This is a genomic window from Kocuria sp. WN036 (assembly GCF_002287015.1).
GTDB lineage: Bacteria > Actinomycetota > Actinomycetes > Actinomycetales > Micrococcaceae > Kocuria > Kocuria rosea.
Genome location: NZ_NSKF01000008.1, coordinates 57,294 through 114,964 on the forward strand (window position 1 = coordinate 57,294; position 57,671 = coordinate 114,964).

At 75.3% G+C, this 57,671-nt stretch carries 45 protein-coding genes, 1 tRNA gene and 1 pseudogene (2 of these 47 cut by a window edge); 12 read left to right on the forward strand and 35 right to left on the reverse strand.

The window, feature by feature from the left end; all coding sequences use genetic code 11:
* From CK505_RS07100 to CK505_RS07115, 4 genes are all read right to left on the reverse strand, one after another.
* A protein-coding gene (locus tag CK505_RS07100; protein WP_095650618.1) for a glycosyltransferase crosses the window boundary here: on the reverse strand, positions 1-56 show its beginning. It extends 1,948 nt beyond the left edge of the window; the window shows 56 of its 2,004 coding nt (coding positions 1-56); its start codon is at positions 54-56; its stop codon lies beyond the left edge, outside the window.
* The gene (gene glf, locus CK505_RS07105; protein ID WP_017833639.1) at positions 53-1,240 is read right to left on the reverse strand and encodes a UDP-galactopyranose mutase; all 1,188 of its coding nucleotides are present in this window, start codon (positions 1,238-1,240) and stop codon (positions 53-55) included. Before glf ends, CK505_RS07100 begins: the two co-directional genes overlap by 4 nt.
* 104 nt (positions 1,241-1,344) lie before the next feature.
* A complete protein-coding gene (locus CK505_RS07110) occupies positions 1,345-2,523 on the reverse strand; it encodes a glycosyltransferase family 4 protein (protein ID WP_095650619.1) in 1,179 nt (392 codons plus the stop codon).
* Positions 2,524-2,680: 157 nt separating this feature from the next.
* Entirely contained in the window at positions 2,681-3,079 is a 399-nt protein-coding gene (locus tag CK505_RS07115) for a hypothetical protein (protein ID WP_017833637.1), read from the reverse strand.
* Between the two features lie 312 nt (positions 3,080-3,391).
* Here CK505_RS07115 and CK505_RS07120 point away from each other — a divergent pair, with 312 nt between their 5' ends.
* A complete protein-coding gene (locus CK505_RS07120; protein ID WP_017833636.1) occupies positions 3,392-3,640 on the forward strand; it encodes a WhiB family transcriptional regulator in 249 nt (82 codons plus the stop codon).
* 73 nt (positions 3,641-3,713) lie between these two features.
* Here the strand turns inward: CK505_RS07120 and CK505_RS07125 are convergent, their stop codons facing one another.
* Genes CK505_RS07125 through CK505_RS07135 form a run of 3 tightly spaced genes read right to left on the reverse strand, consistent with a single transcriptional unit; the run spans position 3,714 to position 7,356 of the window.
* Positions 3,714-5,267, reverse strand: a complete 1,554-nt coding sequence (locus CK505_RS07125) for a sensor histidine kinase (RefSeq protein WP_095650620.1) — start codon at positions 5,265-5,267, stop codon at positions 3,714-3,716.
* Positions 5,268-5,317: 50 nt separating this feature from the next.
* A complete protein-coding gene (locus tag CK505_RS07130; protein ID WP_095650644.1) occupies positions 5,318-6,703 on the reverse strand; it encodes a P-loop NTPase in 1,386 nt (461 codons plus the stop codon).
* Entirely contained in the window at positions 6,703-7,356 is a 654-nt protein-coding gene (locus tag CK505_RS07135) for an SAF domain-containing protein (protein WP_017833633.1), read from the reverse strand. Before CK505_RS07135 ends, CK505_RS07130 begins: the two co-directional genes overlap by 1 nt.
* Before the next feature lie 240 nt (positions 7,357-7,596).
* Between CK505_RS07135 and CK505_RS07140 the strand changes: the two genes are divergently transcribed.
* Positions 7,597-7,812, forward strand: coding sequence for a helix-turn-helix domain-containing protein (locus CK505_RS07140; protein WP_017833632.1), 216 nt, complete (start codon positions 7,597-7,599; stop codon positions 7,810-7,812).
* A gap of 27 nt (positions 7,813-7,839) precedes the next feature.
* Here the strand turns inward: CK505_RS07140 and CK505_RS07145 are convergent, their stop codons facing one another.
* A complete protein-coding gene (locus tag CK505_RS07145; protein ID WP_017833631.1) occupies positions 7,840-8,403 on the reverse strand; it encodes a hypothetical protein in 564 nt (187 codons plus the stop codon).
* Between the two features lie 210 nt (positions 8,404-8,613).
* On the opposite strand from CK505_RS07145, the gene CK505_RS07150 reads away from it, so the two are divergent.
* Together CK505_RS07150 and CK505_RS07155 are read left to right on the forward strand one after the other, a co-directional pair.
* On the forward strand, positions 8,614-9,510 hold the full coding sequence (locus CK505_RS07150) for a LysM peptidoglycan-binding domain-containing protein (RefSeq protein WP_141246788.1): 897 nt from the start codon (positions 8,614-8,616) through the stop codon (positions 9,508-9,510).
* A 64-nt stretch (positions 9,511-9,574) separates the two neighbouring features.
* Positions 9,575-10,096, forward strand: coding sequence for an Rv3235 family protein (locus tag CK505_RS07155; protein ID WP_035927346.1), 522 nt, complete (start codon positions 9,575-9,577; stop codon positions 10,094-10,096).
* Positions 10,097-10,170: 74 nt separating this feature from the next.
* Here the strand turns inward: CK505_RS07155 and secA are convergent, their stop codons facing one another.
* From secA to CK505_RS07205, 10 genes are all read right to left on the reverse strand, one after another.
* Complete coding sequence (gene secA / locus CK505_RS07160) at positions 10,171-12,885, reverse strand: preprotein translocase subunit SecA (protein WP_095650645.1); 2,715 nt, start codon at positions 12,883-12,885, stop codon at positions 10,171-10,173.
* A gap of 190 nt (positions 12,886-13,075) precedes the next feature.
* Positions 13,076-13,762 (reverse strand): ribosome-associated translation inhibitor RaiA, encoded by a 687-nt coding sequence (gene raiA, locus CK505_RS07165; RefSeq protein WP_017833627.1) that lies wholly within the window; start codon positions 13,760-13,762, stop codon positions 13,076-13,078.
* 89 nt (positions 13,763-13,851) lie between these two features.
* Positions 13,852-14,646: a ComF family protein gene (locus CK505_RS07170; RefSeq protein ID WP_095650622.1), complete on the reverse strand. Its 795-nt coding sequence runs from the start codon at positions 14,644-14,646 to the stop codon at positions 13,852-13,854.
* A 95-nt stretch (positions 14,647-14,741) separates the two neighbouring features.
* Positions 14,742-16,436, reverse strand: coding sequence for an LpqB family beta-propeller domain-containing protein (locus CK505_RS07175; RefSeq protein ID WP_095650623.1), 1,695 nt, complete (start codon positions 16,434-16,436; stop codon positions 14,742-14,744).
* Entirely contained in the window at positions 16,433-18,193 is a 1,761-nt protein-coding gene (gene mtrB, locus CK505_RS07180; RefSeq protein WP_095650624.1) for an MtrAB system histidine kinase MtrB, read from the reverse strand. The genes CK505_RS07175 and mtrB overlap by 4 nt, the downstream gene beginning before the upstream one ends.
* Positions 18,190-18,873, reverse strand: coding sequence for an MtrAB system response regulator MtrA (gene mtrA / locus CK505_RS07185; RefSeq protein WP_017833623.1), 684 nt, complete (start codon positions 18,871-18,873; stop codon positions 18,190-18,192). The genes mtrB and mtrA overlap by 4 nt, the downstream gene beginning before the upstream one ends.
* A 184-nt stretch (positions 18,874-19,057) precedes the next feature.
* Entirely contained in the window at positions 19,058-20,110 is a 1,053-nt protein-coding gene (locus tag CK505_RS07190) for a hypothetical protein (protein WP_017833622.1), read from the reverse strand.
* On the reverse strand, positions 20,107-20,508 hold the full coding sequence (locus tag CK505_RS07195; RefSeq protein WP_017833621.1) for a chorismate mutase: 402 nt from the start codon (positions 20,506-20,508) through the stop codon (positions 20,107-20,109). Before CK505_RS07195 ends, CK505_RS07190 begins: the two co-directional genes overlap by 4 nt.
* A gap of 10 nt (positions 20,509-20,518) precedes the next feature.
* Positions 20,519-21,721: a tRNA 2-thiouridine(34) synthase MnmA gene (gene mnmA, locus CK505_RS07200; RefSeq protein ID WP_095650625.1), complete on the reverse strand. Its 1,203-nt coding sequence runs from the start codon at positions 21,719-21,721 to the stop codon at positions 20,519-20,521.
* 160 nt (positions 21,722-21,881) lie between these two features.
* Positions 21,882-23,087 (reverse strand): cysteine desulfurase family protein, encoded by a 1,206-nt coding sequence (locus CK505_RS07205; RefSeq protein ID WP_095650626.1) that lies wholly within the window; start codon positions 23,085-23,087, stop codon positions 21,882-21,884.
* A gap of 58 nt (positions 23,088-23,145) precedes the next feature.
* Between CK505_RS07205 and CK505_RS07210 the strand changes: the two genes are divergently transcribed.
* Positions 23,146-23,613 (forward strand): tRNA (cytidine(34)-2'-O)-methyltransferase, encoded by a 468-nt coding sequence (locus tag CK505_RS07210; RefSeq protein ID WP_017833618.1) that lies wholly within the window; start codon positions 23,146-23,148, stop codon positions 23,611-23,613.
* A gap of 34 nt (positions 23,614-23,647) precedes the next feature.
* On the opposite strand, the gene CK505_RS07215 is transcribed toward CK505_RS07210, so the two are convergent.
* A complete protein-coding gene (locus CK505_RS07215) occupies positions 23,648-25,123 on the reverse strand; it encodes a S1C family serine protease (RefSeq protein WP_095650627.1) in 1,476 nt (491 codons plus the stop codon).
* 279 nt (positions 25,124-25,402) lie between these two features.
* Here CK505_RS07215 and CK505_RS07220 point away from each other — a divergent pair, with 279 nt between their 5' ends.
* Complete coding sequence (locus CK505_RS07220; protein WP_095650646.1) at positions 25,403-27,457, forward strand: YgcG family protein; 2,055 nt, start codon at positions 25,403-25,405, stop codon at positions 27,455-27,457.
* A gap of 157 nt (positions 27,458-27,614) precedes the next feature.
* A complete protein-coding gene (locus tag CK505_RS07225; RefSeq protein ID WP_017833616.1) occupies positions 27,615-28,358 on the forward strand; it encodes a PspA/IM30 family protein in 744 nt (247 codons plus the stop codon).
* 121 nt (positions 28,359-28,479) lie between these two features.
* Here the strand turns inward: CK505_RS07225 and CK505_RS07230 are convergent.
* From CK505_RS07230 to CK505_RS07240, 3 genes are all read right to left on the reverse strand, one after another.
* Positions 28,480-28,556 (reverse strand) — tRNA-Met (locus CK505_RS07230).
* A 46-nt stretch (positions 28,557-28,602) separates the two neighbouring features.
* Positions 28,603-31,590 carry a UPF0182 family protein gene (locus CK505_RS07235; protein WP_031283016.1) on the reverse strand — a complete coding sequence of 996 codons (2,988 nt, stop codon included), beginning with the start codon at positions 31,588-31,590 and terminating at the stop codon, positions 28,603-28,605.
* Between the two features lie 157 nt (positions 31,591-31,747).
* Entirely contained in the window at positions 31,748-32,827 is a 1,080-nt protein-coding gene (locus CK505_RS07240) for a PDZ domain-containing protein (RefSeq protein WP_095650628.1), read from the reverse strand.
* A gap of 216 nt (positions 32,828-33,043) precedes the next feature.
* Here CK505_RS07240 and CK505_RS07245 point away from each other — a divergent pair, with 216 nt between their 5' ends.
* The gene (locus tag CK505_RS07245; RefSeq protein WP_095650629.1) at positions 33,044-34,516 is read left to right on the forward strand and encodes a zinc-dependent metalloprotease; all 1,473 of its coding nucleotides are present in this window, start codon (positions 33,044-33,046) and stop codon (positions 34,514-34,516) included.
* Here the strand turns inward: CK505_RS07245 and CK505_RS07250 are convergent.
* Positions 34,492-35,061, reverse strand: a complete 570-nt coding sequence (locus CK505_RS07250; protein WP_035927587.1) for a M48 family metallopeptidase — start codon at positions 35,059-35,061, stop codon at positions 34,492-34,494. The two genes, CK505_RS07245 and CK505_RS07250, sit on opposite strands and share 25 nt — an antisense overlap.
* A gap of 163 nt (positions 35,062-35,224) precedes the next feature.
* Between CK505_RS07250 and CK505_RS07255 the strand changes: the two genes are divergently transcribed.
* Positions 35,225-36,046 (forward strand): ThiF family adenylyltransferase, encoded by an 822-nt coding sequence (locus tag CK505_RS07255; protein WP_176475300.1) that lies wholly within the window; start codon positions 35,225-35,227, stop codon positions 36,044-36,046.
* Here CK505_RS07255 and CK505_RS07260 read toward each other — a convergent pair.
* Together CK505_RS07260 and nudC are read right to left on the reverse strand one after the other, a co-directional pair.
* The gene (locus CK505_RS07260) at positions 36,037-37,869 is read right to left on the reverse strand and encodes an ATP-dependent helicase (protein WP_017833443.1); all 1,833 of its coding nucleotides are present in this window, start codon (positions 37,867-37,869) and stop codon (positions 36,037-36,039) included. The genes CK505_RS07255 and CK505_RS07260 overlap by 10 nt on opposite strands.
* Entirely contained in the window at positions 37,863-38,948 is a 1,086-nt protein-coding gene (nudC, locus tag CK505_RS07265) for an NAD(+) diphosphatase (protein WP_255250903.1), read from the reverse strand. Before nudC ends, CK505_RS07260 begins: the two co-directional genes overlap by 7 nt.
* A 103-nt stretch (positions 38,949-39,051) precedes the next feature.
* Between nudC and CK505_RS07270 the strand changes: the two genes are divergently transcribed.
* Positions 39,052-40,245, forward strand: a complete 1,194-nt coding sequence (locus CK505_RS07270; RefSeq protein WP_176475301.1) for a phosphotransferase — start codon at positions 39,052-39,054, stop codon at positions 40,243-40,245.
* Here CK505_RS07270 and CK505_RS07275 read toward each other — a convergent pair.
* Both CK505_RS07275 and CK505_RS07280 read right to left on the reverse strand, forming a co-directional pair.
* Positions 40,221-43,709: an ATP-dependent DNA helicase gene (locus tag CK505_RS07275; RefSeq protein WP_095650631.1), complete on the reverse strand. Its 3,489-nt coding sequence runs from the start codon at positions 43,707-43,709 to the stop codon at positions 40,221-40,223. The genes CK505_RS07270 and CK505_RS07275 overlap by 25 nt on opposite strands.
* 59 nt (positions 43,710-43,768) lie before the next feature.
* Positions 43,769-47,203: an ATP-dependent DNA helicase gene (locus CK505_RS07280; protein WP_095650632.1), complete on the reverse strand. Its 3,435-nt coding sequence runs from the start codon at positions 47,201-47,203 to the stop codon at positions 43,769-43,771.
* Between the two features lie 145 nt (positions 47,204-47,348).
* Here CK505_RS07280 and CK505_RS07285 point away from each other — a divergent pair, with 145 nt between their 5' ends.
* Positions 47,349-48,203: a 3'-5' exonuclease gene (locus tag CK505_RS07285; RefSeq protein WP_095650633.1), complete on the forward strand. Its 855-nt coding sequence runs from the start codon at positions 47,349-47,351 to the stop codon at positions 48,201-48,203.
* Positions 48,204-48,246: 43 nt separating this feature from the next.
* On the opposite strand, the gene hemL is transcribed toward CK505_RS07285, so the two are convergent.
* The 8 genes and pseudogenes from hemL to hemE all read right to left on the reverse strand — a co-directional run bounded on the left by hemL (position 48,247) and on the right by hemE (position 57,348).
* Complete coding sequence (gene hemL, locus CK505_RS07290; RefSeq protein WP_095650634.1) at positions 48,247-49,563, reverse strand: glutamate-1-semialdehyde 2,1-aminomutase; 1,317 nt, start codon at positions 49,561-49,563, stop codon at positions 48,247-48,249.
* A gap of 52 nt (positions 49,564-49,615) precedes the next feature.
* Positions 49,616-50,626, reverse strand: a complete 1,011-nt coding sequence (hemB, locus tag CK505_RS18825) for a porphobilinogen synthase (protein ID WP_172604423.1) — start codon at positions 50,624-50,626, stop codon at positions 49,616-49,618.
* Between the two features lie 441 nt (positions 50,627-51,067).
* A pseudogene (locus tag CK505_RS18830) lies at positions 51,068-51,691 on the reverse strand (uroporphyrinogen-III synthase); the annotation flags it as partial.
* A 5-nt stretch (positions 51,692-51,696) separates the two neighbouring features.
* The gene (hemC, locus tag CK505_RS07300) at positions 51,697-52,656 is read right to left on the reverse strand and encodes a hydroxymethylbilane synthase (protein ID WP_095650636.1); all 960 of its coding nucleotides are present in this window, start codon (positions 52,654-52,656) and stop codon (positions 51,697-51,699) included.
* On the reverse strand, positions 52,647-53,855 hold the full coding sequence (locus CK505_RS07305; RefSeq protein ID WP_095650637.1) for a ferrochelatase: 1,209 nt from the start codon (positions 53,853-53,855) through the stop codon (positions 52,647-52,649). Before CK505_RS07305 ends, hemC begins: the two co-directional genes overlap by 10 nt.
* Positions 53,852-54,604: a hydrogen peroxide-dependent heme synthase gene (gene hemQ / locus CK505_RS07310; protein WP_095650638.1), complete on the reverse strand. Its 753-nt coding sequence runs from the start codon at positions 54,602-54,604 to the stop codon at positions 53,852-53,854. The genes CK505_RS07305 and hemQ overlap by 4 nt, the downstream gene beginning before the upstream one ends.
* Before the next feature lie 3 nt (positions 54,605-54,607).
* On the reverse strand, positions 54,608-56,146 hold the full coding sequence (gene hemG / locus CK505_RS07315; protein ID WP_255250904.1) for a protoporphyrinogen oxidase: 1,539 nt from the start codon (positions 56,144-56,146) through the stop codon (positions 54,608-54,610).
* Positions 56,143-57,348, reverse strand: a complete 1,206-nt coding sequence (hemE, locus tag CK505_RS07320) for a uroporphyrinogen decarboxylase (RefSeq protein WP_095650639.1) — start codon at positions 57,346-57,348, stop codon at positions 56,143-56,145. Before hemE ends, hemG begins: the two co-directional genes overlap by 4 nt.
* Positions 57,349-57,497: 149 nt before the next feature.
* Between hemE and CK505_RS07325 the strand changes: the two genes are divergently transcribed.
* Positions 57,498-57,671, forward strand: partial view of a glutamyl-tRNA reductase gene (locus CK505_RS07325; protein ID WP_095650640.1) — the start only. Its footprint extends 1,152 nt past the window's final position; 174 of the gene's 1,326 nt are visible here — the first part of the coding sequence; its start codon is at positions 57,498-57,500; its stop codon lies off the right edge, out of view.

A 57,671-nucleotide genomic window follows, 5' to 3' on the forward strand; every position in this document is an offset into this window, starting at 1 on the left:
CGGTAGGAGGTGCCCTCGGTGCCGGTCCGTTCGGTGTCCTGGGTCGTCGCGGTCACGCGTCCACTCCCCCGCTCTCGATGGTGGCCCCGCCGGTGAAGTGGGGCTTGAGCTTGTTGTCGACCATGGACAGCGCGGCCCCGATGGCCATGTGCATGTCCAGGTACTTGTAGGTGCCGAGGCGGCCGCCGAACAGGACCTTGTCCTCGCCGCGGGCGAGGTCGCGGTACTTGAGCAGCTTCTCGCGGTCCACCGAGGTGTTGACCGGGTAGTACGGCTCGTCGCCCTTCTCCGCGAAGCGGGAGAACTCGCGCATGATCACCGTGGCGTCCGTGGTGTAGTCCCGCTGCGGGTAGAAGTGGCGGAACTCCAGGATCCGGGTGAAGGGGACGTCGGGGTCCGGGTAGTTGATCACCGGGGCGCCCTGGAAGTCCTCGATCGGCAGGACCTCCTGCTCCAGGTCGATGGTCCGCCACGAGAGGTCGCCCTCGGCGTAGTCGAAGTACCGGTCCACGGGGCCCGTGTAGACGACCGGGACCTGCCCGGAGACGGCGGAGCGGGAGTAGTCGTGGCCCTCGTCGAAGAAGTCGGTGTCCAGCCGGACGTCGATCTTGGGGTGGTCCGCCATGCGCTCGAGCCACGCGGTGTAGCCGTCCACCGGCAGGCCCTCGTACTTGTCGTTGAAGTACCGGTTGTCGTAGGTGTAGCGCACGGGGAGCCGGTTGATGATCGAGGCGGGCAGGTCCTTGGGGTCCGTCTGCCACTGCTTGCCCGTGTAGTGCTTGATGAACGCCTCGTAGAGCGGCCGGCCGATGAGCTGGATGCCCTTGTCGTTGAGGTTCTGCGGGTCCGTCCCCGCGAGCTCCCCGGCCTGCTCCTGGATCAGCGCCCGGGCCTCGGCCGGCGAGTACGCCGCGCGGAAGAACTGGTTGATCGTGCCGAGGTTGATCGGCATGGGGAAGACCTCGTCGTGGTGCCGGGTGTAGACCCGGTGCACGTAGTCCGTGAAGTCGGTGAACCGGTTCACGTAGTCCCAGACCCGCTCGTTGGAGGTGTGGAACAGGTGGGCGCCGTAGCGGTGCACCTCGATCCCGGTCTGGGGCTCGTTCTCCGTGTAGGCGTTGCCACCGATGTGGTGCCGCCGGTCGATGATGGCCACGTCGAGGCCCAGCTCGTTGGCGGCCCTCTCGGCCACGGTCAGGCCGAACAGGCCGGACCCTACGACGACGAGATCTGCGTTCACGGGCTAACTCCTGGGGTTGGTGTCCTGGTGGGCCCGGCCGGCGTCCGGCCGGTGAGGGGGCGGCACGGGCGCGCCGGGCGTGCGCTGCGTACCAAAGTACCTGATCAGTCGGGGAAGCCCTGGAGCAGCCACTCGGCGGCGAGGCGACCGGAGGCCGCCAGGGAGGCGTTCTCGGCCGCCCATGCGGCCCGGCGGCGGCGCTCCCGGTCGTTGTCCTCGGCCAGCGCCGGGTCGAGCCGGCGGTCGAGGGCGGCGATCATGGCCTCGGCCACCGCGTCGGCGTCGTGGTCGACGGCCGCGCCCAGGCCGTTGTCCTGCACGAGCTCGGCCGCGACCCCCGCCCCCGCGTAGACGACCGGCGTCCCGCACGCGGCGGCGGCGTAGATCTTGGTGGGCTTGGTGAAGTCGTAGCCGATGCCCGGGAGCACCGCGCCCAGGGCGGCGACGGCCCCCCGGGTCCACTCCGCGGTCTCGGCGGCGGGACGCAGCCCCTCGAAGAGCACGCTCCCCGGGGCGAGCCGCTCGGCGATCTCCTGGACGCGGTCGATGTCGGAGCCCCTGCCGAAGAAGCGCAGGCAGGCGTCGGGGTGGGCCTCGAGGACGCGGGGCATGGCGCGGACGAAGACGTCGGCGCCCTGCCACTCGGACATCGACCCGGCGTAGACGAAGTAGGGGGCGCCGGGCTCGGCCACCGGTCCGTCGGGGCGGAAGACGTCGGTGTCGATGCCGTTCTCCGCCACGAGCACATTCTCCCAAGCCACGCCCGTGACGGACTGCAGCTCGCGGCCCATGGCCTCGGACACGGTGAGCACGCCCGCGGCCCGCCGGGCCGCGAGGGTCTCCATGACGCGCATGGCCCGCTTCACCGGCGCGGAGACCTCCATCTTCTCGGCGGCGGTGGTCCAGATGTCGGGGGCGTACCAGACGTAGGGACGGCCCCGCAGGAGCGAGGAGACGAGCACGGCCATCCCCGTGGTGGGGGGCGGTTCGCTGACCACGAGGTCGGCCGGGGTGGCCAGCAGCCGGAAGAGGACGGGGACGTCGAAGCTGAGGTACTGGACGATCCCGCGCACGTAGTCGAACCGGTCGCGCAGGACGGGCCACCGGCGCACGTCGTAGGGCTCCGGCTCGATGACGGACCCGGCGGGCGGGCGCGTGGTGAGGACCGTGACCTCCGCCCCCGCCTCGGTCAGGCCACGGGCCAGGGCCCGCAGCCGGAAGGACGCGGCGGCCGGCTCGGGGGCGAAGATGCGGCTGACGATGACGATGCGGCGGGGAGTCACGGGACCACCTGTTCGGAGCTGCTCGACGGGAGGGGACGGAACGGACGAGGGCCGGGCACGACGACGGCGGGCACGGGCGCTCCAACTGTACTGGTCCTGCCCGGCCGTCCCGGGCGGGCGCGCCCCGGGGCCGGGGGGACCGGCCGGGCGGACCCGCTCACCGGACGGTGCGGCTGGTCCACGCCAGCACGCCCGGCCGGAAGAGCAGGACGAGGACGAGGACGGCCGGCACCGCCGTCGCGAGCCCGGGCCCCCACTGCCCCGACCGGAGCAGGGGGTAGGCGAGCACCAGGAGGAAGAGCTGGACCACGAGCGCGGCCGCGCGGGGCCACCGGAAGCCGCGCCAGAGGCCCCGGCCCACGCGCAGCAGCCACAGGGCGCCCCCGGCGAAGACCGCCGCGAGGAAGACCGTTCCGCCCACGGTCAGGGGCTCCTCGAACAGGAGGGACCAGACCAGCCGCAGGGCGGCCCCGGCGAGGACCAGGGCCTCGAGCAGCACCACGCCGGTCAGGACCGCGACCGCGCGGGGCCGGGCGTCCCGGGAGGGGGTGGGCATGGGGTTCTCCTTCCGGCCGGGCGGCGGGCCCCGGCGCTCCCCGCCACCCTAGTCCGCCCGCCGCCGGCGCGGCCTGCCGTGCGGATCGTGCGGCGGCCCGCCCCGGGCGTCCTGTGAGCAACGCCTCACCGACCCGGCTGTGACGCGCCACCCAAAGCCCTTGTCCGCACCCCTCCGGCGTGGGAAGGTGGACGTCAGTTCTTCACAAGGCCCGTGCGAATGGGCCTTTTCTCTTGTCCCGGACGCGGCCGCCGCAGGATCCTTCTGCCCTGCCCCGACGGGACCCACCCTTGAAAGGAGCGATCGCTGACCATGGATTGGCGTAGTCGCGCAGCATGCCTGGAGAAGGATCCCGAGCTGTTCTTCCCCGTGGGCAACACCGGACCTGCTCTCCTGCAGATCGAGGAGGCGAAGGCCGTGTGCCGCAGCTGCCCGGTGATGGACACCTGTCTGCAGTGGGCCCTCGAGTCCGGCCAGGACGCGGGCGTCTGGGGCGGGATGAGCGAGGACGAGCGCCGCGCCCTCAAGCGCCGCGCCGCCCGCGCCCGCCGCGCCTCCTGAGCGCTCCGCTCGCACCGAGGACCGGGAACCCTGCGGGGTCCCGGTCCTCGCCGCTTCCCGGGCCCTCGCCGGATCAGTCGTCGAGGCGGGCGCACACCGTCACCTCGGTGCCCCCGCCCTGCCGCGGTTCCCAGCGGATCCAGCCCCCGAGCTCGCCCGCCACGAGGGTGCGCACGATCTGCATCCCGAGCCCCTCGCCGCCGCCCGCCCTGCGGAAGGCGCCGACCCCGGACTCCTCGATGACCACGTCGCCCATCCCGGCGCCGTCGTCGCTCACCACCACCTCGAGCAGCTGACCGGCGCCGTCCTCGTCCCGCACCCTGGACGCCTCCAGGGTGACCGTGCCGGTCCGCCCGGCGAGGCCGTGCTCGACCGCGTTCGTGACGAGCTCGTTGATCACGAGCGCCAGTGGGGTGGCCAGGCGGGTCGGCAGCTCCCCGAACTCCCCGATGATCCGCGTGTGCACCGTCTGCTCGGGCGCGGCCACCTCCGCCGCGAGCCGGAACTGCCGGGCGATGAGCTCGTCGAAGTCCACGTTCTGCGTGAACCCCTGGGAGAGCGTCTCGTGCACCATCGCGATGGTCGCGACCCGGCGCATGGCCTGCTCCAGCCCGTGCCGCGCCTCGTCCGTGTTCATCCGCCGGGCCTGCAGGCGCAGCAGCGCGGAGACCGTCTGCAGGTTGTTCTTGACGCGGTGGTGGATCTCCCGCACGGTCGCGTCCTTCGAGACGAGCTCCAGGTCCCGGCGGCGCAGCTCGGTGACGTCCCGGCAGAGCAGCACCGCGCCGAGCCGTCCGGACCGGTCCCGCAGCGGGACGGAGCGGAAGTTCACGCTCACGCGCGCGCCCTCCACCTCGCTGCGCCACGCCGTCCGGCCGCTGAGCACGGGGGCGAGGGTCTCGTCCGAGTCCGCCCCCGGCACCAGCACGGGAGGCACGAGGTCCATGAGCCGCTCCCCGAGCAGCTCCCCGTCGATCCCCAGCCGGCGCAGCGCCGACTCCGCGTTGGGCGAGACGTAGGTCACGCGGTCCTCGGCGTCGAGCCGGATAGCGCCGTCCCCGACGCGCGGGGCGCCGCGGCGCGAGCCCGTCGGGGCGGAGAAGTCCGGCCACAGGCCCTCGTTGGCCATCCGCAGCAGCGCGTCGGCGGTCTCGCGGTAGACGATCTCCTGCCGGGAGACCACCTGACCCGGTGCCCGTCCGGCGTGCAGGGTCAGCAGGGCGAGCGTCCGCCCCTTGCGCACGAGCGGGACCACCTTGACCGGGCCGGAGGCGCCGGCCCCCTCCCCCGACGGGCGCACCCGCTCGATCCGCCGGCCGACCCAGGCGGCCCGCAGGGGCCCGCTCAGCTCGTCGGGCAGCAGCTCGCCCACCATGTCCTTGTGGAAGACCGTGGGACCCGTCGCCGGCCGCACGTGGGCGAGCACCCGGAACGAGCTGCCGGGGGCCGGCATGCCTCGCCCGTTGCCGCTGCCCGCGGCCGGGATGTAGTCGGCCGGGAAGCTGAGGATCAGATCGCCGAAGGCGAGGTCGGAGATGAGCTGCCAGTCCCCCACGAGCAGGTGGAGCCACTCGTAGTCCCCGGGCCCGAAGTCCTTGGTGTCCCTGAGCGGTTCCGTGAACGCCACGTCGCCTCCGGTGGTCGCAGGTGGGGAGGGGCCGGACGGCGCCCCCGCGATCAGCGCCGCAGCCAGGCCCCGATCCTGCCGCCCAGCCTAGTACCGCGCACGAGCGGGTCCTCGTCCGCCCCCGCCTCCCCGGGCTCGGCGAGCACCCGGCCGGCCAGCTCCCGGAGCGCGGCCCGCACGGAGGATCCCGCCGCGGTCTCCGCGAGGACGGCCCCGGCCAGCAGCGCCTCGTCGCAGGTCTCCGGGTCCCACGGCACGAACAGCTCGACCGACGGGCCGGAGCCGAACCGCGCCCACGCCTCCCGGACCCCCAGCTCGGGTGAGCGTCCCGCCGCCGAGCGGCGCAGCTTGTTGACGGCGACGACGAGCCGGGCCCCGGGCGCGGCCGCGGCGACGTCCGGCAGCGCCTTCAGCAGCCTCGGCACGCCGATGGTGTCCGCGGCGCCGACTGCCACCACCACGTCGGCGCGCTCCAGGACCGTGAGGGCCGCCGCGTGCCGGCGGGGAGCCATGGTGTCGACGGTGAGCTCCTCGTCGGCCTCCAGCGCGAAGCCGCAGTCCACCACCGTGGTGCCGAACTCCTGCACCGAGCGCTCCAGCACCGCCGCCACGGCGCTCGAGCGCAGCTCCGGCCAGCGGTCCTGACGGGTCAGCCCCGTGAGCACCCGGACGGTGCGCCCGGCGACGGCCACGTCGGCGGCCGTCCGCCGCAGGTTCGCCCCGTCCAGCCGCCCCTGGTCGGCGAGCCGGCACGCCTGGGCGAGACCCGCCGCCTCGTCCAGCATCCCGAGGGCCGCGGCCACCGAGGGTCCGTAGGTGTCCGCGTCGACGAGTGCGGTGTCCTGCCCCAGGAGCGCGAGCTCCGCGGCGAGGTTGACGGCCACCGTGGTCCGGCCCGGTGCTCCGGTGGGCCCCCACACCGCCACGATCCGCCCGGCGCCGCGGGGTGCCGGGGACTCGGCGCCGTCGCCGTCCTCCTCCTGCGGGTGCCCGCCGGCCGCGGGGGCGGGGGCGGGGGCGCCGGGCACGGCGGCGGTTCCGTCGGCGCGGCCCGCTGCGACGACGTCGGCGTAGCCCACCCCGCTCGGTGCGCCCGACGCGGCGGCGACGGCCTCCTCGACGAGGCGGGCGGCGTCCTCGGGGGCCGCCCGCTCCGGGACGACCACGGCGCCGAGACCGGCGAGGCGGCGGTGGTCGTGGCCCTCCAGCACCAGCAGCGCCGCGCCGCCGAGCCGGATCTGCTCGAGCAGGCTCGCCGTGAGGTCCTCGGCGCCCTCCGCCACGAGGGCGGCCCGGCCGAGTCCGGCGCGCGCCGCGGCCAGCAGCTCCGTGAGGTCGAGGCATCGGCGGACCACCGTGACCGGTCCGTGCAGCCGTTCGATGCCGTCGACGAGGGGCCAGGTGGAGACCCCCAGGGCCATGACCGGGAGGACCATCACCGGCCGCCCGCGGGATTCCACACGAGCGTGACGCGGGCGTCGTTGCCGAGCGCGTCCACGAGCTCCTCCATCGGGTCCTCCTCGACCAGGACGTGCACCACGGTGCCGCGGCCCGCGCCGAGGGCGGTCTGCTCCGTCTGCACGCCGGCGATCTCGGCCGCCGGGAGCAGCAGGCGGGCCGGCTCGTGGCCGCGGCCGGAGGGCTTCTGGGCGGCGACCCAGACGTCCACGCGCGTTCCCGCCCCGGCGTCCTGGGGCAGCGGATGGTCCACCGGGACGGCGACCGGCTTGCGGTCCAGCCGGTCCGCGGTGCCCAGCGCGGACCCTGGCAGCAGCTGGCCCGCCGGGATCCGCTGCGTCGCGACCGTGCCCGGCCCCGGTGCCGCGTCCGCAGGGACGTAGAGGTCCGCCGCGTCCTGCAGCCGGACGTCGACGGCCACCAGGTCCTCCCCGGTCACGTCCTGGCCGACCTCGATGTCCCGGGCGGCCGCCAGGTAGGGGTCCGTGCGGTTCGTGGCGGTGACCACGGCGGTCACCCCGGCGACGGAGAGCAGCACGAGCAGCAGCCCGGTGAGCAGCCTCGGGTCCCGCCAGGTCGGTCTCCGGAACCGGGCCGACGGGGCGTCCGTGCCCCTGACCGTGCCGCTCATCGGCGACCGCCTCTCTCGTTGCCCGCACGGCCGTGGGGACCGTGCTCGTGGCCCACATTCTGCCCGCGGCCGTAGTGCCCCGGGAACCGGTCGGTGCACAACTGGGGACAGGAGGCGCGCCCCGGCCACCCGTGCCCGCCCGGGGCGGGCGGTGGCGACGCCGCATGTGGACGGGGAGCCGTTGCGCCTCTTCGGTGGCAGACTGGAACGGGAGAGCAACCACGAGCAAGGAGGCGGAGGATGGCGCAGCAGCGCTTCCTGACCTTGGCGGACGTCGCCGAGATCCTCAACATCTCGGCGACGCAGGCGAGGGCTCTCGTGCGCAGCGGGGAGCTGCCCGCCATCCAGGTGGGCGGCCGCGGCCAGTGGCGCGTCGAGACCGCCAAGCTGGAGGAGTACATCGCCCGCGGCTACGAGCGGACGGCGGAGGCGGTGCGCTCGGGCGCGCTCGACTGATCCACCGGGACGCCGCCGCCGACCGTCTCACCCCGCCGTGAGCGAGGAGACGCAGACCAGCGCGGGGAACGGCACGGCGCGCAGCGCGGTCACGCTGCCCCGTCTGCGGTAGTCGTCGTCGGGGTGCAGGGCCAGGTCGAAGAAGTCCGCGCCCACCTGGTCGACCGTCCCCTCGAGCTCGCCCAGCGGTCCACCGCCGGCGAGCCGGATCCGCACCCCGGCCCTGGCCCGGGCCAGGGCGCGCAGCGCGTGCCCCAGGCCGAGCCGCAGGGCCAGCGGGTCGTCACCGGGCGCCCACCCCCGGCCGAGGGACTCCCACCACAGGACGGCTCCCAGCGGCACCAGGTGCTCGGTGCCCCGGTCCTCGAGGACGACCCAGCCGGCGCCCACCGTGCGCACCCGGCCCTCGAGCGGGACGGCACCGGTGAGCAGGGCCCGAACGGGTTCGCCCTGCCGAAGGCGCAGCCGGTCGGTCAGGCGCACCCGGGAGTACTCCGCGCGGGCCTGCTCCGCCGCCTCCTCCTCCACGCCCTGCTGGTGCGCGGAGGCCAGCTGCGCCTCCAGGTCCGCGAACAGCTGCTCCCAGCGCACTGCAGGGCCTCCCCTTCCGGCTCCCGGGCCGTCCGGTCGCGCAGGGCCTCAACGTAGGCGTCCGCCCTGCCCTCGTCAAGGAACGTCATGTCCACCGCGGGCCGCTGAGACCTTTACACCGGCACCCAGGGGGTGCTAGCAATGCTTAACGACGTCAAACAGCAACAAATGCTGTCAAACGACATGAAAGCTCACTTTCAGGGAGATCAGATGATCGGCACCCCAGGATCTGCGAGCACCGCGTCCGCTCCGCTGTGGTCTGTGCTCCTGGTGCCCGCCCTGGGTGCGGCCACCGCGGCCTGCGGCGCAGCCCTGGACGGTGCGGGCGGCGTCCGCACCGGCGGGGGCCCGGACACCGGGACGCTGATCGGGCTCGCGGCGGCCGTGCTCGGCTGCGCCGTGGTGGCGGCCTGGATCCTGGCCACCGCCCTGGCGGTGCTCGCGGTGCTGGCAGGTCACCACCGCTGGGAGCGCCTGGCCGGGATCTGCGGGCGGTGCTCCCCCGCCCTGCTGCGCCGCGCGGCGGCCACGGCACTGGGCCTGCAGCTGCTCGCGGCCCCGGCGGCGGTCGCCGTCGATGCCCCCTCCCCGTTCTGGGGCGCCGGGGCGTCCGCGCAGGACTCGGCCCCCGCCGCGGAGGGGACGACGTCCGCCCCGGAGGAGACGACCCCCGCCCCGGAGGGGACGACGTCCGCCCCGGAGGAGACGACCCCCGCCGCGGAGGGGCCGACGTCCGCCCCGGAGGAGACGACCCCCGCCCCGGAGGCACCGGGCCCGGCGCCCGCCCCCGGACCCCGGCCCGGCCCCGACCGCGAGCCCGTCCCGGGCGGGGAGTCCGCCCCCGCGCCGTCGACGGATCCGGATCCCTGCTTCCGGCGGACCGGCCCCTCGGTGGCGGAGCGCACAGTGGACGGCGCCGTCACGGTCGTGCGCGGGGACACCCTGTGGTCCCTGGCCGCCGCCCACCTGGGCCCGGAGGCCTCCGACCAGCAGGTCGCCCGTGCATGGCCCCGCTGGTACGAGCTGAACCGGCCGGTGCTCCCGGACGGACCGCACCGGCTCCTGCCGGGTCAGCGGCTCGTCGTGCCCGGCGCCGGGGGGCCCTGACCCGCCCCGGCTCCGCGGCACCCCACCATCGACCCACCGCAGCACCGTTCCCAGGAGGCCCGTCATGAACGCACCCACCGCCGGTTCCGACCCCGTTGCCCGTCCGCTCGCGCCCGAGCGCGGACGCCCGGCGGCCGGGCCCCCCGCCCGCCGGGGGCGCCCGGCGCCGCCCACGGCCCCCGGCGGCTACACGTGGGGCGCCACGCGTGTGCTGGGCCACGACGCCGAGGACGAGCTGGGCCGGGTGACGGCCCTGGCCCGTTCCATCGGCCAGGCGGCCGTGGAGGTGCTGGGCGGGAGCCGGCCGGCGGCACAGCTGGGCCGCTGGACCACCCCGGAGATCGTGGAGCGCTTCCAGCAGCGCGCCGACATGCTCCGGCTGCTCCAGGAGCAGTTCGAGGGCAAGGCCGCGCTGCAGGAGCTGCACCGGAACCCCCACGTGCGCAGGTGCCGGGTCTGCCGGGTGGGCCGCGGGGTCTACGAGGTGGCCCTGGTGGTGGTCGAGCCGAGGCGCAGCCGGGCCGTGGCCATGCGGGTGGAGCGGCTGGGGCGGGGCTGGAGCGTGACGCAGCTCGAGGTCGGCTGACCCCGCCTCCCCGCCCCGGCGGACTGAGTCCCCGAGGGGCTCAGCCCCCCGGCGGACCCGGTCCGCCGGGGGGCTCAGCCCTCCGCGGACTCGGCGCTGGCGGCCCGGGCGCGAGCCCGGCGCCCGGCCCGGTTGGCGGACGCCGCGGCGGCGTCCGCGTCGTCCTCGCCGCGGCCCGCCGCGGTGGGCTCCGTGCGGGTCTGCGTGCCGCCGGTCTCGGCGGGCGCGGTGTATTGCAGGAAGCTGGGCTGGCGCGGGATCTGCAGGTCGACGGGCCCGCCGTCGGCGCCCACGCGCTGGCGGCGGATCTCCATCCGGTACAGGGTCGAGACCGTCTCCTCGCGGATCGCGCCCATCATCTCCTGGAACATCGCGTAGCCCTCGCGCTGGTACTCCACGAGCGGGTCGCGCTGGGCCATCGCCCGCAGGCCGATGCCCTCCTTGAGGTAGTCCATCTCGTAGAGGTGCTCGGGCCACTTGCGCCCGATGACCGACAGCAGCACGCGCCGCTCCAGGTTGCGCATGGCCTCCGCGCCCACCTCCTCCTCCCGCTGGTCGTAGACGAGGCGGGCGTCCGAGAGGATCTGCTCGCGCAGGAACTCCGCCGTGAGCCGCGTGCGGCCCCCGGCCTCCTCCACGACCTCGTCGACCGACAGGGTCACGGGGTAGATGGTGCGCAGGGACTCCCACAGGCCGTCGAGGTCCCAGTCCTCGGGGTGGCCGACCGCCGTGCGGTCCTGGACCGTGGAGGTGACCACCTCGTCGACGAACTGGACGATCTGCTCCTGGAGGTCGTCGCCCTCGAGGACCCGGCGGCGGTCGCGGTAGACCGCCTCGCGCTGGCGGTTGAGGACGTCGTCGTACTTGAGGACGTTCTTGCGCTGCTCGGCGTTGCGCCCCTCGACCTGGCTCTGCGCGGAGGCGATGGCGCGGGAGACGATCTTGTGCTCGAGCGCGGTGTCGTCCGGCGCCCCCGCCATGAGCCGCTGGGCGGCACCGGCGTTGAACAGCCGCATGAGGTCGTCCGCGAGGGAGAGGTAGAAGCGGGACTCGCCCGGGTCCCCCTGCCGCCCGGAGCGCCCGCGCAGCTGGTTGTCGATGCGCCGCGACTCGTGGCGCTCCGTGCCCAGGACGTAGAGACCGCCGACGTCGACCACCTCCTGGTGCTCGGCGCGGGTCTCCTCCTCGCAGCCGGCCACCACGTCCGGCCACACGCGCTCGTACTCCTCCGCGTCCCGCTGCGGGTCCAGGCCCTTCTCCCGCATCCGGTCCACGGCGTTGAACTCGGCGTTGCCGCCGAGCATGATGTCGGTGCCGCGGCCGGCCATGTTGGTGGCCACGGTCACCGCGCCCTTGCGGCCGGCCTGCGCGACGATCGCGGCCTCCCGGGCGTGGTTCTTCGCGTTGAGGACCTCGTGGCGGACGCCGCGCTGGGCGAGCAGCTTGGAGAGGTACTCGCTCTTCTCGACCGACACGGTGCCCACGAGGACCGGCTGGCCCTTCGCGTGCCGCTCCTCGATGTCCTTGACCACCGCGGCGAACTTCGCGACCTCGTTCTTGTAGACGAGGTCGGGGCGGTCGATGCGGACGAGGGGGCGGTGCGTCTCGATGGACACGACGCCCAGCCCGTAGGTGTTCATGAACTCCGCGGCCTCGGTCTCGGCGGTGCCGGTCATGCCCGCGAGCTTCTCGTAGAGGCGGAAGTAGTTCTGCAGGGTGACCGTGGCGAGGGTCTGGTTCTCCGCCTTGATCTCGACCCCCTCCTTCGCCTCGATGGCCTGGTGCATGCCCTCGTTGTAGCGGCGGCCGGCGAGGATGCGCCCGGTGTGCTCGTCGACGATCATGACCTCGCCCTTGAGCACCACGTAGTCCTTGTTGGCGCGGAAGAGCTCCTTGGCCTTGATGGCGTTGTTGAGGAAGCCGATGAGCGGGGTGTTCTGGGCCTCGTAGAGGTTGTCGATGCCGAGCCAGTCCTCGACCTTCTCGATCCCGGACTCGAGCACGCCGACGGTGCGCTTCTTCTCGTCCACCTCGTAGTCGGTGCCCGCGTCGAGCCGCTGCACGAGGCGGCCGAACTCGGTGTACCACCGGTTGGCCTCGCCGGAGGCGGGGCCGGAGATGATCAGCGGGGTCCGGGCCTCGTCGATGAGGATGGAGTCCACCTCGTCGACGATCGCGAAGCTGTGGCCGCGCTGCACGAGCTCCTCGGGGCTCCACGCCATGTTGTCGCGGAGGTAGTCGAAGCCGAACTCGTTGTTCGTGCCGTACGTGATGTCGGCGACGTATTGCTGGCGGCGGGTCGCCGGGTCCTGGTTGGCCAGCACCACGCCGGTCTCCATGCCCAGGAACCGGTAGACGCGCCCCATGAGGTTGGCCTGGTACTCGGCCAGGTAGTCGTTCACGGTGACGACGTGGACACCCTTGCCGGAGAGGGCGTTGAGGTAGGCGGGGGCCGTCGCCACGAGGGTCTTGCCCTCGCCGGTCTTCATCTCGGCGATGTTCCCGAGGTGCAGGGCGGCGCCGCCCATGAGCTGGACGTCGTAGTGGCGCTGGCCCAGGGTGCGGGACGCGGCCTCCCGGACCACGGCGAAGGCCTCGGGCAGCAGCCGGTCCAGGGACTCGCCGTCGGCGACCCGGGCGCGGAACGCGTCCGTCTCGGCGCGCAGCTCCGCGTCGCTGAGCCCCCGGAAGCCGTCCTCGAGGCTGTTGATGGCGGTCGTGTAGGACCGCAGCCTCGTCAGGACCTTCTTGTCTCCGGTCCTGAGGACTTTCTCCAGGAATGACGCCACGTGCACACGCTCCTCGTGTTCGACTGCCGTGCTGGGACTGATGGGGGGGGTGTCCGGCACCCGCTCCAGTCTACGGGAGCCGGTGCCGGTCTCCGGGCGCGGACGAGCCCGGTGGCCGCGACCACCGGGCTCTTCCGGGGCGGGACCCGGCCGGCACCCAGCCGGACGGGCCCGCCGTCACGGGGTGGGGTCAGCCGGCGGGCTCGGGCTGGTAGGCCCGGACGCTCTCCTCGGACTCCTCGCCGTTCTCGCTCAGGCTGATGACGCCGTAGCTCCAGCCCTTGCGGCGGTAGACCGCGGAGGGCTCGCCGGTCTCCTTGTCGACGAAGAGGTAGAAGTCGTGGCCGACGAGCTCCATGTGGTCGACGGCCTCGTCGACGCTCAGCTCGGAGGCCGGGAACCGCTTGCGCCGGATCTCGACGGGGGTGACCGCGTCGGTGAGGCTCACGCTCTGGTCGAACGCCTCCTGCTCGGCGGTCGCGAGCTCCGCGGCGGTGGTGTAGATGGGCCCGGAACTGGGGACCACGGGCAGGGCGCCGGTGGCCTCGTGAACGGCCGTGGGACGGTGGGCGCCGCGGTGCACCTTGCGGCGGTCGCGGGCCCGGCGAAGGCGCTCGAGGAGCTTGCTGTAGGCCTCGTCGAAGGCGGCGAACTTGTCGTCGCCGCGCGCCTCGGCCCGCAGGACGGGGCCGCGTCCGGAGACCGTGATCTCCACGCCCATCCCCTGGTGGCCGGGCAGCGCGTGGTCCTTGGTGACCTTGACATCAATGCGCTGGACCTTCTCGCCCAGCTCCTCGAACTTGACGACCTTCTCGGCGGCGTACTCCTTGAACCGCTCCGGTACGGCGACGTTGCGCCCCATGACGTTCAGTTCCATGATGCCCTCCAAATCTCGGGGGTGACGTGGGCGGATGGGGCCGCCCACCCGGGAGGATTGTTGCGTCCCGTGACTCAACGTTAGTTGAATCACACGGGATATTCACCCGGCCGGGCCGGACCCGAATCAGCGGTGAGCGGAACTGCCGGCGGCCGCACGGCGGCGAGCACCACCGCCCCGAGCACCTCGGCCCCGCCGGCCCGCAGTGCGCGGGCCGCCTCGCCGAGGGTCGCCCCCGTGGTGAGCACGTCGTCGACGACGACGCACCGGGCGCCGGGGGCCGCGGCGGCCCGCATGGACCCCGCGGGGCGGGCCCGCCGGCCCGCGGTGCCCAGCCGCTTCTGCGCCGGCCCGGTCAGCGAGGCCCCGGCCGCCCGGTGCCGCAGCCCGCGGCTGACGAGCGTGCCGGCAGGGAGCGCGCCGCGGCGCGCGCAGTCCTCGAGCAGCAGCCGCACGGGGTCGAACCAGCGCCGCCGCAGGGCCGCGGGGCTGGTGGGCACCGGGACGAGCAGCACGGGCCCCGCCGGCCAGCCTGGGGCGGCCGCGTGCAGGGCCGTGGCCAGGCAGGCGGCGAGCACGGGGACCAGGTCGGTGCGCCCGGTGCTCTTGAGCGCGAGCAGACAGGCGGCGAGTCCGTGGGCGTAGCGGCCGGCGGCGACGACGGACAGCGGCGGGTCGAGCAGCGGTGCGGCCGAGGACGCCTCGAAGGGGCGGGCGCAGGACCGGCGCAGCACCAGGCGGCAGGCACGGCACAGCGCGGTGCCCGGGGCGCGGCACACGGCGCACTCCACGGGCAGGAGCACCTCGGCGGCCTCGGCCAGCCGGTCGAGGGCGCGTGCGGCCGCCCGGTCGAGGGCGCGGGCGGTGGGCGGGGTCGCGGGCATGCGGCCATGCTGGCCCGTGCCGGACGGCCCGGCCGGGGTGCGGCCGAGGATCCGGACGGCCGGGGCTGTGGACCGCGGTCGGGCCCGGCGGGTGGTCAGCCGGCGAACGCCGTGTCCAGGACGTCCTCGCTCTGCGGCGCCCAGGCGTTGCCGGTGAGCATGTGCAGCGTGCCGCCGGCCACGGCGTAGACGGAGGACGTGCCGTTGCCCCCGCTGAGCCCGGTGAGGCCCTCGATGCCGGGCAGCTCGCGGAAGCGCCCGGACACGTCGTAGACGCGGGGCCGGACGGAGCCGGTGCCGCCGAGCGGGGCCGCGACGAACTCGCGGTCGCTGAGCCACAGGGCCGCGTCCGCGTCGACGTCCGCGGCCACCCGGAACGGCTCGTTGAGCCGGCGGGGCGTGCCGTCTGGCTCGCGCACCACACCGGTCAGCCAGATCTGGGAGACCCCTTCGTCCTCGGTGACGACGAGCGCCCGGGTGCCCCCGCGCGAGACCCGCAGGGACGTCACGGTCCGCGCGGCGAGCCACGATGCCTCGACGCGGACCGGGCTCCCGGCGCCCGGGACGGCGCGCACGGCCCGGACGGTCCCGGCGGAGTCCCCGGTCCACACCCACCCGTGCTCGTCGAAGCTCGGTCGGGTCAGGCCGGTCCCGCTGAACTGCTCCACGGGCTCCTCCTCCCGCGCCACGGTCACGAGCGAGCCGGTGCCCGTGTCCACGAACGCGAAGTGCTCGGCGGCGGCGTCCATCGCGGGGCTGGACGGGTGGTGGCCGTCCAGCGGCGGGATCCCGTCCACGTTCTCGGTCTGGCCGCCCTGGTAGAACACGAGGTCGCCCTCGCGCAGCCCGACCTGGCGGGACGGGACGGTGACGTCCTGGACGGGCGCGGCGTCCGTCCACCCCGCGCCCAGCTCCACGGGCGCCCCCTCGACGAGCAGCTCCACGTCGTTCACCGCGGTCAGCGACCGGAGGCTCAGCGCGAGCTGGTCGTGCATCCGGCGGTTGATCTCGATGTTCGCCGGGTCGAACTCGGGCACGCTGAGCTCCACCGTGGCGGTGCCGTCCCGCACGGGCACCGCCGAGCGGGCGAGCGTGGTGCCCGGCGGGAACGCCGAGGTCACGGCCCCCCGGAGGTAGGGCGCGGGGCCGCCGAGCAGGGCCCGCACGATCGACGTCGAGACGGGCACCCGGTCCGGGAACCAGCGGGGGTCGACCACCACGTTGGACAGGTCCTCGTCCGCGAAGTAGAGGTGGTGGGGCTCGAAGATGTCCTCGAAGTCGGCCGGGGTGAGCGCCGTGGCGTCGGGGGCGTCGGAGATCCGCCACTGGCCGTCCACCTGGACCACGTCGAAGTCGAGCACCTCGGTGGCGCCCGCCGGCTTGCGCTCGATCACGCCGCTGCCGTCCACCACGCTGTCCACCTCGAGGTTCACCCGGTACTCGTTGTCCTCGAGCCGGGGCACGGGCACGGCGTCGCCCCGGTGCACGAGGGTGCGCGCGTCGGGGTGCCAGGTGCCCGCGAGCTCGGGGGTGAGGTACTCGCGGGCCACGGAGTAGTCGTCGGCCACGCCCGTCCCGGCCGCGAGGAAGCCCCGCACGATCTGCTCCGGCGTCGCGCCCTCGCGGGGGCCGGCCGGCTCGACGTCGTAGCTCGGCTGGACCGCGGACCGGGTGGGCTCCGCGTGCCGGTGCACGGGTCCCGTCCGGGGAATGGCTCCGCAGCCGCCGAGCGCCACGGCCGCGGCCAGGGCCAGTGCTGCCGTGCGGGTCGGCCGCCGGGTCCTGCTCATGACCGGTCCTCCTCGACGTCGGTCGGCTGGGCCGCGGCGGGGGGCGCCGGCTCCGCCGCGGCCGCGGCCGCGGAGGCCAGGGCCAGGGTCCCCGTCCTGGTCACCACCGCGGTCTCCGGGTACGCGTCGGCGTCGGGCGGCAGACCGAGCGGGCTCTCGTCGTCGGGCACGAGCCGCCGTCCGCGGGTCCGGGGCAGGGTGAGCCGGAAGCACGCGCCCTCCCCCGGGGCGCCCCAGACGTCGAGCCGCCCGCCGTGCAGCCGCGTGTCCTCGGTGGCGATCGCGAGGCCCAGCCCCGTCCCGCCGGTCGTGCGGGCCCGGGCCGGGTCAGCGCGCCAGAAGCGGTTGAACGCCTTGGCGGCCTCCTCCTCGGTCATCCCGATGCCGTGGTCGCGCACCGCCACCGCCGCGGCCACCTCGGAGGCCCCCACCACGATGTCGATGGGCCGGCCCTCCCCGTGCTCGAGGGCGTTGACCACGAGGTTGCGCAGGATCCGCTCGATCCGCCGCTGGTCCCCCTGGACGGTGCAGCGGGACAGCTCCGAGCGCACCCGCACCGTGGAGCCGGACGAGACGGCGAGCGGGGCGGCGGCCTCCACGACGTCGTGCACGACCGAGAACAGCTCGACGCTGGCCACCTCGAGCCGCGCCGCCCCCGCGTCGAAGCGGGAGATCTCCAGCAGGTCGGCCAGCAGGGCGTCGAAGCGGTCCACCTGGTGGTAGAGCAGCTCGGCGGAGCGCCGGTTGACGGGGTCGAAGTCCTCGCGGGCGTTGAAGAGCACCTCGGCCGCCATCCGCACCGTGGTCAGCGGGGTGCGCAGCTCGTGGGAGACGTCCGAGACGAAGGTCTGCTGCATCGAGGAGAGCTGCTCGAGCTGGGTGATCTGGTCCTGCAGGCTGTCCGCCATGCGGTTGAAGGACCGGGCGAGACGGGCGACCTCGTGCGAGCCGCTGACGGGCATCCGCACGCCCAGGTCGCCGTCCGCGAGCTGCTCGGCCACGCGGGCGGTGCTGGACACGGGGCGGACCACTTCGCGGGTGACGTACCAGACGATCGCGCCCACGAGCAGCAGCAGGACGACCACCGACAGCAGCAGCACCGCGTGCATCGCGTCGAGGGTGCGCTGCGGCTCGGAGAAGTCGTAGACGAGGTAGAGCCCGTAGCGGCTGTTCTGGTAGAGGTCCACCACCGTGCCGACGACGATGACGGGGGCCTCCTCCCCGTTCTCCGTGACCCGGACCGAGGCGGGCTGCCAGAACACGCCGTCCTGCTCCGCGAGCCGCTCCTGCAGCTCCGGCGGCACGGTGCTCGAGGTCATCCAGGGGCTCTGGCTCTGCGCCGGGATGAGGGTCTGCCCGCTCGTGAAGTCCATCGGGAGCAGGATCCAGCGCTCCGTCTCCGCGCCGTCGACCGAGAGCGAGCCGAGGGTCGAGGCCACGAGCGCCTGCAGCTCGTCGCGGTCGGAGGCGTCCGAGGCGTCGAAGCTGGCCTGCACCTGCTCGAAGTCCGCGGTGGCCGAGGCGAGGACCTGGTCCAGCCGTTCCGAGAACAGCCGGTCCGCGATCTGGTGGGAGAGGAAGCTGCCCGTGACGAAGAAGGCCAGCGCGGTCAGGGAGAGGGACACGGCGATGGCCCGGAACTGCAGGGACTGCCGCCACCGGCGGGCCAGCAGGAGCCGCCCCAGCCGCAGCCGCCGGGTCGCGGCGCCGGCCGGCCCGCGGCGCCGGGAGGAGGCGGCGGCGTCCGGCGGGGTCATCGGGCGGACGTGCCCGCCTTGTAGCCGACTCCGCGCACGGTGACCACGATCTCGGGGCTCTCCGGATCCCGCTCGATCTTGGAGCGCAGCCGCTGCACGTGGACGTTGACGAGCCGCGTGTCGGCGGCGTGCTGGTAGCCCCAGACGTCGCGGAGCAGCATCTCGCGCGAGAACACCTGGTGCGGTGCGCGCGCCAGGGCGGTGAGCAGGTCGAACTCGAGCGGGGTGAGACCGATCTCGTGGTCCCCGCGGTGCACGCTGTGCCCGCTCACGTCGATGGTGAGGTCGCCGATCCGCAGCTCCTGCGAGTTGGCGCGCTCCACGGGGCGCAGCCGGGCCTTGACCCGGGCCACGAGCTCAGCGGGCTTGAAGGGCTTGGGCACGTAGTCGTCGGCCCCGGCCTCCAGACCGCGGACCACGTCGACGGTGTCCGACTTGGCGGTGAGCATGACGACCGGGACGTCGGAGATCGTGCGGATCTCGCGGCAGACCTGGATGCCGTCCTTGCCCGGGAGCATGAGGTCGAGCAGCAGCAGGTCCGGGCGCACGGCCCGGAAGGTGTCCACGGCGGTGGCACCGTCGTAGCAGAAGACGGGCTCGAAGCCCTCCGCGGTCAGGACGATCCCGATCATCTCCGACAGGGCGGCGTCGTCGTCGACGACCAGTATTCGCGCGTTCATCGCCTCTCCGGTGGTGTGGGGCGGGCCCGCCGGGGCGGGGGCCGCCGTGGCCCGGGGCGTCCGGGGCGTCGTGGCCAGGGTGTCCTGGGCGTCGTGGTGGACCGGGGTCCACCTGCATTGTGGCCGATTGCGGCCCGCCCCGCACCTCGGCGCGGAGTGTGTCGGTCCACCGGGTGGGACGGGCTCACGCGTCGGCGGCGGTCCGGGCCAGCGCGGAGGCGGTTCCGGTGACCCGCGCGAGGACCTCGCGCAGCTCGGCGGGGCCCAGGGCGTCGAGCTCCTCGCGCGGTGTGATCCGGACCCGGTCGAGGGCGGCGGCGGGCAGCCCGAGGTCCCGCCACACGGACCACACGTCCGCGGCGAGGGCGCGGGCCGTGCCGCCGGCCGCGGGGACGAGGCCCAGCCACAGCTGCATGCCGTCCTCGACGAGCGCGGCGAGCGGCTCCCAGTCGTGGACGGTGCCGGCGGGGGCCGGGACCTGCACGGCGTCCGCGCCGGTCTCCCGGGCGAGCCGGGGGTCGACCCCGGGCGGCAGCCGCAGGGTGACGCCGGCGGCGCCGGCCGACCGGCAGGCCTCGACGACGGCGGTGAGCGAGCGCCGTGCCTCCGCGGCGGGGACCGCGCGCAGCGTCCGGTAGCCGCTCATCGTGGGCAGGCCGCCCGCGAGCACCCGGGCGAGCTCGGGCTCGTCCAGCTGGACGAGGACGTCCCGACCGGGGGCCGCGGCGCGCACCGCGCGGACGTGCTCGAGGACGCCGGAGGCCAGGGAGTCCGCGATGTCGCGGCGGGCGCCGTGGTCCTTGAGCGCCCGCTCCCCCGCGTGCAGGTGGAGCCGGGCGGCCAGGCTGAGCGGGCCGACGAGCTGGGTCTTGACCGGGGCGTCGTCGGGGCCGCTCTCGGCGCCGATCACGTCGGCGAGCACGTTGACGTCGCCGGCCAGCAGCGCCCGGGCGGACCGGGAGTCCTTGCCGGGCACCCCGGAGACGCGCAGCCCGTGGGGCTGCCGGTCCGCGTACAGGTCGTCGAGCACCGCGGCGGTGCGGGCCACGGGGTCGGCGGCCGCACCGCGGGCGGGCAGGACGGGCAGGAACGAGATGTGCGGGGCCCCGAGCTCGCCGCGCAGCAGCGTGACGGACTCGACGACGTCCGTGCCCGGCATCGCGCCGAGGGCCGTGCCCACGACGCCGGGGACGTCGGGGTCGGTGCGCCGGGGGCCGGGCGGGGCGCTGCGGGTCACGGGCGGTCGTCGTCCTGCCGCCGGTGGTCCTCGGAGAGGGCCACGTGGTGGCGGATGACCTCGCTGATGATGAAGTTCAGGAACTTCTCCGCGAACTCGGGGTCGAGCTGTGCGGAGGCCGCGAGCGCCCGGAGGCGGCCGATCTGGGCGGCCTCGCGGTCCGGGTCGCCGGCGGGCAGGCCGTGGGTCGCCTTGAGGACGCCGACGCGCTGGGTCGCCTTGAACCGCTCGGCGAGCAGGTGCACCAGGGCCGCGTCGATGTTGTCGATGGTGCCGCGGATGGACTGCAGCTCGGCGAGCACGCGGGGGTCGGCCTGCTCCTGGAGCGAGGACGCGGTGGCGTCGAAGTCCTGGTGGGCCCGGACGTCGGCGGAGGCGTGGGGATGCGGTGCGGTCATGGCCGCCAGTCTATCGGGCGGGATCGGGCCGGCCCGCACCACCCGGGACGTCGGGGCGGGCCAGCGAGTGGGCGCGGTCGACCGTGGCCTGGCCGAGGACCCGGGTGCCCTGGTAGAGCACGACCGACTGTCCGGGGGCCACGCCGCGCATCGGCTCATCGAGCCGGACCACGAGCTCGGGCAGCGGGCCGCCGTCCCCCTCGACGAGCTCGAGATGGGCCCGGGCGGGGACGGGGTCCCCGTGCGCCCGGACCTGGGCGAGGACGGGGAACGGGGCCGACGCCGCCCCGGCCGCGGCCCCGGGCCGCAGGAGCGGCGCCGCCTCGGGCACGGGCGCCCCGGCCCAGGAGGGGCGGATCCCGCGCAGCTCGTCGACCGCCAGCATCGCCTGCGGGCCCACCACGACCTCGTTGGTCCGCGGCCGGATCTCCAGGACGAAGCGCGGCTTGCCGTCGGGGGCCGGGGTGCCGATGCGCAGGCCCTTGCGCTGGCCCACCGTGAACGCGTTGGCGCCGGAGTGGGTGCCGACCACGTTGCCCTCGACGTCCTTGATCTCGCCCTCGGTCATCTCGATGCGCTCCGCGAGCCAGCCGCGGGTGTCGCCGTCGGGGATGAAGCAGATGTCGTGGGAGTCGGGCTTGCTCGCCACGGACAGCCCGCGGCGGGCGGCCTCGGCCCGCACCTCGGCCTTGGACGGGGTGTCGGCCAGCGGGAGCAGCACGTGCTCGAGCTGCTCGGCCGTGAGGACGCCGAGGACGTAGGACTGGTCCTTCGCCCAGTCCGCCGCGCGGTGCAGCTCCCGGCCGCCGGCGGGGTCCTCGACCACCTTGGCGTAGTGCCCGGTGCACACGGCGTCGAAGCCCAGGGCGAGGGCCTTCTCGAGCAGGGCGGCGAACTTGATCTTCTCGTTGCACCGCAGGCACGGGTTGGGCGTGCGTCCGGCCGCGTACTCCGCGACGAAGTCGTCGACGACGTCGGCCTGGAAGCGCTCGGAGAAGTCCCACACGTAGTACGGGATGCCCAGGACGTCGGCGGCGCGCCAGGCGTCCCGGGAGTCCTCGATCGTGCAGCAGCCCCGGGAACCGGTGCGCAGGGTGCCGGGCGTGCGCGAGAGGGCCAGGTGCACGCCCGTCACGTCGTGGCCGGCGTCGACGGCGCGGGCCGCCGCCACGGCCGAGTCGACGCCGCCGCTCATGGCTGCCAGTACTCGCACGGTGAGATCGTCTCCAGGGGTCGGGGTCGTGGTCCGTGGCGTCAACGGGGCGCGGCCGGCCGGTATTCCCGGGCCGCGGCGGGGCGGGTCCCGCGGGCCCCGCCGGTGCGGGATCGGACCGGCGCGGGATCGGACCGGCGCGGGGTCGACCGTTGCTGGCTCAGACGGGCGCCGCGCCGGAGAGCCCGGCGCGCAGCGCCCGCCGGTGGACCTCGGGCAGCGCGGCGAGCAGGGCGTCGACGTCGGCGCCCGTGCTCGTGCGGCCCAGGCTGAAGCGCTGCGCACCGCGCGCGGTGGCCTCGTCCAGGCCCATGGCCAGCAGCACGGAGGACGCGCGGGGCACCCCGGCGTGGCAGGCCGAGCCGGTGGAGGAGGCGATCCCGGCGCCGTCCAGCAGGAACAGGAGGGAGTCGCCCTCGCACCCGGGGAAGGTGAAGTGGGCGTTGCCGGGCAGCCGGGCGCCCGTGTGCTCCCGGTCCTCCGGTCCGCGCAGCACGGCGTCCGGCACGATCCGGCGCACGCCCTCAACCAGCCGGTCGCGCAGGCCCGCGAGCCGCTCCTGCTCGGTCTCCCGCTCCGCGGCGGCCTCACGGGCCGCAACCCCGAAGCCGGCGAGCGCGGCGGCGTCGAGGGTGCCGGAGCGCACCGTGCGCTCCTGCCCGCCCCCGTGCTGGACGGGCGCCAGCCCCACCGTGCGCCCGGCCACGAGGGCCCCGGCACCCACCGGTCCGCCCACCTTGTGGGCCGAGACGGCCAGCGTGGTGAGCCCCGGCAGGTGCGCGTCGACGGGCAGCGCGCCGAAGGCCTGCACGGCGTCGCAGTGGAAGGGGACCCCGAACTCCTCCGCGAGGGCGGCGATCTCCGCGACGGGCTGGACGGTGCCCACCTCGTTGTTGGCCCACATGACGGCCAGCAGCGCGGTGGCGCCCGGGTCGCGGGCCAGTTCCTCCCGCACGGCGGCCGGGTCCACGCGGCCGGCCGCGTCGACGGGCAGCCAGACGGCCTCGGCGCCCTCGTGGGCGGCCAGCCACTCGACGGTGTCGGACACCGCGGCGTGCTCCACCGCGGAGACGAGGACGCGGCGGCGGCGGGGGTCCTGCTCCCGCCGGTGCCGGTACAGGCCCTGGACGGCCAGGTTGTCGGCCTCGGTGCCCCCGGAGGTGAAGACCACCTCGACGGGCTCCGCGCCCAGGGCCGCGGCGACGTCCTCGCGGGCCTGCTCGACGACGGCGCGCGCCGCGCGGCCGGGGCGGTGCAGCGAGGACGGGTTGCCGCCGCGGGCCAGCTGCTCGGCGACCGCGGCGAGCGCGGAGGGCCGGAGGGGCGCGGTGGCGGCGTGGTCGAGGTAGACGGGCTCGTGCGGCACGGACTCCAGTCTAGGGCCCCGGCCCGGGCGTGCGTCCGGCGTCCGTAGACTGGCGGCCATGCTCCGCATCCTCTTCCACACCCCCGAGATCCCGGGCAACACCGGCAACGCGATCCGCCTCGCCGCGGTCACCGGGGCCGAGCTGCACCTCGTGGAGCCGCTGGGCTTCGACTTCGGCTCCGCGCACCTGCGCCGGGCCGGCCTCGACTACCACGACCTCGCGGTGCTGACCGTCCACCCGGACCTGGACGCGGCCTGGGCCGCCCTGGCCCCGGAACGGGTCTGGGCGTTCACCACCGACGGCGAGGTCTCGCACACGGACGTGGCCTACCGCCCCGGGGACGTGCTGCTGTTCGGACCCGAGTCGGTGGGCCTGCCCGCCGCGGTGAAGGCTGACCCGCACGTCACCGCGCGGGTCCGCATCCCCATGCTGCCGGCCCGGAGGTCGCTGAACCTCGCGAACTCGGCGTCCATCGCCGTCTACGAGGCCTGGCGCCAGTTGGGCTTCGCGGGCGCCGGGAGCTAGCCCCGGCGACCGGCCGCCCGCTGGGGCCCGCCGCTCACTGCTGCTCCTCGGCGTCCCCGACCGTCACGTCCGCGGTGCGCTCCTCGCCGTCCCGCACGAACGTCATCGTCCCGGTCCCACCGGCGGGCAGCTCACGCACGGCCGCCGTCAGGGAGCTCGCGTCCTGGATGCGGTGGCCGTCGAACTCCGTGATCACGTCGCCCACCTCCAGTCCGGCCTCGTCGGCCGGCGAGCCGGGCACGACCTGCTCCACCGCGGCGCCGTCGGAGAAGGCCCGGCTCCGGCCGTCCGCGCCCGGGGCGGCGCTCACGCTCGTACCGAGGTAGCCGTGCGTGGCCCGGCCGTTGTTGATGATCTCCACGGCCACCCGCTGGGCGGTGTCGACGGGGATCGAGAAGCCCACGCCGATGTTGCCGGCCTCCGTGCCAGAACCGGCCGAGGCGATGGCCACGTTGATCCCGATCACCTCGCCGTCCGTGTCGATCAGCGGCCCGCCGGAGTTGCCGGGGTTGATGGCCGCGTCGGTCTGGATCACGTTGAGGAACACCGACGGCGAGGATCCCTGCGAGCGGCCGCCGGAGCCGCCGTCCTCGTCGGGGAAGTTGAAGAAGAAGTCGTTGCCGCCGCCCTGCTCCTCGCCCTCGCCGTCGCCCTCCGACGGCGTGGACGGCGCGGCGGAGGAGGCCACCGTGATGGTCCGGTTGAGGGTGGAGACGATCCCGTCGGTCACCGTGCCCGCGAGGCCCAGCGGCGCGCCGATCGCGATGGCCGTGTCGCCCACGTTCACGTCGTCCAGGGAGCCCAGGGTCGCCGGGGTCAGCCCCTGGGCGTCGACCTTGAGCACCGCGAGGTCGGACAGCGGGTCGGTGCCGACCACCTCGGCCGGCAGCACCCTGCCGTCGTCGAGCTGCACCTCGAGGGAGGGGCTGCTCGTGGTCCCGTCGAGGGTCACCACGTGCGTGTTGGTGAGGATGTGGCCCTCGTCGTCGATGATCACCCCCGAGCCGGAGCCGTTCTGACCGCCGCCGGACGCGGAGATCGTCACCACGGACGGGGACGCCTTCACGGCCGCCGCGGTGACCGCGTTCACCTCGTCCTGGTCGTTGACGATGACCGAGCTGGACGTCGACCCGCCCGCCGCCGGTGCCGCGCCGCCGCCGTCCAGCAGGGCGTCCGTCCCGACGGCCGCCCCCGCCCCCACCAGTGCGGCCAGGACCATGCCCGTCACGAGCGATCCCCCCGAGAAGCGCCGCCGCTCCCGGCGGCCCCCGGTGCCGCTCCCGGTGCCGTTCCCCCACGGGTGCCGGGCGGCGGGGTCCCCGGCGCCCTGCCACGCCCCGGCGTAGGGGCCCGCGTCATGGCCGCCGGCCTGCGGTGCCCCGTGGCCGGCGCGCGCGTCCTGCTCGGCGCCGGACGCCCACGGGTCGTGGGCCGGACGGCCGTAGACGGGCGGGAGGGGCTGCGTGAGCTGTGGATCGGCACCGTACCGTGGGTCGCGGGGCTCGGACATGGGGGTCTCCTCCTGGAAACGGACGGGCCCGGCGGTCCCCGGTGCGGACGGGGTGGCACGGGCGGCTCTGTCCCCAAGTATCCACGTCCGCACTGAGACGACGCTGAGAGCCCTGGCCGTTCCCCGGGCGCCGCCCGGACGGCGGCCGGGGACCGCCGGGGCCCGCCCGCAGGTCATCAGCCGCCTTGTGGTTTCGCCCTGCGCGTAGGTCCGGCGCCGATCGCCACGCCGTGACGCCCTCGCCCTAGAATCGGGAGCACCGACCACGTGAGGGAGATCATGCACTGGCGCCCCATTGCCCGCCGGACCGCCGCCGGCTGCGGCCTGACGCTCGCCCTGTTCGTACCCGCGGGAGCGGCTCTCGCCCAGCCGCCCGTCGACGTGCCCCCGGGCGAGCGGATCGTCGACGAGTCCGGGGTGCTGGAGGATCCCTCCGCGCTGGCCGCGGACGTGCGCGAGCTCGCCACCCAGGAGGGGATCACCCTCACCGCCGTGTTCGTCGACACCTTCACCGACCCCTCGGATCCCGACGAGTGGCTGCAGGAGTTCGCCGAGCTCAACGGGCTCGGCAGCTCGGACGCGGTGCTGGTCGTCGCCACGGAGGACCGGCAGCAGCGCTTCTCCGCGTACTCCACGGGGCCCCTCAGCACCGAGCAGCAGGAGCGCATCAACCGGCAGTTCATCACCCCGGCGCTCGCGGCCGACGACTGGGACGGCGCGGTCGAGGGGGCCGTCGAGGGCATCGAGACCGAGCTCTCCGGCGCCCCCGCCGGGACCGGGGAGAGCTCGGACGGGGGCGGCGCGGGCTTCGGCCTGCTCGGTCTCGGGGCGCTCGGCCTCGGCGGGCTCGCCGTCTACGGCATGGCCTCCCGCAACAAGAAGCGCCGGCAGCAGGGGTCCGCCCCGCAGGGCGGGCCCGGCGGCCGGGGCGCTCCGCAGGGTCCCGCCGGCCCCTACCAGGAGGTCCCGGTGCCGGAGCTGCGCAAGCGGGCCGGGGAGCTGCTGGTGTCCACCGACAACGCCATCCAGCACTCCGAGCAGGAGCTGGCCTTCGCCCAGCTGCAGTACGGGGACGAGCAGGTCGAGCCGTTCCGCCGCGCCGTCCAGGACGCCAAGAAGCACATGCAGGCCTCCTTCGCCCTCCAGCAGCAGCTCGAGGACCACATCCCCGACACCGAGGAGCAGCAGCGCGCCTGGCTCGGCGAGATTATCGCCCGCTCCCAGGACGCCCAGCGCCCGCTCCAGGAGCACCAGGAGGCGTTCAGCTCGCTGCGCCAACTGGAGTCCCGCGCCCCGCAGGCGCTCGAGGAGGTGCGGCGCCAGGCCGAGGCCGTGCGCCCCCGCTTCGGCACGGCCGACGCCCGGCTGCGGGAGCTCACCGCCCGCTACAACGACACGGCGCTCGCCCCCGTCAAGGACAACATCGACCAGGCCCGGGACCGGCTCGACTTCGTGGACACCGCCGTGGAGGAGGCCCGCACCGACCTCGCCGCCGGGCGCACGAGCGACGCCGTGCTGGACATCCGCGCCGCCGAGGAGGGCGTGGGGCAGGCCGGGGGCCTGCTCGACGCCGTGGAGCACGCGGCCACCGAGCTCGCCCACGCCGAGGAGTCCCTCAAGGACGCCGTGACCATCGCCCAGCGGGACGTCGCCGAGGCGGACGCCCTCGTCCGGCGCGGCTCCAACCCGGAGCTCGCCGGGGCCGTCGCCGGCGTCGGCGCCGTCCTGCGCACCGTCGAGGAGCAGATGGGCGCGGGACGGATCGACCCGCTCGGCCTGAGCCGGCGTCTGGCCGTGGCCAAGGACGAGCTCGACAAGGGGCTCGCGTCGGTGCGCTCCCAGAACGACCGGGACCGCTCCGCGCGGGAGACCCTCGCCCACACCCTCGTCTCCGCGCAGGCCCAGCTGAGCTCGGCGAGCGAGTACATCTGGGCCCGCCGCGGCGGTGTCGGCCCGGAGGCGCGCACCCGCCTCGCGGAGGCCGAGCGCTACCTGGAGGCCGCCCAGCAGGCCCGGAAGTCGGACCCCTCCGAGGCGCTGACCTGCGCCAACGAGGCCGTCCGGCTCGCCGGCGAGGCCCAGTACATCGCCCAGCAGGACGTCGACTCCTTCTCCTACGGCGGCTTCGGCACGCCCGTGGGAATGGGCGGCCACCGGGGCCGCTCCAACAGCGGTCTGGGCGGCGCGATGCTCGGCGGCATCCTCCTCGGCTCGATCCTCAACGGCGGGGGCGGAGGCTTCGGCGGTGGCGGCGGAGGCTTCGGCGGCAGCTTCGGCGGCGGGTTCGGCGGCGGGGGCGGAGGCTTCGGCGGCGGCATCGGCGGAAGCTTCTGATCCGCGCCGACGGGCGCCCGCCGCCGCCGGACGGGCACCGCGCACCGCCGCCCCTCTGACCCTCGTCCGCCCCGTGACCCCTGACCGACCCACCGTCCCCGACCGACCCACGATCCCGGGAGCCCCTCCCGGGAAGCACCAGAGGAGAGAAGGAACCATGATCAAGCAGTCCATCTTCGGCCGCATCGCCCAGCTCGCGAAGGCCAACATCAACGGCATGATCGACGCCGCCGAGGACCCCCAGCTCATGCTGGACCAGATGGTCCGCGACTACACCGAGAACATCCGCGAGGCCGAGGCCGCCGTCGCGCAGACCATCGGCAGCCTGCGCCTGCTCGAGCAGGACCACGCGGAGGACGTGCGCGAGTCCCAGGAGTGGGGCAACAAGGCCCTCGCGGCCTCGAACAAGGCCGAGGAGTACCGGGGCGCCGGCAAGTCCTCCGAGGCCGAGAAGTTCGACAACCTCGCCAAGGTCGCCCTCCAGCGCCAGATCCAGTACGAGACGGAGGCGCGCGGCGCCGAACCGCAGATCCAGTCCCAGACCCAGGTCGTGGAGAAGCTCAAGGACGGGCTCAACAAGATGCGGGGCAAGCTCCAGGAGCTGTCCAACAAGCGGGACGAGCTCAACGCCCGGCAGAAGACCGCGCAGGCGCAGTCGCAGGTCCAGGACGCGCTCAAGGCTTTCGACGTGCTCGACCCGACGAGCGAGGTCTCCCGCTTCGAGGACAAGATCCGCCGCGAGGAGGCCCGTGTCCTGGGCCAGCAGGAGCTCGCCGCGTCCTCCCTGGACGCGCAGTTCGAGTCCCTCGAGTCCCTGGGCCAGCAGTCGGAGATCGAGGCCCGGCTCGCCGCCCTGAAGTCCCGCAACGCCGAGCGGATCGTCTCCTCCGAAGAGGTCTGACCCCGCCCCGTCCCCGGGCACGGAGGAGCCCCCACGGCCGCGGCCGTGGGGGCTCCTTCCCGCCCGGGGTCCTCCGGGCAAGGCGAAGGCCCCCGGACCGTGACGGTCCGGGGGCCTTCTGTGGTTGCGGGGGCAAGATTTGAACTTGCGACCTCTGGGTTATGAGCCCAGCGAGCTACCGAACTGCTCCACCCCGCGGCGACATGTATGACTATACGTGCCGCGGGGTGGACCCGCAAATCGGCTACTCGGCGGGCTGCTCGGCCGGCTCCTCGGGGGCCAGGGCGCCCTCCGCCTCGGGGGCGACGACGCCGTCCGCCTCGAGCGCCCGCTCGATGGCGTCCTGCAGCCGCTGCTGGGCCTCGCCGTAGGACGTCCAGTCGCCGTCCTGCAGGGCCTCCTCGGACTCCTGGATCGCCTGGTTGGCGTCGCTGAGGGCGTCCTCGAGGCTGGCGCCGCCGGCCGGGGCCTCGGCCCCGTCCTCGCCGGCGCCGTCCGGGCTCCCGGCCTCCGCCTCGTCGACGCCCGCACCGGACGACGTCTGGGCCCCGGAGTCGCCCTGGAAGACCTCGTCGAGGGCCTCCTCGAGGGTCGGCGCGAAGCCCACCTCCTCGCCGAAGCCGACGAGCACGCGCCGCAGCGTCGGGTACGCGGCGTCGCCCGAGGACTGGACGTAGACGGGCTGCACGTAGAGCATGCCGCCGCCCGCGGGCAGGGTGAGCAGGTTGCCGTTGATGACCTCGGAGGCGCCCTGGCGGAGCAGGTTCAGCTCCGTGGAGACGTCGGTGTCCGAGTTGAACAGGTTCTGCGCCTGGCCCGGGCCGGGCACCACGGACGAGCGCGGCAGCTCCAGGAGGCGCAGCGTCCCGTACTCGTCGCTCTTCACGCCGTCCTCGCCGGTGCCGGCGTCGGAGTTGGCGGAGAGGTACCCGTACATCACGTTGCGGGTGTTGCCCGTCTCCGACTGCTGCGGGATGAAGGAGGTGGTGAGCGAGAAGTTGGCCTCCTCTTCACCGGGCATCCGCATCGACAGGTAGTACGGGGGCAGCGCCACGTCCGAGTCCTGCGTCGGGTCGTTGGGCACGGACCACACGTCGTCGTTCTGGTAGAAGCTGCCGGAGTCCGTGACGTGGTAGCGGTTGAGCAGCTCCCGCTGGACCTTGAACATGTCCTGCGGGTAGCGCACGTGCGCCATGAGCTCCGCCGACATCTCGGAGTAGGGCTTGAGCGTGCTCGGGAAGACGTTCTGCCACGCCTTCAGCACCGGGTCCTGGTCGTCCCACGCGTACAGGTTCACCGAGCCGTCATAGGCGTTGACCGTGGCCTTGACCGAGTTGCGGATGTAGTTGACCCGCTCCGGCGGCAGGGCCGCCGCGGCGCCCTGGGCGGTCTGCGTGTCCTGCGTCGCCTCCTGCAGCACCGACGGCGTCGAGTACGGGAAGGCGTCCGAGGTGGTGTAGGCGTCCACGATCCACTGGACCTGACCGTCGATGATGGCCGGGTACGGGGCGCCGTCGACCGTCAGGTACGGGGCGACCTTCTCGATCCGCTCGCGCGGGTCCCGGTCGTAGAGGATCTGCGACTCCGGGCGCACGGCGTCCGAGAGCAGCATGTCCGAGGACTGGAACTTGATGCCGTAGGCGAGCCGGTTGAAGAAGTTGCCGATGCTGGGCCCGCCGTTGCCGGCGAACGTCGTCTTGGCGTCGCCGGCCTCGTCGCCGGCCGTCTGCGGGCGGTCCAGCTCGAGGGGCTCGTCGCCCTCGGCGCCGCCCACGATGGAGTACAGCGGGGAGTTCTCGCCGAAGTAGATGCGCGGCTCATAGTCGTCCGAGATCACGCCCCGGGACGGGATGCCGGACTGCATGAACTGCGGCTTGCCGTCCACCTCGACCCGGTTGCCGTAGGCGGCGACCACGCCGTAGCCGTGGGTGTAGACCACGTGCTGGTTGAACCACCCCTGGTTCTGGTCGGGGTTCAGCTCACGCGTGGCGATGACGGTGTCCTGGACCTCGCCGTCGATCTCGTAGCGGTCCACGTTGAGGGTGTCCGGGAACTGGTAGTAGGGGCGGAACTGCTGCAGCTGCGAGAACGCCGCCGAGACCACGTTGGGGTCCAGCAGACGGATGTTCGAGGTGGTCTCGGTGTCCTGGCGCAGGGCGCCCTGCTCGGTCTCCGTGGTGGCGTCGTACGGCATGACCTCGGCCGCGTCCAGCCCGTAGGCCGACCGGGTGAGGTCGATGTTGCGCTGGATGTACTGGCTCTCCAGGGCCTGCTCGGTGGGCGTGACCTGGAAGCGCTGGACGATCCACGGGTAGATCCCGCCTGCCACCACCGCGACCACGAGCAGCATGGCGGTGCCGATGATCGGCAGCCGCCAGCGGCCGATGAAGGACGCGACGACGAACAGGATCGCGACGATCAGCGCGGCCGCCGCCAGGATCGCCTTGGTGGGGATCACGGCGTTGACGTCGGTGTACAGCGCGCCGGTCCACGTCCCGGACGTGGACTGCAGCGTGGAGTACCGGTCCAGCCAGAAGTTCGCGGCCTGGAGCAGCAGGAACAGCGCGGCCAGCACCCCCAGGTGCACACGGGACGCACGGGTGGTGCTGAGCCCCCGCTCGGTGATCCGGATGCCGCCGTAGACGTAGTGCATCAGGATCCCCGCCACGCCGGCCAGCAGGATCGCCGAGACCAGGAACCCGATGAGGAAGCGCAGGAACGGGAGGGTGAAGACGTAGAAGCCGATGTCGAGGCCGAACTGCGGGTCCTCCTGGCCGAACGGCTCCTGGTTGAGGAACAGCAGCACGGTGTCCCACTGGGTCATCGCCGTGCTCGCCGCGAAGAGCCCGAAGAGCACGGGCACCACCACGATGACGATCTTGCGGACCGGCTCGAGGGCCTCCTGGTAGCGGCGCAGGTTGTCGTCCACGATGGACTCGGCCGTGATGGGCCGGCTGCGGTAGGCGAGGAAGAGGCTGGCGAACATCAGCGCCGCCACGAGCACGGCGGCGACCACGAAGATCACGATCTTCGTGACGTTCTCGGTGACGAACACGCTGAGGTAGCCCAGCTGGTCGTACCACAGCACGTCCGTGTAGAGCTGCGTCAGTCCCACGAAGGCGGCCACGAGGACCAGGACGACCACGACCGTCGGCCACAGCGCACCCCGTTTCCGCCGCTGTCCTGCTGGCTGCTGCCTCGGTGGTCGGGGGGCTGTGGGTCCGGCGGTCACTGGTTACCTCTGCAATCGGGGTCGTTCGTCAGGTGTGGTGCGTGAAGTCGTGGGGTGCGGCCTGCGTCGAGGAGGAGCGCCGCCGGCGGGTCGCCGGGGCACCCCGTCCATTCTGCCCGCGGGCTTCTCGGGGGTGCAATCGTGCACACGGCGCCCGTCATCGGGCGGCGCACCCCGGCAGCGCGGAGAGGTCCCCGCCGCTCCCGGCGGCCTCGGCGGCGGCCACGGCGTCGTCGAGGGTGCGCACGGACACGACCGTCAGCCCCTCGGGGACGTGGCCCTGCGCCTCGGCGCAGTTGTCCGCCGGGGCGAGGAAGACCTCCGCCCCGGCCGCCGCGGCCCCCTCGAGCTTCTGCCGGATGCCGCCGATGGGCCCCACCTCCCCCTCCGGGGTGATGGTGCCGGTGCCGGCCACGTGCCGGTCCCCGGCGATCGAGCCCGGGGTCATCTCGTCGACGATCCCCAGCGCGAACATCAGCCCCGCGCTGGGCCCGCCGACCTCGTCGAGCTCGAACGCCACGTCGATCGGGAAGTCGTAGGCGGCCAGCAGGAACACACCGAGCTGCCAGTTCCCCGACGCCTCGTCGCGCACGGTGTCCACCTCGACGTCGCGCGGCGACCCGGCCCGCTCGACCTGCAGGGTGACGCCGCGCTCCCCCGCCGCGTCGAGAGCCGACTTGAGGGACGGCAGCGACGAAACGGGCTCCCCGTCCACGCCGCGCAGGACGTCGCCGTGCTCGAGCACCCCCTCCGCGGGGCCGCCCGGGACCGTGTCCTGCACGGAGAGCCGGGTGCTGAAGTCATGGCCCAGGTGCGTCAGCGCGGCGGCGACCGAGTCCTCCTGCGAGCTGCTCATCGCCGCCATGCTGTACTGGTCGGCCTCCTCCCCCGACACGTCCCGGGGGTAGAGGGTGTCGGCCGGCACCACGGAGGCGGACGGGTCCAGCCAGGACCCGAGCACAGTGAGCACGTTGACGTTCTTGTTGGGCCCGCCGGTCACGTAGACCGTGGTCAGGTCCAGGACGGAGTCGCTCGGGTAGGTCGGGGCGCCGGAGACCCCCAGCAGCTGCCGGCCGTCGTGCTCCCCCACCGTGTTGAACGTGGGCCCGGGAGCCTCGATCACGAACGGGGCGGGCAGCACCGCCCCGGCCAGCAGCAGCCCGGCGGAGCCCAGCAGCGCCCAGGACTCGAGACCGCGGCGGCGCAGGGCGCGGCGCGGGCGGGGGGATGCGGTCACGGGCGGTCCTCGGCGTCGTCGTCGGAGGGACCGGAGGCTGTGAGGCCGCACGGTCCGGACGGTCCAGCTTATCGCGCGCGACCCGGCCCTGAGCTTCCAGCGAACTGGGAGTTGGCTCATGGTCGGCCCCGTCCGGTGCTCGCTACGCTGGGAGCAGAGACGTCGGGCGCGCCCGTGCCGCCCGATCCCCCGACCCGATCGAAGAACGGTGGACCCATGACTCCCCAGCCTCCCAACGACCGCCCCGGGAACACCCCGGGCGACGACTCCGGCGACGGCCCCAAGGACCCCTTCCAGGAGATGCTTGAGCGCCTCATGGGGCAGAGCGGGATGAGCCCGGAGGACCTACAGCGCGCCGGCGTGCCGGTGGACCCCCAGGCGATGTCGATGATGTTCCAGCAGATCCAGTCCATGATGGGCGCCGGGGCGTCCGAGGGACCGGTCAACTGGAAGCTCGCCCACGACCACGCGCGGCAGATCGCCGCCGCCGACGGCGACCCGTCGGTGACCCCCGCCCAGCGAGGCGCGGTCGAGGACGCGATGCGCCTCGCCGAGCTGTGGCTGGCCGACCACACCGAGTTCGGCCAGACCTCGATCCGGCCCCAGGCGTGGTCCCGCGCGGAGTGGATCGAGGCCACCCAGGAGACCTGGAAGGACATGACGGGCCCGGTCGCGGAGTCCGTGACGAAGGCGCTCACCGACGCCCTCACCCAGCAGCTGCCCCCCGAGCTGTCCGCCATGATGGGCGGGGCCTCGGGGATGCTCGCGGGCGCCGGCGGGATGCTGTTCGGGATCCAGCTGGGCCAGGCCATCGGCGGCCTGTCCCGCGAGGTGCTGTGCTCCACCGACATCGGCCTCCCGCTCGCGGAGGGCCGCTCCGGGCTGCTGCCCGCCAGCATCAGGGCCTTCGGCGAGGGCCTGGACATCCCCGCGCAGGAGATCATGCTCTACGTCGCCGTGCGGGAGGCGGCGCACGTCCGGCTGTTCGCGGCGAACCCGTGGCTGCGCCAGCACATCCTGGACCTCGTCAAGCGCTTCTCCGCGGGGATCCACATCGACATGTCCCGCATCGAGGAGGCCGCCCGGGACATCGACCCGATGGATCCCTCGAGCATGCAGGAGGCCCTGTCCTCCGGGATCTTCGCCCCGCAGCAGACCCCGGACCAGGAGGTCACCCTCAAGCGGCTCGAGACGGTGCTCGCCCTCGTGGAGGGCTGGGTGCACGTGGTCACCGTCGCCTCGACCGCCAACCTGCCCTCCGCGGAGGCCCTGTCCGAGACCGTCCGGCGGCGCCGCGCCGCCGGCGGGCCCGCCGAGCACGCGTTCGGCTCCCTCGTGGGGCTCGAGCTGCGCCCGCGCCGGCTGCGCGAGGCCGCGCAGTTCTGGGAGTACGTCGGCGAGCGCCGGGGGGTGGAGGACCGGGACGGCCTGTGGGACGCCGCGGAGCTGCTGCCCACCGACGAGGACCTGGACGACCCCGCGGGCTTCACCGAGCGCCGCGGGCTGCTCACCGCGTCCGAGGACGAGGTCGACGCCGCGCTCCAGCGGCTGCTCTCGGGCGGCTACGAGGGCCCCGACGGCGGGCCCGGCGCGGACGGCGGTCCGGCCACGGACCCTGCTCCCGGCGCGGACGGCGGTCCCGGGCGGCCGGAGGACGACGGGCCTCAGGACGGGGACGGCTCCCGCTGATCCGCGCCGGCGCGTCCTGCGTGCCGGTGCGCCCACGCGGCGCCGTCCAGGAACGCCCGGGCCTTCTCGGCGAGGGGGTAGCGGGCCTCGAGCTCCCGGAACCGGGGACTGTGGTCGGCCTCGAGCAGGTGCGCGAGCTCGTGCACCAGCACGAAGTCGAGCACCCACTCCGGGGCCTGCTGGAGCTGCGCCGAGATCCGGATGACGCCGGTGGCCGGCGTCGCGGAGCCCCACCGGGTGTGCTGCCGCCCGGACCACCGCACGTCCGAGGGCCGGGCCCGGCCGTCGAGGTGTCGCCGCGACAGCTCGTGGGCGCGCTGCAGGAGATGGTCGTCGGAGCGCCGGTCGGCGCCCTTGGCCGCCTCGCGGCGCCGGCGCTCCACGACCCGGGGCACCAGCTCGCGGGTCCAGTGCTCGATCTCCCGCCGGGTGGCCGTCTGGGGGACCGAGAGCACCACCGTGTCCTCGCTCCAGTGGGCGGACACGGTCTTGCGCCGGCGGGCGGAGCGGCGCACGACGACCTCGGGCTGTGACGGTACGGGCATGGGGCCATTGAACACGCCGCGGGCACGGGCCGCGAAACGCCGGCCCGCGCCCATGTGCACGGAGCTCCGCCGTGCACTGTGGACGACCCGCCGGCGGGCGCGCCGCGGGCACGGTCCGGGCGAGAGTGACGACGTCCCGCCCGCGCGTCCCGGAAGGCGTCCCGTGCCCACCACTCCGTTCCCCGGCCCTCCTCAGGGTTCCCCGCACGACCCGGAACTGCGCCTGTCCTGTCTCGAGCGGCCCCGTCCGGACGAGGTGCACGTCCTGCTCCTGGGCCTGGACGGTCTCGCGGCGACGCTGGCCGTGCGCCTGCTGCGCTGCGGCGTGCTCGGGCTCAACGTCAGCGACACCGCGCCCGTCGCGGCCGCCGACCTCGGGACCGGCGCGTACCGGCCCGCGGACGTCGGCCGGTCCCGCGAGGCGGCCCTGCGCCGGCGGCTGCGCGAGCTCGACCCCCGGTGCGCCCCCGTCAGCGCGCCGGAGCTGTTCCCCGGGGCGCTGCTGCCGGGCACGGTCGTGGTGCACAGCTCCGGGCGGCCCGCCCCGGACGGCCGGCTCCCGCCCGGAGCGGTGGAACCGGAGGCGTGGGCGGGGATCGACCCCCGCCACCCGGTGGTGTCGCTGCACCACGCCGACGGGGTCCTGCTGCGCTGGCCCACCGTGCCCTGGGCGCACCGGCCCTGCCCGGACTGCGTGCGGGCGACGCTCGAGCACACGCAGCCCCGCACGGCGCCGCACGGCCCCGCCGCCGTCCTCGCGGCGTGGGCGGGCGCGGCCCACGCGGAGGCCGTCGCGGTCCGCCTGGCCGTCGAGGTGCTCGCGGTGGCCCTGGACTCGCTGTGCGGCGCCGGAGCCGAGGGGCACGGGCACCGGGAGCAGGGCGGCGCGGGACGCGCCGCCCTCTACGCCCCGCCGTGGCCGGACGCGGTGTCCTGGCCGGAGCCGGACCGGAGCCGGTGCCTGTGCGGGCTCGATCAGGCGTGAGCGCGGGCGCCGCCCGGGCGGGACCGGCGCGGGGCCGGGCGGTCTCCGCCGGTCTCCCGCAGGGCGTCGAGGAAGCGTGAGGGCTTGCGCGTGGGCCGGCCGCCCGGGGTGCGGGACAGGGTCCAGGACAGCACGAGGTGCTCCCGGGCGCGGGTGATGCCCACGTAGAGCAGCCGGCGCTCCTCGTCGATCTCGTCGGCGGTCTCGGCGAAGCCGATCGGCATGAGCCCTTCGCTGAGGCCCGCCAGGAACACGGCGTCCCACTCGAGGCCCTTCGCCGAGTGCAGGGACGCCAGGGTCACCCCATTCATCACGGGAGCGTCCTGCTGGGCCATGCGCCGCTCGAGCTCCGCGGCGAAGTCGGGGAGCACGAACTGCTCCTCGCGGGCGGCGGCCTCCGCGGCCATCCGGTCCGCGAGGGAGACCAGCGCGGCCAGCGACTCCCACCGCTCGCGCACCGCGCCCGTGGAGCGCGGCGCGCGGTCCGAGTAGCCCAGCGAGGAGAGGATGTCGCGCACCAGGCGCGTGGGCTCGTCCGAGGCCTCGGCGGCCCGCGCCGCCGTGCGCAGCTGCACCACGGCCTGCTTGACCTCCGGCCGGTTGAAGAACCGCTCCGTGCCGCGCAGCTGGAAGCCGATGCCCGCCTCCGCGAGCGCGGTCTCGAAGGCCTGCGACTGCCCGTTGGTGCGGAAGAGGACGGCGATCTCGGACGCGGGCACACCGTCGTCGACCAGGTCCCGGATGCGCGCCGCGGTCCCCGCCGCCTCGGCCTCGTCGTCCGCGTACTCGTTCCAGGACGGGGGCGGCCCGTCCGGGCGCTGCGCCACGAGGCGCAGCGGCGTGGCCCAGGCGCCGGGGGTCGAGCCCCGCGCCGGCCGGCGGGCCGCGAGCAGACGATTGGCGGTCTCCACGACCTGCGGGGTGGAGCGGTAGTCGCGCACGAGCTCGATCACCCGCGCCTGCGGGTGCCGGGCCGGGAACTCGAGCAGGTGCCGGGAGGTGGCCCCGGTGAACGAGTAGATCGTCTGGGAGGCGTCGCCCACCACGCAGACGTCGTCCCGGCCCCCGAGCCAGGCGTCGAGGAGACGCTGCTGCAGCGGGGAGACGTCCTGGTACTCGTCGACCACGAAGTGCCGGTACTGCTCGCGCACGGTCGCGGCGACGCGCTCGTCCTCCTCGAGCACGGCCACCGTGAGCAGCAGGACGTCCTCGAAGTCGATCAGGTGCCGGTCGGTCTTGAGCTCCTCGTAGGACTGGTACAGGCGCTGGACCGTGCGCACGTCGTAGTTCAGCGGCATCTCCCGCCCGGCCGCCCGCGTCGGATAGGTGTCGGGGGTCAGCATCGAGACCTTGGCCCACTCGATCTCGGCGGCGAGGTCCCGCACGGCCGCGCGGTCCGTGGACAGGCGCATGTTCTGCGCGGCCTCGGTGATGAGCCGCGCCTTGTGCTCCACGAGCCCGGGCAGGGGCCCGCCCACGGCCTGGGGCCAGAAGTACTGCAGCTGGCGCAGGGCCGCGGCGTGGAACGTGCGCGTCTGCACCCCGGCGGCCCCGAGCTCGCGCAGCCGGTTGCGCATCTCGTTGGCGGCGCGGGCAGTGAACGTCAGGGCCAGGACCTTCTGCGGGGTGTAGACGCCCGTGGCGATGCCGTAGGCGATCCGGTGGGTGATGGCCCGGGTCTTGCCCGTGCCGGCGCCCGCGAGCACGCACACGGGTCCGCGCAGCGTGGTCGCGACCTCCCGCTGCTCGGGGTCCAGGCCGGCGAGGATGCGCTCCTCGAGGGTCGACTCCACGTCCGTGCCGGTCTCGCTGCTGGTCACCACGCGGTCTCCGGCAGGTCCTCGCCGAGCCAGTGCGCGATGAGCGCGTGCGCGATCGAGACCCGCCCGGGCAGGGTCACGGACCCGGTGCGCGCCGCCTCCCGCAGCTGAGCCCGCGTGAACCAGCGCAGCTCCAGGATCTCCTGGCCGTCCGGGACGGCCGCGCCGGAGCGCACCACGGCGCGGCAGCCGAGCATCAGGGAGCGCGGGAACGGCCAGGGCTGGGAGCCCAGGTACTGCACGTCCCCCACGGTCAGGCCCGCCTCCTCGGCGACCTCGCGGACCACGGCCTGCTCCAGGGACTCCCCCGGCTCCACGAACCCGGCGAGGGTCGAGAACCGGTTGCCCTTCCAGAGCGCGGAGCGGCCGAGCAGCAGCCGCTCCCGGTCGGGGTCGGGGTCGCCGTCACTGACCGCCACGATGATCGCGGGGTCGGTGCGCGGGAAGTGCAGCGACTCGTCGTTGGGGCACCGCCGGGCCCAGCCGGACCGGATCACCTCGGTGGGCTCCCCGCACTGCGGGCACCGGGGGTGGTCCCGGTGCCACAGTCCCACGGACTGGGCGGTGACGAGCAGCGAGGTGTCCCGGGTCGGGAGCACCGGGCCGAGCTCCCGCAGGCCGGCCCAGCGCAGCTCCTCCCCGCGCCGGCCGGAGGCGAACGCGGTAACGGCCGCCACAAGGGGCTCGGGCACCGCGAAGGGCTCCGCCGCGGCGTCCTCTCTCCCGGGCTCGGGGGCGGCGACGGCGCGCAGCAGGACGCGGGGGCCGGGGGCCCCGTCGGCGCCGGGCAGCCGGCCCAGGTAGACCTCCGGCCGGCGCGGGTCGTGGGGCACGGCCGGGAGCTCGGCCGCGGGCACCAGGACCAGGGCGTCCCCGGCCACGGGGGCGAGACCGCCCGCGAGCACGAGCACGAGCGTGGTGGGGTCCTGCGCGGCGAGCACGCGCACGTCGTGGAGCTCACGGTCGACGGCGTCGCGGTCGAAGGCCGTCGCCGCCAACGGCAGGCGGGCCGGCGAGAGACGCTCGGGGGCGGGCACGGGGCGGGAGCCGGAAACGGGCTCGGAAGGGGTGGAGGCGGGCACGTCCCCCACTGTAGCGACCCGGGCGGACCACGGGTCCGGCGGGTGGGGACGGGGACGGCCGCCGGACCTCTTGCAGGGCCGGGCCTCTTGTAGGGTGGACGGCGTGAGCACGTCCCTCGAGCACCTGGCCGCCGTCGCCGCCGCAGGCGTCCCCGGACTCGCACCCGTGGCCGTGGGGCCCTCCCCCGACGACGACGCCGACTTCCGCTCCGCCGTGGTCCTCGACGCCTCCGGCCGGCGCTGGCGGGTGCGTTCCCCGCTGAGCCCCGAGGCGAGCGTCCGCCTGGAGACCGAGCACCTCGTGCTCCGCTCCTTCACCCCCGCCGTCCGGTCGCGTCTCCCGTTCCTGGTCCCCACCGCCGCCGGCTCCGTGGCGCACGGGGACCTGCACGCCTTCGTGCACTCCCACATCGAGGGCGCCCCGCTGGACATCGACGCGCTCGCCCGCATGGCCGCCGAGCCGGACCCCGAGCACCACCGGCACGTGCCGAGCGCCGAGCCGCCCCCGACGCTCACCGTGCAGCTCGGGCGGCTCCTGGCAGCGATCCACGCCCTGCCGACCGCGCTGGTCCTGGACGCCGATCTGCCCGGCTACACCGCCGAGCAGTGCCGGCAGCGGCGCCGCACGGAGCTGCACCGGGCCGCCGACACGCGGCGCGTGCCGGCCGCGCTGCTGCACCGGTGGGAGCAGGTCCTGGAGGACCGTGCCGTGTGGCGGTTCCAGCCGCGCGTGGTCCACGGCGACCTGCAGGAGGACGACCTCGTGATCTCCCGCGGACGGGTGCGCGGGGTGACCGGGTGGACCGACCTGCACGTGGGGGATCCCGCCGAGGACTTCGCGTGGCTCTTCGCGGCGCGCGACGCCCGCCTCGCCGAGGGGGTGCTCGAGGCCTACGCCGCGGCCTGCCGCCGCACGTCCTTCCAGGCGCCCGACGGGGCACCGGACCCGCACCTGCTGGACCGGGCCCGGCTGGACGCCGAGCTCGCCCTGGCGCAGTGGCTCGTGCGCGGCGTGGACCGCGGCGCGCAGGACCTGGTGGCCGACGCGGAGCAGATGCTCGCCACGCTCGAGCAGGACGTCGCCCGGCGCCCCGAGCCGGTCGCGGCCGCCCCGGAGACCGCGCCGGCGGCCCCGGGGCAGGACGACGCCTCCCAGGACGCGGCCCCGGACCGCGCGCCCGGGGACACCGCCCCGGAGGATCCCGCCCCGGCCGGCGGCCCCGAGGCCCCCTCCGGCCGGACGCCGCCGACGGGACCGGGCGGCGGCCCCGCTCAGGGGCGCAGCACCACGTCGTAGGCCTCCCGGACCACCGCCTCGAGCTCCTCGGCCCCGGACAGGTCGTGCGGACGGACGACCCGGTCCTCGGCCACGTAGTAGAACGCGGCGGTGACCTCCTCGAGCGGGACGGCCCGCAGCCGGGACCACGCGAGCCGGTACACGGCCAGCTGCGCCGACCGCTCCTGCAGCTCCCGGCCGGAGGGTGCCCGCCCGGTCTTCCAGTCGACCAGTTCCCACGTGCCGTCGCCGTTGCGGAAGACGGCGTCCACCCGGCCGCGGACCGTGACCCCGGCGATCGGGGTCTCGAGGGGGAACTCCACGGCGTACGGCTGGCGGTCGGCCCACGGGCTGGAGCGGAACGTCGCCGCGAGCTCGGGGAGGTCGTAGGCCGCGTCGACGTAGTCGTCGGCGGTCCCGGGCAGCTCCCCGACGTCGAAGATCGCGGAGCTGCCGTAGTACTGCTCGATCCAGGCGTGGAAGGTGGTGCCGCGCCGCGCCGCGGTGCCGGGCCGGCGCGGCATGGGCCGGCGCAGGCCCGACACGACCTCGAGCGGATCGCGCGCGAGCGCCACCAGGGTCGAGGCCGAGACGTGGGACGGCATGGGGACGGTCCGCTCGGCCCGGCCGTCCTCGTGCCGGGCGAGCAGGATCTTCGCCTCCTCGGACCACCGGCGCGGGTCCGGCGCGAGCCCGTCCCGCTCCGCGACGCCGAGCAGGTCCTCGACGTCGAGGTCCGCGGTGTCCTCGAAGCCGCGCTCCCGCACCGCGCGGGCGGCCCGCTCGAGCACGGCCCGGCGGCCCCGGTGCGGGGGCGGGCTCACGCGCACGGCGCTGTGCCCGTACTCGTCCGTCACGGTCTCGGTGACCTCGGGGCCCTCCAACGGGTCGTACGGCCAGGGGGCGCTCAGCACGGTGGCGGCGGCCGGGTTGCGGGCCCCCTCCGGGACCTCGGCCCAGGGGCCCGGGCGGACGGACGGCTCGGGGCCCTCGGTGAGCGGTGCCAGCTCCGCGACGAACACGGAGGGCTCCTGGCCCTTCGCGGCCGTGCCCCGGAACACGGTGCAGGACAGTTCCAGGACCTCGCGGGCCCGGGTCACGGCCACGTAGGCGAGACGGCGCTCCTCGTCCTCGGCGTGCTGGGCGGCGAGCTCCAGGAACTCCGTGTGGGACTCCTCGAGGGCCTTGAGGTCGCTCGTGTCCACGGCCCACTGCGGCAGGAACCGGGCGTCACCGCGCAGCGGCCAGGCCAGGGTCCCGGTGTCGAGGGTCCAGCGGGAGGGCCGGTCGGTCGGGAAGTTCCCGGCGTTGAGTCCCGGGACGTAGACGTGGTCCCACTCGAGGCCCTTGGAGGCGTGGACCGTGACGAGCTGGACGGCGTCGTGCCGCGTGCGGTCGGGGCCGGGCTCGAGCCCGTTCTCCTCCGCCAGGGTGACGTCGAGCCACGCGAGGAACGCCGAGACGTCGCTGCTCGCGGAGAACGCGGTGAAGGACTGCGCGGCCTCGTGGAACGCGTCCAGGTTGCGCCGCGCCTGGTGGACGGGGCGGTGGGGGTGCGCGGCGACCTCGACGTCGAGGCCGAGCACCGTCTCCACCTCGTGCAGCAGGCTCGGCAGGTCGTCGGAGAGGAAGGAGCGCAGGTGGTCCAGCTCCGTCCGCAGCCGGATCAGGCGCTCCCGCGCGGTCTCGGACAGGGTGCGGGCGTGCGCGGACGTCCAGCCCGGCCACGGGAGGGTCTCGAGGGCCTCGATCAGCGACGCGTGGTCGGAGAGGTCGGGCTCGACGAGGGCGTCCTCCTGGGCCTCCTCCGCGGTGACCGGGCTCTCGAGGTCCTCGGCCCGGCCCGCCTGCGCGGCCTCCGTGCGGCGGCGTTCCAGGTGGGACGCCCAGTCGGCGAGGGCCATGAGGTCCCGGGTCCCGATCCGCCAGCGGGCCCCCGCGAGCAGCCGCACGAGCGCGTCCGAGCGGCCGGGGTCGTCCAGCACCCGGAGGGTCGCGACGACGTCGGAGACCTCCGGCGTGCTGAGCAGCCCGCCCAGGCCCACGACCTCGTAGGGGATGCCGCGGGCGGCGAGCTCCCGGCGCACGGGCTCGATCTGGGAGCGCTTGCGGCAGAGCACCGCCATGGTGGGCATCTGCTCCTCCGGGTCGCCGCGGTGCTGCTCCCGGCGCTCCCCGACGCGCTCCGCGAGCGCGACGGCCTCCTCGACGTCGGTCGCGTACCGGCTGATCCGCACCCGGCCGGTGCCCGCCCCGGGACGCGGGGTGAGCTCGGGGACGGCGAGGGAGGACGTGCTGCGCGCCCACGCCGGCAGGGTCCGCAGGGGCGCGGCGATGGTGTTGGCGACGTCCAGGATGCTCGCGTCGTTGCGCCACGCCGTGGTGAGGAAGCTGGGCTCCCCGTCCTGGCCGGGCGCGACCGGGAAGGAGTCGTAGAAGCCGAAGAGCTGCCCGGAGGAGGCCCCGCGGAAGCCGTAGATCGACTGCTGGGGGTCGCCCACGGCCATCACGGAGTGCCCCTGCCCGAAGAGCGCGGCGAAGAGCCGCAGCTGGGCGTGCGAGGTGTCCTGGAACTCGTCGAGCAGCACCACCCGGTGTCGCTCCCGCTCGGTCCGGCGGGCTGCCGGGTCCTGCTCCGCGAGCCGGGCGGCGGCGGAGAGGAGGTCGCCGAAGTCCATGGCCTGGGCCTCGCGCTTGCGCCGGGCGAAGTCGGCCACGAGCTCGGCGAGGACCCACGCGGTGCGCTGGTTGTCCTCGACCTTCTTCAGCTGGGCGCCCAGGGTCTTCTTCCGGCGCCCCGGCGGTGTCGTGGCCAGCGCGCCGAGCAGCTCGGCCGCGAAGCGCTCCACCTCCGCCGGGTCCACGAGGTGCTCCGCGCACGCCGAGGCGAGGTCGAGGACCGCGGCGACCATGGTCGACTTCGCGGGCATGGTCTCGAGCAGCTCCCCGGTCCAGGCCTCCACGGTCTGCGCGGCGAGCTGCCACGTCCGGGCCTGGCCCAGCAGCGTGGTGTCCGGCTCGATCCCGATCCGCAGCCCGTAGTTGCGCACGAGCGTGTTGGCGTAGGAGTGGTAGGTGCTGACCGTGGGGTCCTGGGGAGCGGCCGGGAGGTCGTCCTCCTCGGCGTGGGCCGGAGCGACGAGCCCCTGGGCGCGCAGCCGGGCGAGCCGGGAGCGCATGCGCTCCCCCAGCTCGCCGGCGGCCTTGCGGGTGAAGGTCACGCCGAGGACCTGGTCCGGGGCGACGACCCCGTTGGCCACGAGCCAGACCACCCGGTCGACCATGGTCGCGGTCTTGCCCGAGCCCGCGCCCGCGACCACCAGCCGGGGGGTGAGCGGGGCCGAGATCACGGCCGACTGCTGGGCCGTGGGGAGGTTGCCGCCGAGCAGCTCGGCCAGCTCCTCGGGACTGTACCGGGGCTCGACGCCGCCGTAGGGGTGCTCGGCGGCGTCGAGCCGGGTGCGGTCGTCGGGGGCGTCGGTCATGGGCGCTGTCGTCTCCTGCTGTCCGGGTGGGACGGGGCCGGGATCCGTCCGAACGGTCCTCACGGTTCGCTCACCTGCCGCCCCTCGGCGCACAGCGGGCAGATCTGCGGCAGCTTGCACCCGTGCCCGTTGAAGGCGCCCTCGGCCTGGTCGTGGCGGGCGGTGAACCGTTCCCCGGCCACGAGCTCCGCGGCCCGGGTGATCAGGTCCCGCGCCCACGTGGCGTCCGGGTCGAGGGGGTCCTGCTGCTGCACGGAGGGGGACTTGGCGCGGGTGCCGAGCTGGACGAGCAGGGCGCCGCCGGAGAGCTCCGTCACGGTGCCGCCGGGCAGCTCGAGGACGGTCTCGTCCTGACCCGCGACCATGGCTGTGCCCGCTCCCGCCGTGAGCGCCACCTGGTAGGCCGCGAGCTGCGGGTGCTCGGCGATCTTCGCCCCGGCGGGCTGGTTCCGGCCGGTCTTGAGGTCGACGACGACGTAGCGGCCCTGCTCGTCGAGCTCCAGGCGGTCCACGCGGCCCCGGAGCAGGGCGTCGCGCGCCCGCCCCTGGACGAGCACGCTGAACGCCCCCTCCACGGAGGCCAGCCGGCGGCCGTGCTTGCTGCGGGCGTCCAGGACGTACTGGGCGAACTTGCGCAGCATCTGCCGGGCCCGTTCGAGCTGGACCGCGGACTCCCAGGTCTCCGGCAGCCCCAGCGTGGGCCAGCGGCGCTCGAGCTCGGCGACGAGCTCGGTGCCCGACGCCTCCGGCAGCTCCTCGGCGATGGCGTGCACGAGTGAGCCGAGGCTGCGGCTGAGGTCGGTCGCGGCCTCGGCCCGCGAGGCGGCCACGAACCAGTCGAGCGGGGACCGGTGGATGGTCTCGATCCGGGACGGGGAGACGGGCACGGGGACCCCGTCGTCGAAGACGGGCGCCGTGCTGGAGAGCTCCGCGGCGCCCCACCAGGTGTCGGGGTGGGCGCCGGGCACCGGGCGCGGGGAGGAGGAGATGCGGTGGAGCAGCCGGGCCGCGGCCTCCGAGCGCACGGGGTCCTCCTCGTGCAGCTGGACCCACTGCCGCAGCTCGGCCACGAGGGCGCGCAGGGTCATGGGCCGGGGGGCGTCCACCACGGCCCGGGCGCCGTCCCCGGGCCGCGAGCCCGGGGGGTCGACGAGGTCGAGGAACTCCGAGGGCTGCTCGTCCTCGCCGGAGGCCGCCGTGACCACGAGCGTGCCGCAGCTGCGGGAGACGGCGGCGGAGAAGGAGCGCAGCTCGTCGTGGCGGACCTCGCGCATGCGGGTGACCGGGGTGACCCGCGCGGCCTGGTCGACGCCGAGGTCGAGCGCGTCCGTGAGCAGGTCCGCGCCGAGCAGCTGCCCGCGCAGGCGGGTGTTGGGCCACACGCCCTCCTGCACGCCGGCGACGAAGACCACCGGCCACTGCCGGCCCGCGGCGGTGGCGGGCGTCATGATCTCGACCGTCTCGTCGGTCGGGGCGCGGGCGGCCAGGGTGTCCATGGGCAGCTCCTGGTTGTCGATGTAGTCCAGGAACTGGGCGGGGCCGGCCCCGGGAAGGTGGTCCACGTAACGCTCGGCGGACTCGAACAGGCCCACCACGGCGTCGAGGTCGCGGTCGGCCCGTTCCCCCGCCGGGCCGCCCTCCAGTGCCCGGCGCCGCCAGGACTCGGCGACCCCGGCCGCCTCCCACAGCGCCCACAGGACGGTCTCGGCCGTGGCGCCCTCCTCCCGGAGGGCACGGGTCCCGGCCGCGAGCATCCGGGCGATCCGGCGGGCCGGCACGGAGCGCACGCCGGCGGCGTCGAGCGCCCCGGGGGCCACGAGGGCCTCCACGAGCAGGTCGTCGCTGGTGCGCAGACCCCCCGCGGCGAGCTCCTCCGCCCGGAGCCGCTGGCGGAGCCGGCGGACGTCCATCGGGGAGGCGTTGCCGATCCGCGAGGAGAGCAGGTCGACGGCCGCCTGGACCGTGAGGGCGCCGAAGTGCGCGTCCTCCTCGCGGTCCGCGGCCGCCGCGGCGGCCTCGGTCACGATGCGCAGGGCACCCAGCAGCGGGCGCACCGCGGGCTCGTCGCGCACCGGCGTCTCCGCGGCGGAGGTGCTGACGGGCACCCCGAGGGCGGAGAGCTGGCGCTCGAGCCCCTCCAGGTAGCGGCCGTTGCGCACGACCACGGCCATGTCCGCCAGCGGGACGCCGTGCACCAGGTGGCGCTCCAGGACCTGGTGCGCGATCCAGCGGGCCTCGTGCAGCGGTGAGGAGAGCACCACCGTGGTGACCTCTCCGGGCGCCGCGCGGTCTCCGGTGCCGTCCACCGCGACGTCGGCCGGCGCGGTCGCGGTGTCCGCGCCGTGGCCCGTGTCCGCAGCGCCCGGGGCGCTCCCGGCGGGCCGGAGGGCGCGGGGGTGCCGGGCCCCGGCCACGGCGGGGATCCGCTCCGCCACGCGCTGCCACACCTCCGCGACGGCCCCGGGCATCCGCCGGCTCGTGCCCAGGGGGTGCCGCCGCAGGGGGCGCGCGGGCTCGGCGAGCCGGTCCTCGAGGGTGCGCAGCAGGTCGGGGCGGGCCCCGCGGAAGCCCTGGACCACGGTGTCCGTGCAGGCGGTCAGCACGGTGTCCCGTCCCCGGCACAGCACGGCGAGCAGCCGGTGGATCGAGGGCGTCGCCTCGTGCAGGTCGTCGACGAGCACGAGGTCGAGGCGCTCCTGCTCGGCCCGCAGGAACTCCGGCTGCTCCTCGAGGACCCGCGCGGCCTCCGTGACGAGGGCCGCCGGGTCGTAGGACTCCGGCATCCGCAGCCGGCGCACGGCCTGGTACTCGGCCTGCATCGTGGCGGCCGCCGCCCAGTCCGGGCGCTCCAGGCGCCGGGCGAGGCGGCGGAGGTCGTCGGGGGCGAGGTCGTACTCGGACATGCGGTCGAAGAGCTCGCGCACCTCCTGCCGGAAGCCGCGGGTGGCGAGCGCCTCCCGGAGGTCCGGGGGCCACACGACGGGGGCCCCGAAGCCGGCGGCGTGCCCGGCCATGAGCTCGCCGATCAGCACGTCCTGCTCCGGGCCGGACAGCAGCTTGGGTCCGTGCGCGACGCCCGGGAGCAGTCCCTGGTTCTGGGCCCGCCGGAGCAGGTCGAAGGCGTAGGACTGCCAGGCCCGCACGGGCGGGGAGCTCATGGTGGCCGAGACCGCGGCCGTGAGGTCGTCCCGCAGCCGGGCCGCCGAGAGCCGGGACGGCGTGAGCACGAGCAGCCGGTCCGGGTCCAGGCCCCCGCCGATCCGGCGGGCCGCCAGCTCCACGAGCACCCGGGTCCGCCCGGTCCCGGGGCCGCCGAGCACGAGCCGGGGGCCGCACCCGGCCGGGAGCCCGGCGATCTCCTCCTGCTCGGGGTTCGGCCGCCACGGGGCGCGCTCCGGCGCGGAGCCGTGCGGCGGCACCAGGGTCCAGCGCACCGGCCCCGCCCCGGGCAGGGCGGAGCTCGTGGCGTGGGTGCTGTCCTCGGTGTGCCGCATGGGTCTCATCTCATCACGGGACTCCGACGGTCTAAGCGCTCCGCGTCCGTGCGTACCCGGACGGTTCCGGACCGGTGCGCACGGAGGCGTCGGCCGGGGCGGCCGCGTCCGTGGCGGGTCGGAGGGGGCCGGTACGGTGGGAGCCATGTCCTCGCCCTCAGGCCCCGCCGGCCCCACCGACCAGCTGCCCCTGTTCGACGCCGCCCCGCTGCGCGCGCCGAGGCCCGCCCCGCCCGCGCCGGACGACGCCGCGGAGCAGGACGTGCTCTTCGACCTCGAGGGGTCCGCGGGCGCCCCGGGGGCGTCCCCCGCGTGGACCGAGGGTCCGCGCGCCTCCTTCGACCTCGAGACGACCGGCCGCGACCCGCACACGGCCCGCATCGTCACGGCGTCCGTCGTGCGCACCGACGCCGCGGGCGCCGTGACGGACGAGTGGGAGTGGCTGGCGGACCCGGGGGTGGAGATCCCCGAGGAGGCGGCCGCCGTGCACGGGGTGAGCACCGAGCGGGCCCGCGCCGAGGGCCGGCCCGCCGCGGAGGTGGTCGCGGAGATCGCGGGCGTCCTGGCCGGCCTCTTCGCCGCGGGCACGCCCGTGCTGGTGTTCAACGCCTCCTACGACTTCACGGTCCTCGCCCACGAGGGCCGGCGCCACGGCGTGGAGGTCCCGCAGCCCTTCCCGGTGCTGGACCCCTACGTCCTCAACAAGCAGGTGCACCGGTACCGGCGCGGCAAGCGCACCCTCGGGGCGCTGTGCGAGGAGTACGGGGTCGAGCTCACCGCGGCGCACACCTCGGCGGCGGACTCGGTCGCGACGGAGCGGCTCGCGGTGCTGATGGCCCGCCGCTTCCCCGAGCTGGTGCGCCCGGCGGCCGCGCTGCACGCCGACCAGGTCGGGTGGGCGGCCGAGCAGGCCGCGAGCCTCCAGGAGTACTTCCGCCGGACCCGCCCGGACGCGGTGGTCGACGGCGCCTGGCCGCTCCGCCGTCCCGAGGACGCCTGAGCGCTTCCCGGGACGGCGGCCGGCCGGGTCCCGGCGGCCGTGGTCAGGCGGCCGGCCGGGCCTCGGCGGCCGCGCGCGCCGCGGCCGGCAGGGCGGAGACGATCCGGTCCATCGCGGCGTCGTCGTGCGCGGCGGAGAGGAACCACGCCTCGAACACCGACGGGGGCAGGTAGACGCCCTGGTCGAGCATCGCGTGGAAGAACGCCGGGTAGCGGAACGTCTCCTGCGCCTTGGCCTGCGCGTAGTCGTGCACGCCGGCGGCGGAGGTGCCGAAGGCCACCGAGAACAGGTTGCCGGCCGACTGGATCGAGTGGTCGACCCCGGCCTCGGTCAGCGCCGCGCGCACCGCCTCCTGCAGCTGCGCCGAGCGCCGGTCGACGGTCTGGTAGGCGATCCGGTCCGCGGTGCGCAGGGTCGCCGCGCCCGCGGCCATCGCCACGGGGTTCCCGGACAGGGTTCCGGCCTGGTACACGGGCCCGAGGGGCGCCAGGTGGTTCATGACCGCGGCCCGCCCGCCCACGCCGGCGACCGGCAGCCCGCCGCCGATGACCTTCCCGAACATGAACAGGTCGGGCTCCCAGCCGTCCTCGCCCGCGGCGGTGAGACCCCAGTAGCCGGCCTCGTGCACGCGGAACCCGGTCAGCACCTCGTCGAAGATCATCAGCGCCCCGTGCTCGCGCGTGAGCCGGCGCAGGCCCGCGTTGAAGCCCTCGCCGGGGGTGACCACACCCATGTTGGCGGGCGCGCCCTCGGTGATGACGGCGGCGATCCGGCCGGGGTGGGCGGCGAAGGCCTCCTCCACGGCGGCGAGGTCGTTGTAGGGCAGCACCAGGGTCTCGGCCGCGGTGGCCGCGGTGACCCCGGCGGAGCCGGGCAGGGCGAGGGTCGCCACGCCGGAGCCCGCCTCGGACAGCAGGGAGTCCACGTGCCCGTGGTAGCACCCGGCGAACTTCACGACGAGGTCCCGGCCGGTCACGCCGCGCGCCAGGCGGATCGCGGTCATGGCCGCTTCGGTCCCGGTCGAGACCATGCGCAGCTCGTCGATCGCGCCGATCCGCTCGACCACGAGTTCGGCCAGCTCGGTCTCCCCGCGGGTCGTGGCCCCGAAGGACAGGCCGCGCTCCACGGCCTCGTGCACGGCCTCGATGACGGCCGGGTGGGAGTGCCCGACGAGGGCGGGCCCCCACGAGCTGACGAGGTCGACGTACTCGCGGCCGTCGACGTCGGTGAGGTACGGGCCCTTGGCCGCGGTGATGAAGGGCGGGGTGCCGCCCACGGACGCGAAGGCCCGCACCGGGGAGTTGACCCCGCCGGGCATGACCTTGCGCGCGCGGTCGAAGAGTTCCTGGGAAACGCTCATGGGTTTGTCTGCTTCCTTCCGCCGGGGGTGCCGGCTCGGGGGACGGTGGGGGTCAGGAGAGGCCGTTCTCCTCGCGGAACCAGTCCGCGAGCTCGACGGCGAAGTAGGTGAGCACGGAGTCGGCGCCCGCGCGGCGGATGGACAGCACGGACTCCTGGATCGCGGCCCGGCGGTCGATCCAGCCGTTGGCGGCGGCGGCCTCGATCATGGCGTACTCGCCGGAGATCTGGTACGCGGAGACGGGCACCGGGGAGACCTCGGCCACGTCGCGGAGGATGTCGAGGTAGCTCATGGCCGGTTTGACCATGACCATGTCGGCGCCCTCGTCCAGGTCCAGCTGCAGCTCGTGCAGCGCCTCCCGGCGGTTGGCGGGGTCCATCTGGTAGCTGCGGCGGTCGCCCTGCAGCTGGGAGTCCACGGCCTCGCGGAACGGGCCGTAGAACGCGGAGGAGTACTTCGCGGAGTAGGCCAGGACGGCGACGTCGGGGTGCCCGGCCTCGTCGAGGGCGGAGCGGATCACGCCGACCTGGCCGTCCATCATGCCGGAGGGCCCGAGCACGTGGGCGCCCGCCTCGGCCTGGGCCACGGCCATCCGGCCGTAGATCTCCAGGGTCGCGTCGTTGTCCACGGTCCCGTCCTCGGCCAGGACGCCGCAGTGCCCGTGGTCGGTGAACTCGTCCAGGCACAGGTCGGCCATGACGACGAGGTCGTCGCCGACCTCGGCGCGCACGGCGCGCAGCGCCCGGTTCAGGATGCCCTCGGGGTCGCACCCGGCGCTGCCCTCGGGGTCCCGCTCGGCGGGCACGCCGAAGATCATGAACCCGCCGAGGCCCTTGGCCACGGCCTCGGCGGCGGCGCGCCGGAGCGAGTCCATGGAGTGCTGGACGACCCCCGGCATGGAGCCGAGCGGGGCGGGCTCGGCGAGGCCCTCGCGGACGAACACGGGCAGGATGAGGTCGGACGGATGGACCCTGGTCTGCGCGGCGAGCCGGCGCACGGCCGGGGTGGTGCGCAGGCGGCGGGGGCGGGACACCAGGTCGTAGCGGGGAATTCGGTGGGTCACGGAGTTCGTCTCCTCGGTCGCAGGGATCGGTGTCGTCGGGATCGGTGTGGTCGGTGCGGCCGGCGGCGGAGCCGCCGGCGTCGGGGTCGGGGCGGGCGCCCCCGCGGCCGCCCGGGAGGCCGCGGGTGCGGTGAGGGCCCGGGCGAGGGCGTCGCGGATCCCCTCCGGGGTGGGCAGGGACGCGGCCACGGACGGCAGGCCGCGCTCGGCGGCGGCGCGTCTCGTCGGCTCGCCGATGGCCACGAGGACGGTGCCGGCCAGGACGGCGGGGTCGTCGCGCACGAGCTCGGCGAGGTGGGACGGCGCCGTGAGCACCACGGCGTCGGCCTCGCCCGCGGCCAGGACCTGCAGCAGGTCGGACCGGTGGAGCTCGGCCACGCGCCCGTCCACGCCGCGGTCCGTGTCGTCGTCCGCGTCGTCGTCCGTGCCGTCGGCCTCTCCCTGGGCCGCGGCCCGCCGCACGAGGGGCGCGGGCGCCGGCCAGGGCACGGTCTCGTAGGCCGTGGCCGTCAGCACCCCGTACCCCCGCGCGGTCAGACCGGCCTCGAGGGTGGGCCGGGCCCGGGCGGAGAGCGGCAGCAGGACGGTGCCGGGAGCCGGCTCCGGCGGCCAGTCGGCGAGCAGCCCGGCGGCCGAGTGCACCGCGCCGGGCACGAGGTCCGGCCGCAGCCCGGCCGCCGTGAGGGCCGCGGCCGTGGCGTCCCCCACCGCGGCCACGCGCAGGCCGGCCCGCCGGGCCGCCGCGAACCGGTCGCCGAGTGCCGTGCCGGACGGCTCCCCCGCGACCGCGCGCAGGGCCCGGACGGTGGTGACCGAGGTGACCACCAGCCAGGACCCGGCGGCGGCCCCCGGGTCCGCCGCCCGGTCCAGCAGGGCGGCCACGGGACCGGTGTCCCCGGGGAGGGTGGCCTCGAGCAGCGGGGCGAGCCGGACCCGGGCCCCGTGCCCGTGCAGCAGCGCCACGAGCTCCCTGGCTCGGTCGGCGGAACGGGTCACGACGACCCTGGCCCCGCGCAGGGCGGCGGCCGGGTCGGCGGAGCGGTCGGCGGGGCCGGGGTGCGGCACGGGTCTCAGAGCGTCAACCGGGCCAGCCGGCCGGCGCCGTCGGCGAGCAGCTCGTCGCCCAGCCGGTGGCCGAGGGCGCGGGCGTCGTCGACGCCGCGCTCCGCGGTGCGGCCGCTGCGGCGCATGACCCGGCTGCCGTCCGGGTCGGCCACGACGACGTCGAGCACGAGCACGCCGTCCTCGATCCGCGCGAAGGTGCCCACGGGGGCCGCGCAGCCGGCCTCGAGCCGGGTCAGCAGCGCCCGTTCCGCGGTCACGGCCAGGCGGGTCTCCAGGTGGTCCACCGCGGCGAGGGCGGCGGCGAGCGGGGTGTCCCCCGAGGCGTCCTCGGTGCGGCACTCCAGGGCCAGGGCGCCCTGCCCGGGGGCGGGGAGCATGACGGACGGGTCGATCAGCTCGGTGATCGCGTCCTCCAGCCCGAGCCGCCGCAGCCCGGAGGCGGCGAGCACCACGGCGTCGAGGTCGCCGGGGGCCACCCGCCCCAGTCGGGTGCCCACGTTGCCGCGGATGTCGACGATCTCCAGGTCAGGGCGAGCGGCGCGCACCTGCGCCGCGCGCCGCGGGGAGCCGGTGCCGACCTTCGCGCCGGAGGGCAGGCCGGAGAGGGTCAGCCCGTCGCGGGCGCACAGCGCGTCCCGGGGGTCCTCCCGCTCCGGCACCGCGGCGACCTCGAGGCCCGGCACGGGAGCGGTGGGCAGGTCCTTGAGGGAGTGCACGGCCAGGTCCACGGATCCCGCCAGCAGCGCGGCCCGCAGGGCCGTGGCGAAGACCCCGGTGCCGCCCATCTGGGACAGGGGCCCGGTCAGGACGTCGCCCTCGGTGCGGATCGTGACGAGCTCCGGCTCCAGCCCGCCCGCCGCCGCGACGGCCCGGGCCGCCGTGGTGGTCTGGGTGAGCGCGAGCCGGGAGCCGCGGGTCCCGACCCGCAGCACCGGGAGCCCCTGCGCCGCGGCCGTCACGACCACCGCACCTCCCCCGCCTCGTCGAGGGCGACCGGGAGGGGCTCGCCCTGGGGGCGCTGCGCGATGGTGGGGCGGGGCCCGGCGGCGCCGCGCAGCACCTTGACGCAGCAGTCCGGGGCGCAGTCGTCGAACCACGTGCCCTCGGCACACGCGGAGAGCCGCGGCGGGGCGGTGCGCCCGGCGACGCGCTGCTCCACGAGGTCCGCGAGCCCGGCCACGAACGCCGGGTGGGTGCCCGCGGTGGGGGTGCGCACGGCCGGCAGGCCGAGCCGTTCGCAGGTCTCCAGGGCCTCCGTGTCGAGGTCCCACTTGACCTCCATGTGGTCGGAGACGAAGCCCAGCGGCACGAGGACCACGCCGGCGACACCGCGCTCGGCGAGCTCCTCGAGGGCGTCGTTGACGTCCGGCTCGAGCCACGGCACCTGCGGCGGCCCGGAGCGGGACTGGTAGACGAGGTCCCAGGTGTGGTCCCCGAGCTCCTCCGCCCCCACGCGCTCCAGCACGGTCCGGGCCACGGCCAGGTGCTGGGCGACGTAGGCGGAGCCCTCCTCGAAGTCCATCCGCGCCGGCCCGGAGGCCTCGGCGTCGGTCGTGGGGATGGAGTGGGTGCAGAACAGGACCGCGATCCTGCCGCCTTCGGCGCCGAGCCGGTCGCGCACCTGCGCGAGGCCCTCCCGGAGGCCCTCGACGAAGGGCTGCACGAAGCCCTCGGAGTCGTAGTACTGGTGGACCTTGTCGACCTGCATCTCGTCCGCGAGGCCGAGCTCCTCGAGCGCCACGCCGTAGTCCTCGCGGTACTGGCGGCAGCCGGAGTAGCTGGAGTAGGCGCTGGTGGCGAGCACCAGGAGCTTGCGCAGCCCGCGCGCGTGGCACTCCCGCACCACGTCCGCCACGTAGGGCGCCCAGTTGCGGTTGGCCCACAGCACGGGCACGCTCAGGCCCCGGCCGAGCAGCTCGGCCTCGAGGGCGGAGCGCAGCGCGCGGTTCTGGGCGTTGATGGGGCTGACGCCGCCGTTGGCCCGGTAGTGGGTGGCCACCTCCTCCAGCCGCTCGTCGGGGATGCCGCGGCCCTTCGTGACGTTGCGCAGGAACGGCAGGACGTCGTCCTGCCCCTCCGGCCCGCCGAAGGACGAGAGGACGACGGCGTCGTAGTGCTCCGGCGCGTGCGCGCGGGCCCGCGACAGGGCGTTCTCGGCGCTCATCGGAGCACCTCCGCGAGCTCCTCGGAGCGGATCCGGCGGCCCGTGTAGAACGGTGTCTCCTCGCGCACGTGCAGCCGGGCCTCCGTGTTGCGGAAGGCCCGCATGACGTCGACGAGGTCGACCAGCTCGGGGGCCTCGAGCGCGAGCAGCCACTCGAAGTCGTTGAGCCCGAAGCACGCGATGGTGTTGGCGAGGACCTGGGGGTAGTCGCGCGCCGCCATGCCGTGGTTGCGCAGCATCTCGGCGCGGCGCTGGGCGTTCATGTAGTACCACTCGTAGGAGCGCACGAACGGGTAGACGCAGACCCAGTCCTCGGGGGCGACGCCGCGGGCGAAGGACGGCGAGTGGTTCCGGGTGAACTCGGCGTCCCGGTGCACCCCCATCGCGTTCCAGGCCTGCGCGGTGCCGGCCAGGAGCTCCGTGCGGCGCAGCCGGCGGACCGCCGACTGGAGCGCCTGGGGGTCGTCGCCGTGCAGCCACGTGAGGACGTCGGCGTCCTCGCGCATCCCCGAGACGTCGTAGGCGCCGCGCAGCGTCACGCCCTCGGCCGCCAGCTGCTCGACGACACCGTCGAACTCGGCGGCCGCGGAGGCGTCGTCGCCGGCCGTGCGGGCCGCGGCCCCGCCGGCGGGGCGGGCGAACACGGACCAGACGGCCCAGTGCAGCCGCTCCGCGCCGCCGTCCTGCGTCGGCTCGGGCGTGGCTGCGGGGTGACCGCCGTGCTCGTGGGGGCTGGTGTCGTGGGACAAGGCTCAGTCCTTTCGTCGGGTGCTGGTCGGTGGGGTGCGTGCCGGTTCGGTGGCGGCCGGCGCGGCGTCGTCCGGGACGCCCGCCTCGGCGAGCAGGGCGCGGACCTGGGCCCGGGTGTCGGCGACGACGGAGGCGAGGCCCGTGCCCGCGAGCCAACCGCCGACCGCGACGGCGTCGGGCAGCGCCGCCAGCGCCCGCCGGAAGTCGGCGACCCGCCGGGCGTGCCCGACGCCGGTGCGGGGCAGCGCGGAGCGCCAGCGCACGATGTCCGCGCCGACGAGCTGGGCGGGCCGCAGGGGCATGCCCATGAGGGTCGAGGCGTCGGAGAGGGCCAGGCGGATGAGCTGGTCGTCGGGCAGGGCCACCTCAGGGGGCACGGCGGTGGCGTCGGGCTGGGCGCGCCCGTAGGAGAGCCGCAGCACGTGCCGGCCGGGGCCGGCCGCCTGCCGGACCCAGTCCCACTTGGCGCTCGCGTGGGTGAGGGCCTTGGCGCGCACGCCGCGGGCGTCCTCGCTCACGAGCAGGCCGGTGCCCCGGGGGGCGCCGTCGAGGCGCGGCTCGTCGACCACGAGCGTGGCCAGGGCCACCTGGGGCCCGGCCCCGGGGGCGAACCGCTGGAGCCCCTCCTCGTGGCTGGCGAGGAGCCGGACGGCGGTCGTGCCGTCGGTGGCCATCACGAGCAGCTCCCCGCGCGCCACGGCGGTCTTGTGGCCGAAGCGCGGCTGGCGCTGGATGACCATCCAGCCCTCGCGCCGGGGGTCGCGGTCGAGGGCGATGACGTCGTAGCCGGTGACGAGCTTCACGCCCGCCCGCTCGAGGTCGTGCACGAGGGTCTCGGACAGCGCGTTCATGCCGCCGCGCAGCCCGGCCACGTTCGCGCCCGCGGGCGCGGCGCGGCGCAGGGCGCCCGCCGCGGCGCCGAGGGACCCGTGCTCGCGCAGGGCCCGCCGCAGACCGGGGGCGACGGCGTCGACGTCGAGGTCGTCGGGGTGGGCGGAGTGCACGCCCGTGGCGAACGGCGCGACGAGCCGGTCCAGCACCCGCTCCCCCATCCGCGCCCGGACGAGGCCGCCGAGGGAGCGCTCGGTCATGCCGACGAAGGCCGGCAGCCGGCGGTCGAGGCTCGCGCGCAGCATGCCGGCCCGGCCGAGGGCCGCCCGCAGCCGGGGGGCGGTCGGGTCGGCGGGGATGCCCAGGATCCCGGAGTCGGGGGCGGGCACGGCGCCCTCCGGCAGGAACAGCCACGAGCCGGAGCGGTTGGGGTGCACCACGCGCTCGCCGAGGCCGAGCTCGTCCAGGAGGTCGGGGACCGCCCGGGAGCGGGTCGCGAAGGACTCGGCGCCCGAGTCGAGGACGAGGCCCGCCACCTGGTGGGCGCCGACGGCTCCCCCGAGGTGGTCCTCGGCCTCGACCAGGGTGACGCGCAGCCCGCGGGCCGCCAGGTCGCGGGCGGCCACGAGCCCGGAGACGCCGCCGCCCACCACGAGGGCGGATCGGGGCGGGGTCCGGCGGGCGGGCCGGTCGTCCCGCTCCGCGCTCACGGCCTGCCGCCGCGAGGGGTCTGCTCCAGCGGCTGGTCGTGGACGAAGGACACGAGGTCCGTCAGCACCTGCGGGTCGGTGCCCGGCGGGACGCCGTGGCCGAGGTTCACCACGTGCCCGGGCGCCGTGGCCCCGCCGGCCAGCACCTCGCGCACGTGCTCGGCGAGCACGGGCCAGGGGGCGGTGAGCAGGGCCGGGTCGATGTTGCCCTGCAGCACGGTGGACCCGCCGAGCCGCCGGTTGGCCTCGGCCAGCGGGATCCGGTAGTCCACGCCCACCGCGTCCGCGCCGGCGTCCCGCATCGCGGCGAGCAGCTCACCGGTGCCGGTGCCGAAGTGGATCCGGGGCACAGCGAGGTCCTCGACGGCCCGCAGCGCGGCCGCCGAGTGCTCCACCACGTGCGCGGAGTAGTCGGCCAGGGACAGGGAGCCCGCCCAGGAGTCGAAGAGCTGCACGGCGGAGGCGCCGGCCTCGACCTGGGCGCGCAGGAACGCCCCGGAGGTCCGGGCCGCCCACTCGGCGAGCGCCCGCCAGGCCGCCGGGTCGGCGTGCATCATCGTGCGCGGCAGCAGGTGGTCCCGGGAGGGCCCGCCCTCGACCATGTAGGCGGCCACGGTGAACGGCGCCCCGGCGAAGCCGATGAGCGGGGTCGCCCCGAGCTCCGCGACGGTGCGGGCGACGGCCTCGCGGATCGGGTCGAGGGAGCCCTCGGCGAGCTCAGGCAGGGCGGCGACGTCGGCGGCCGTGCGCACGGGGCGCTCCAGGACGGGACCGCGGCCCGGGACGATCTCGACGTCCACGCCGGCCACGCGCATGGGCACGACGATGTCGGAGAAGAAGATGGCGGCGTCGACGTCGTGCCGGCGCACCGGCTGGAGCGTGATCTCGGCGGCCATCGCGGGGTCCAGGCAGGCGTCGAGCATGGCGGTGCCCTGGCGCAGGGACCGGTACTCCGGCAGCGACCGGCCCGCCTGCCGCATGAACCACACCGGGCGGCGGCCGGGCGCGCGGCCCGTGAGGGCCTGCAGCAGCGGGGCGTCCAGTGTGCCGGCGGCCCGCAGCGGATGGCCCTGCGGCAGCGCCCCGAGCGATCCGGTCAGGCGCCGGAACGCCGCCGAGGGGTGGGTGCCGCCCGTGGGGTGCCCGGGAACGGCTGCGGTCGACGTGTCCGGCGTGCTCGCCGTCTCAGGGGTGGTAGGCATAGTGCTCCCATTGTGCCAAGGAACACCGACGTCGTTTACCGACGCAGCGTCACCGGGGTCCGGGAGGGGCCGGTCGGTGACGGACGTGAGCGGCCTCTCGGACGTCACTGAGGCGCGGATCCGCGGTGACCGTCTAGTATGAATGCACTGTGGTCCTCTTCGCTCTCGTCGCCTCCCATCAGAACGTCGATCTGAACACCGTTGCGCGTCTCAGCACCGGTGCGCTCGGGCTGTCCGAGGAGATGGTCCGCAGCGGCCCCCTCCGGGGCGCCGTGACCCTCTCGACGTGCAACCGGCTCGAGATCTACGGGGAGCTCGAGGAC

Excerpts from the sequence above, each read along its gene's own strand:
- CK505_RS07115 (WP_017833637.1), bottom strand. The coding sequence starts at position 3,079 with ATGCCCACCCCCTCCCGGGACGCCCGGCCCCGCGCGGTCGCGGTCCTG.
- CK505_RS07120 (WP_017833636.1), top strand. The coding sequence starts at position 3,392 with ATGGATTGGCGTAGTCGCGCAGCATGCCTGGAGAAGGATCCCGAGCTG.
- CK505_RS07130 (WP_095650644.1), bottom strand. The coding sequence starts at position 6,703 with ATGGTCCTCCCGGTCATGGCCCTGGGGGTCTCCACCTGGCCCCTCGTC.
- CK505_RS07135 (WP_017833633.1), bottom strand. The coding sequence starts at position 7,356 with ATGAGCGGCACGGTCAGGGGCACGGACGCCCCGTCGGCCCGGTTCCGG.
- CK505_RS07140 (WP_017833632.1), top strand. The coding sequence starts at position 7,597 with ATGGCGCAGCAGCGCTTCCTGACCTTGGCGGACGTCGCCGAGATCCTC.
- CK505_RS07150 (WP_141246788.1), top strand. The coding sequence starts at position 8,614 with ATGATCGGCACCCCAGGATCTGCGAGCACCGCGTCCGCTCCGCTGTGG.
- CK505_RS07155 (WP_035927346.1), top strand. The coding sequence starts at position 9,575 with ATGAACGCACCCACCGCCGGTTCCGACCCCGTTGCCCGTCCGCTCGCG.
- raiA (WP_017833627.1), bottom strand. The coding sequence starts at position 13,762 with ATGGAACTGAACGTCATGGGGCGCAACGTCGCCGTACCGGAGCGGTTC.
- CK505_RS07170 (WP_095650622.1), bottom strand. The coding sequence starts at position 14,646 with ATGCCCGCGACCCCGCCCACCGCCCGCGCCCTCGACCGGGCGGCCGCA.
- CK505_RS07175 (WP_095650623.1), bottom strand. The coding sequence starts at position 16,436 with ATGAGCAGGACCCGGCGGCCGACCCGCACGGCAGCACTGGCCCTGGCC.
- mtrB (WP_095650624.1), bottom strand. The coding sequence starts at position 18,193 with ATGACCCCGCCGGACGCCGCCGCCTCCTCCCGGCGCCGCGGGCCGGCC.
- mtrA (WP_017833623.1), bottom strand. The coding sequence starts at position 18,873 with ATGAACGCGCGAATACTGGTCGTCGACGACGACGCCGCCCTGTCGGAG.
- CK505_RS07195 (WP_017833621.1), bottom strand. The coding sequence starts at position 20,508 with ATGACCGCACCGCATCCCCACGCCTCCGCCGACGTCCGGGCCCACCAG.
- CK505_RS07210 (WP_017833618.1), top strand. The coding sequence starts at position 23,146 with ATGCTCCGCATCCTCTTCCACACCCCCGAGATCCCGGGCAACACCGGC.
- CK505_RS07215 (WP_095650627.1), bottom strand. The coding sequence starts at position 25,123 with ATGTCCGAGCCCCGCGACCCACGGTACGGTGCCGATCCACAGCTCACG.
- CK505_RS07220 (WP_095650646.1), top strand. The coding sequence starts at position 25,403 with ATGCACTGGCGCCCCATTGCCCGCCGGACCGCCGCCGGCTGCGGCCTG.
- CK505_RS07225 (WP_017833616.1), top strand. The coding sequence starts at position 27,615 with ATGATCAAGCAGTCCATCTTCGGCCGCATCGCCCAGCTCGCGAAGGCC.
- CK505_RS07245 (WP_095650629.1), top strand. The coding sequence starts at position 33,044 with ATGACTCCCCAGCCTCCCAACGACCGCCCCGGGAACACCCCGGGCGAC.
- CK505_RS07250 (WP_035927587.1), bottom strand. The coding sequence starts at position 35,061 with ATGCCCGTACCGTCACAGCCCGAGGTCGTCGTGCGCCGCTCCGCCCGC.
- CK505_RS07275 (WP_095650631.1), bottom strand. The coding sequence starts at position 43,709 with ATGACCGACGCCCCCGACGACCGCACCCGGCTCGACGCCGCCGAGCAC.
- CK505_RS07280 (WP_095650632.1), bottom strand. The coding sequence starts at position 47,203 with ATGCGGCACACCGAGGACAGCACCCACGCCACGAGCTCCGCCCTGCCC.
- CK505_RS07285 (WP_095650633.1), top strand. The coding sequence starts at position 47,349 with ATGTCCTCGCCCTCAGGCCCCGCCGGCCCCACCGACCAGCTGCCCCTG.
- hemL (WP_095650634.1), bottom strand. The coding sequence starts at position 49,563 with ATGAGCGTTTCCCAGGAACTCTTCGACCGCGCGCGCAAGGTCATGCCC.
- CK505_RS07305 (WP_095650637.1), bottom strand. The coding sequence starts at position 53,855 with ATGAGCGCCGAGAACGCCCTGTCGCGGGCCCGCGCGCACGCGCCGGAG.
- hemE (WP_095650639.1), bottom strand. The coding sequence starts at position 57,348 with ATGCCTACCACCCCTGAGACGGCGAGCACGCCGGACACGTCGACCGCA.